Genomic DNA, 57,671 nt, shown 5'->3' on the forward strand with positions numbered 1-57,671 from the left:
GCGTTCGAATCGGGAATGCGCTGCACGACGCGCAGCCGCAACGCGCCCTTGCTGCCATGCGCGCGCGGATCGCCGTCGACTTCCCCTTCGATCGCCGCATAGCCGCGGCCACGCGCCTGATCGATCATCAATGGCGTGGGCAAGTCGTTCGACACGAGCGTCGCGTAATTGCCGGATGCCTGTGCGACCACGTGCATGTCCGGCGTCGCGCCCGACATGCTGCGCGTGGGTTCGACGATCGTCGCGTCCTGCACACCGAACTGATCGCGCAAGCGCAGCAGCGTGAGCGTGGTGCCGGCGGCATCAGCGCTCGCCAGCTGTTCAGACATCAGGCGCCCCTTGGTCTGCAGATCGGATAGCGACGCGTCGAGCATGCCGCGGCCGAGATTCAGGCCCGAGGTCAACGCGGTTTCGACGTTCACGTCGAACCACGATTCGATACTGCGCGAGACGAACTGATACGAGACCACGTAAATGATGCCGCCCGGCACCACGCCGACCAGCGCCATGAAGAACGCGAGTTTCGCTAACAGCCGGGTGCCGAATTTACCTTTTCTAAGCCGCGCAATGATGATGATGACGAGCGTCGCCACCACCAGCAAAAAGATCATCGCGACCACGAGGTTGGCCGCGTACAGCCACTGGTAATAGCGGTCGAAAAATTCGGTATTCGCGCTCGCCGCTGCAAGCAGGACGAGCAGCAGCACGGCCGTCACGGCGACCGTGGACACCAGCACGCGCACGACGATGCTGCTGACGCTGGTGGCTCGGCGCACTCTATTTAGCACGTTCGGTCACCGTGAAGGTAAAGCGTTTCCACTCCGACGAAAGGCTCCAGTCGCGGTTGTTCACCGCGTCGATCTGGAACGGCTTGGGCATCAGCGCGATGTCGAGTTGCATGCGCACCGACGCGTTGTACGTCTCCCCGACATGCACCTGATTGCGGTCGATCACGTGCCACGACGTGATGTGCTTGATCACCGCGAGCGCATCTTTCAGCGTCGTGAAGCCGAGCTGCAAGCCACCCGACGACACGCTCGACACACGATACTCACGCGTAAGCGGCTGGAACGACAGGCGGATGCTCTGCGACACGCTCACCGGCTGTTCGTCGAACCAGTACCAGCGCGGCCGGCTCAGTTCGAAGTCTGTCGTGAAGTACAGCGGAATGCCTTTGTTGACGGCGTCTTCGAGATTGCTGTTCAGGTCGAAGTCGAAACGCGCGTCGATGCTCCAGCCGGTGTTGTCCGATTGCAGCGACGCGCGCTGCACCGCGATCGAATCGGCATACGCCGCGCCCGGTACGGCGAGCCACACGGCCAGCACGATCCAGAGCACGGCAGCGAGCCGAAGCGGGAAGAAGCGTTTGATGGTCACCGTTTCTGAAAGCGCGCGTAGAAAAATCCGTCGTGGTCTGAGTTCGAGCCGGCGCTATCCTCAGCGACATGTCCGGCATGGGACCCGGCCGATGTGCCGGCGGGCGCGCGGGCAACTGCGGGTAAAAGTTGCCCCGGCGCGTCCAATCGTACCGCATCCTGGTACTTGTTTCCAAACCACTGCGCCTGCAACTCGCCTTCTTCGGGAAAGATCGAACACGTAACGTAGAGCAACTCGCCGCCTGGCTTCACGAGTGGCCATAGCGCCTCGAGAATGCGGCGCTGCTCGGCAACCAGTACGGGAATATCCGACGCGCGACGCAGCCAGCGAATATCCGGATGACGCCGCACGATGCCGGACGCCGAACACGGCACGTCGGCCAGAATGCGGTCGAACGGCTGGTCGATGTCGTCGTGCCATTTTGCGGGCGCACCCGCGTCGCCGATACGCACTTCCGCTTCGAGCTTGAGCCGCTGCAAGTTTTCGCCGATGCGACGCGCGCGCGATGCGTCGCTTTCGAGCGCCACGAGTTGCAGGTTGGCGAGTTCGAGCAGATGGCCGGTTTTGCCGCCAGGCGCCGCGCACGCGTCAAGCACACGCATGCCGTCACGCACGCCGAGCAGTTGCGCAGCGAGTTGCGCGCCGGCGTCTTGCACCGACACCACGCCGTCGTTGAAGCCGGGGATCCGGTCGACGGACATCGCCGTGGCGAGCTTGACGGCGTATTCGCCGGACCTGCTCGCGGGAATGTGATGGGCCTGCAGTACCTGCAGATAGGCGTCGACTGTCGAGCGGCGCGCGTTGACGCGCAATGTCAGCGGACCTTGCGTGTTGCCGGAGGCGAGCACGGCCTGCCATGCGTCGGGCCATGCGCGCTTCACCGCATCGATCCACCACGCTGGGTAGTTCCAGCGCGCGACTTCGTCGGCTTGCGCTGCGCTCAGCAGCGCCTCACGCTCGCGCAGGAAATTGCGCAGCACGGCGTTGACGAGACCCTTTGCGAACGCGAATTCACGACGCGCGGCGATGGCGCTCACCGCCTGATCGACAACCGTGAACGGCGTGTAGGCGGCGTTCGCTTCATCGTCGACGAGCAAAGCGAGCGCGCAGGCGAGCACATGACCGACGTGCGGCGGCGGCGCCTTCTTCACCAACTTCGCGATCAGCCACTCGGCGGTCGCCAGACGCCGCATGGTGCGGTACGCGATGTCCTGCACCGCGCCTCGCGCAGCAGCGGCGCTGCCTTCAGGCGCGGAGACGAATACGGCTTGCAGCGCGGCCGGCAAGGCCGCGCCGAGGCGCACGGCGCCGACGGCCTGGCCCGCGCAGTCGAGCGCGAAACCGAGCGATTCGGGCGCGAGATGCAGCATCGTCAAACGGGATTCGCGCGGACGCGTCGATGGCGAAGCAGAACGCGAAGAAGGCTTTGGAGTCATGAAAAAGGCAAAGGCAGGCCGCGCGGTACGCGCGGCGCAATCAGCACACATTGTAGCGTGGCGAGGGGTGGAGACCGCCGAAGGCGGACTGGCGGTCGCGCTTGAACAAAAAAGGCGAGCCCGCAGACTCGCCTTTCGTCACGCCAGATCGACGGATCGGTGCGCCCGTTACTCGAAGCGCCCCGTGCGCGCCATTTCCATCAAACGCGCAATGCGTTCCTCGGTGGCGGGGTGCGTCGAGAACAGATTCGCGATGCCGCCGCCCGCCAGCGGATTCATGATCATCATCTGCGCGGTGGCCGGATGCTGCTCGGCGGTGGGGAACGGAATGCCGCTCGCGTAGCGATGGATCTTGTCGAGCGCCGAGGCGAGCGCCTGCGGATCGCCGGAAATCTGCGCGCCGCCACGGTCCGCTTCGAATTCACGCGCACGCGAAATCGCCATCTGAATCAGCGCACCGGCGATCGGTGCGAGCAACGCCACAGCGATGCCCGCAATCGGGTTCGTGGGACGGCCGTTTTCGTCACGGCTGCCGAAGAACATCGCGAAGTTCGCCAGTGCGGAAATGGCGCCGGCCATGGTCGCCGACACCGTGGAGATCAGGATGTCACGGTGCTTCACGTGCGCCAGTTCGTGCGCCATCACGCCACGCATTTCGCGCTCGGACAGCACACGCAAGATGCCAGTGGTGGCGGCAACCGCCGCGTGCTCCGGATTGCGGCCGGTGGCGAACGCGTTCGGTGCGTCTTCGTTGATCAGGTAGACGCGCGGCATGGGCAGGCCGGCACGCGTGGAAAGCTCGCGCACCATGCGATAGAACTGCGGCGCACTGTTTTCGTCGACTTCCTGCGCGTTGTACATGCGCAGAACCATCTTGTCCGAGAACCAGTACGAAAAGAAATTCATCCCAAGGGCGATCACGAGCGCGATTGTCATACCGCGCGATCCGCCGATCATCCCGCCGATCACGATGAAAAGGGCCGTGATCGCGGCCATCAACATCGCGGTTTTGACCCAATTGAACATGTCTGCTACTCCTTGCCCTAACGCGGGTTCATATCTGCGCCGCGTGATCGCGGCGGCTGATTGTAAGCGAAATGTTAGATATGGGCGCGCGAGGAAAATTCAATCATCTTGATGCAGTGGCGAGCTTGATACCCAAGCCGACGAATGCGCCGCCGACGCCGCGATCCAGCCACCGCTTCACCAGCGGCTGGCCGGAGAAGCGCTGGGTCACGCTGCCGGCAACCCACGCGACAAAACTGTTCCAGATCATGCTCATCACGACGAACACCCCGCCGAGCGTGAGGAACGCCAATGCCTTATGGTCGCTGCCGGTTGTGACGAATTGCGGAAAGAACGACACGAAGAACAGCACGACCTTGGGATTCAGCACATTGGTCCAGAAGCCTTGCAGGAACAACTGACGCAACGATTTCGGCGCGCCGGCCGCGCGCGCTTCGCCCGCCGCCTGATCCGCCGCCGGTTTGACGAAAATCAGGCGCACGCCGAGATACATCAGATAAATAGCACCGACGAACTTGATGACCGTGAATGCCGTGGCTGAAGCGGCCAGAAGCGCCGTCAAGCCGAACGCGCAGGCAAGCGAATGAACGCAGCAACCGGCGGAAATGCCGAGCGCGGACATCAGCCCTGCGCCACGCCCCTGAGCGACGCTACGCCCGACGATGTATGCCGTATCGGGACCGGGCGTCACATTCAGCAGAAAGACGGCGACGACGAAAAACTCGAAATGGGTGATGCCAAACATGAAGATCCTCTAAACGCGGGCTGTTGCATAGAGGATTCTAACGCGCTGGTGGCTTGCAGCGTGGCTGTTGAACATCGGCCGAACGGACGATGTTCAAGCTATGCGCAAGGCGGTTATTTTGCTTCGGGCAGCTGGAAACGCTGACCCGCGGCCAGCGTGGCGCCGGCCAGGAATTCGCGCACCGGCAAGCGCTTGCCGCCGGGTTTTTGCAATTGCGTGAGACGCAGGGCGCCTTCGCCGCAGGCAACCACGACACCTTCCGGAGAAACGTCGGCGATCGTGCCGGGCGCTGTGTTGCCTTGTGCCTCGACCGGGACGGCTGCCCAGATCTTGATCGACGTACCGTCTTCCAGCGTGCCCACGCCACCGGGGAACGGGTCGAACGCACGTACCTGACGCGCGAGGACCGCAGCCGGCTTACGCCAGTCGAGCGCAGCCTCGTGCTTGCCGATCTTTTCCGCGTAAGTCACGCCGTCCGCGGGTTGCGGCGTTGCCGCCAGCTTGCCGCTGCGCTCGAGTTCGATCAGCGCTTCGACGATCAGCTTCGCGCCGTCCTGTGCGAGACGATCGTGGAGGGTGGCCGTGGTGTCGTCGGCGGAGATCGGCGTGCGCGCTTCGGAAATCATCGCGCCGGTATCGAGACCAACGTCCATCTGCATCAGCGTGATGCCGGTTTCCGTGTCGCCCGCCTCGATCGCGCGGTGGATCGGCGCGGCGCCGCGCCAGCGCGGCAGCAACGACCCGTGAATGTTGATACAGCCCAGTGGTGGAATATCGAGCACTTCCTGCGGCAGGATCAGACCGTAAGCGGCCACCACCATTACGTCGTGTGGCGTGGCACGCAGTTGGTCGATCGCGGCGGCGGCTTCGGCCGGATATTTGCCGACGCGGCGCAGCGAAGGCGGCTGCGCCACGGCAAGCCCGTGTTCCTGCGCGTAGCGCTTGACCGGACTCGCCTGCAATTTCATCCCGCGCCCCGCGGGCCGGTCGGGCTGCGTCAGCACGAGCGGCACCGGAAAACCGGCGCTGTGAATCGCGGCCAGCGCGGCCGCGGCGAACTCCGGCGTACCGGCAAAGATGACGCGCAACGAATGACTCATGAAGGGGCAGTAGGCGAGGTGGACGCGCGTTACATCGCGTGGGCGAGCTTCTTCATCTTGCTCTTGATGCGCGTCTGCTTGAGCGACGACAGGTACTCGACGAACACGCGGCCCATCAGGTGATCCATTTCGTGTTGAATGCACACGGCCAGCAAGCCTTCGCAATCCAGCTCGAAGGTTTCGCCCTTCTCGTTCAGCGCCCGCACGCGCACTTTCTCGGCACGCTCGACGTTGTCGTAAATGCCCGGTACCGAGAGGCAGCCCTCTTCGGACAACTTCTTCTCGTCGCTCGACCAGATGATTTCCGGATTGATGAAGGCGAGCAGTTCGTCGTGCGTTTCCGACACGTCGATCACGATCACGCGTTCATGCACGTCCACCTGGGTCGCAGCGAGGCCGACGCCGGGCGCGGCGTACATCGTTTCGGACATGTCGGCGACGAGCCGGCGGATGCGGTCGTTGACGACTTCGACCGGCTTCGCAATCTTGTGCAGCCGCTTATCCGGGTAATTGAGAATGTTCAGTAAAGCCATGATCTTGAGTGTGTTTTTTCGGCGCCGCTGCCGGTGGAAGGCTAGCGTTGGCCATTCGGCCAGGTTGTGGGCACATCGCGTTACGCAGAGGATAGAGGCTGTCGAACCGGTTCGATTCAACGCGCCACGTGCGCCAAACGACGAGCCCGCGCGGGTGGGCGCGGCGCTGCAGTTATTTCGGATGATGAAAATTTTAGCATGGCGCCCGCCTGCCCGCTGGCCCTGTAAGAGGATCGACCGTCAATGGATACCTTACCCGCAACCCATATTGAACTCGCCGCCTGGCTGCGGCTTTCGCTCGCGCCGGGGCTGAAGCCCGCTGCCCTGCGCCTACTGCTGGGTGCTTTCGGACTGCCGGAAGCGATCTTCAATCAATCGCCCGAAGCGCTTGCCGAGTTCGCAGGCGAGGCCGCGGCGCGCGCCGTGCTGGCGCCGTCCGGCCCGGATTTCGACGCGCAACTCGACGCGGTGATCGCATGGGGCGAGCTGCCCGGCAACCACGTGGTGACACTCGACGATCCCGCCTACCCGCCCGCGCTGCTGACCATGCCCGATCCGCCGCCACTACTATATATAAAGGGCCGGCTCGAGCTGTTGCATACGAAGGCGGTCGCGCTGGTGGGCAGCCGCAGCGCGACGCCGCAAGGCGCGGAGGACGCGGAGCGCTTCGCGCGTGAGCTTTCGCAGGCCGGTGTCACGATCGTGTCGGGGCTCGCGTTGGGCATCGACGGCGCCGCGCACCGGGGCGGACTGGAAGGCGCCGGTAGTACGGTGGCCGTGATCGGCACCGGAGCCGACCTCGTGTATCCGGCCGCGCATCATGCACTGGCGCGGCAAATTGCAACGCAAGGCGCGATCCTTTCGGAGTGGCCGCTCGGCACGCCGGCGCGCGCCGCCAATTTTCCGCAACGTAACCGTTTGATCGCCGGCCTCGTCAGCGGGGTTGTGATCGTCGAGGCCGCCATGCGCTCAGGCTCGCTGATCACGGCTCGGCTTGCCAACGAAATGGGGCGCGATATCTTCGCGCTGCCCGGCTCGATCCATGCCCCGTTGTCGCGCGGTTGTCATCGAATCATCAAGCAGGGCGCCAAGCTGGTGGAAACGCCCGATGAGGTGCTGGAAGAATTGGGCATCGCGAAGCCCGTAGCAACTGCGCCGGCATCACCCACAGCCCCGCCGGCCATGAGCGCAGAGGCGTTGCAACTCCTCGACGCACTCGGCCACGCCCCCGCCACGCTTGAAATTCTTGCCACCCGTACCGAGATGGGGGACGCGGCATTGCAAAACACGCTGCTGCAGCTCGAACTCGCCGGCCAGGTGACCGCGCTGCCCGGCGGCCGCTTCACGCGAGCCACCTGCGGCTGACCCCGCATGGACCATGGGTTGACCACCATTCGGGATCGGCCATGCTACATTCGCGCCAAAGCACCTGACAAAAGTACGCAAGGAACGACCATGCCCGCGCTGAATCTCGACACCGACCAAGACCGGATCGCCGAGCGCGTCAACGAACCCGACACGCTGTTCGTTGCCTGCCTGTGCGCGGAGTGGTGCGGGACGTGCCGTGAGTATCGGGATGCCTTCGACCGGCTGGCGGACAAGCATCCGGAGATCTGTTTCGCATGGATCGACATCGAAACGCATGCGGACCGCTTCGACGATCTGGATGTCGAGAATTTCCCGACCATCCTGATCGAAGACTCAGTAACGACACGTTTTTTTGGCACGGTTTTGCCGCAGGCGGCGATTGTGGAGCGGATGTTGTCCGATCTGACGGCCGTGCCCGGCGTCAGCGGCGCACCCAAACTGCGGCCCGCGCTCGCCGTCGCGTGACTGTGGCCGCCGGCCGCTGAACCTTGCGGCACGGGCGTTGCGAGCGACACACAGCGCGTTTTCCGCAGCTTGCCCAGTTACTGAGCGCGCAATTATCATGGCGCGCTTTTTATGGCACTTGACACGCCGCGTTGGCGCCGTGTGCTATAAAGCGGTCGTTATTGGGTCGCAAAGGTCGCAAACGAGGGTCGCGCTAATAAATGCGCACTCAAGGCCATCAACCCGGATCTACCAACCTCACATCGAGTCATGTCCAAAGCACTGATCATCGCCGAAAAGCCTTCCGTCGCGAACGACATCGCGCGGGCTTTGGGCGGCTTTACCAAGCATGACGAATACTACGAAAGCGACGAGTACGTCCTTTCCTCGGCAGTCGGCCACTTGCTGGAAATTGCCGCGCCCGAAGACTATGAAGTCAAGCGCGGCAAGTGGAGCTTCGCCAACCTGCCCGTCATTCCGCCGCATTTCGATCTGAATCCGATCGCCAAGAGCGAGTCGCGCCTGAAGGTGCTGACCAAGCTGCTCAAGCGTAAAGACGTCGATCGCCTGATTAACGCATGTGACGCGGGGCGCGAGGGCGAGCTGATTTTCCGCCTGATCGCGCAACACGCGAAAGCCAAGCAACCGGTACAGCGCCTGTGGCTTCAGTCGATGACAGCCGGCTCGATCCGTGACGGCTTTGCCCGTCTGCGTAGCGACGAAGAAATGCAGCCACTCGCCGATGCGGCACGCTGCCGCTCGGAAGCGGACTGGCTGGTCGGCATCAACGGCACGCGCGCCATGACTGCGTTCAACAGCAAGGGCGGCGGCTTCTTCCTGACCACGGTCGGGCGAGTGCAGACGCCGACGCTGTCGATCGTCGTCGAGCGCGAAGAAAAGATTCGCCGCTTCGTGCCGCGCGATTACTGGGAAGTGAAGGCGGAGTTCGTCTGCGCAGCCGGTTTCTACGAAGGCCGCTGGTTCGATCCGCAATTCAAGCGCGACGAGTTCGATCCGGAAAAGCGCGATTCGCGCCTGTGGGCACTGCCCGCGGCCGAGACGATCGTCGCTGCCTGCCGCGGCCAGATCGGCAAGGTAACCGAAGAATCGAAGCCGTCCACGCAACTGTCGCCGGCGCTGTTCGACCTGACCAGCTTGCAGCGTGAGGCCAACGGCCGCTTCGGCTTCTCGGCGAAGAACACGCTGGGCCTCGCTCAGGCGCTGTACGAAAAGCACAAGGTGCTGACCTATCCCCGGACCGACGCACGCGCGTTGCCGGAAGACTATATGGATACGGTCAAGGAAACGCTCGGCATGCTCAAGGAGAGCAACAACTATCTCCCATATGCCAAGCAGGTGCTCGACAAGGGCTGGGTGAAGCCGAACAAGCGCATCTTCGATAACTCGAAAATCAGCGACCACTTCGCAATCATCCCGACGGCGCAGGCGCCGAAGAATCTGTCCGAGCCGGAACAGAAGCTCTACGACCTGGTCGTGAAGCGCTTCCTGTCGGTGTTCTTCCCGGCCGCTGAATACCGGGTGACGACGCGGATCACGGAAGTGGTCGGTCATCACTTCAAGACTGAAGGCAAGGTGCTGGTCGAACCGGGCTGGTTGCAGGTCTACGGCCGCGAAATCAGCGGTGAAGACGCGAACCTCGTGCCGGTTCAGAAGGACGAGAAGGTCAAGACGGACAAGATCGCCGCCCAGCAACTGGTGACGAAACCGCCCGCACGCTACAACGAAGCGACCTTGCTCTCGGCCATGGAAGGCGCGGGCAAACTGGTCGAAGACGACGAGTTGCGCGAAGCCATGGCGGCCAAGGGGCTCGGCACGCCGGCCACACGCGCCGCCATCATCGAAGGGCTGCTCGGCGAAAAGTATCTGATCCGCGAAGGCCGCGATCTGATTCCGACCGCCAAGGCATTCCAGTTGATGACGCTGCTGCGCGGTCTCGGCGTGAAGGAACTGACCGCGCCGGAATTGACCGGCGAGTGGGAATACAAGCTCTCGCAAATGGAGCGTGGCAACCTGCCGCGCGACGCGTTCATGCAGGAAATCGCCCGCATGACGCAGACCATCGTCAAGCGCGCGAAAGAGTACGACTCCGACACGATCCCCGGCGATTACGCGACGCTGCAAACGCCGTGTCCGAATTGCGGTGGTCAGGTGAAGGAAAACTACCGGCGCTTTGCGTGTTCGAAGTGCGAGTTTTCGATCTCGAAGATTCCGGGCGGCCGTCAGTTCGAAATCCCGGAAGTTGAAGAGCTGCTGCAGAACAAGACGATCGGACCACTGTCGGGTTTCCGCAGCAAGATGGGCCGTCCGTTCTCGGCGATCCTCAAGCTCTCGCTCGATGATGAAATCAAGAACTACAAGCTCGAATTCGACTTCGGTCAGGACTCCGGCGGCGAAGATGGCGAACCGCCTGACTTCTCCGATCAGGAGGCAGTCGGCGCATGCCCGAAGTGCAAGGGCCGCGTGTTCGAACACGGCATGAGCTATGTCTGCGACAACTCGGTTGCCAATCCGAAGACTTGCGACTTCCGCTCGGGCAAGGTGATTCTGCAGCAGGAAATCGCGCGTGAGCAGATGTCGAAGTTGCTCGAGGAAGGACGCACCGACCTGCTGACGAACTTCAAGTCGTCGCGCACCGGCCGCAACTTCAAGGCGTTTCTCGTTAAGCAGAACGACGGCAAGATCGGCTTCGAATTCGAGAAGAAAGAGCCGTCGGCCAAGACCGCAGCGAAAACCGCGGCGGCGAAGACGGCAGCGAAGGCTGCGCCGGAGTCTGATGACGAAGACGCACCGGTCGCAGTAAAGGCGGCGCCCGCGAAGAAGGCCGCGGCGAAGAAAGCACCGGCCACGAAGGCTGCGGCAGCGAAGACCGCCGCAGCCAAGAAGGCGCCGGCCAAGAAAGCAGTAGCGCGCAAGACAGGCTCGTAATTTGGGCGGAGGCTGGAAGGTGTTCAGCTTCCAGCCAGCTTCGAACTTGCCGATAAAAAGAGGCGCAGTCACTTACGTGACTGCGCCTTTTTATTTGTCGGCCCGACCGCGCTTAGCTCAAACGCCGCCGGCACCTTCGCCCGAATCGTTACAGCGGCGACACAGCGGTAGGCCGCGGACGATTCGTCGTCTTCGTCAAAGTCTTCGGAAGCGGCGATAACTCGCTATCCAACAGCCGTGACAGCGGCTCAGCGCCATCGAATGCTTCCGGCGGCATGGGGTCCGCTGAATCGAGCGCGGCGGACGTGGCGGGCCTGCCAAGCCCGTCCTTGATCCACTGCTCACCGAGCAGACTGTTCGGCGTCTGGCTGAAATGCTCGACCAGATGATCGATGAACGTACGCACCTTCGCCGGCAAATGACGGCGGCTCGGATACGCGATGTTGATCTCGACCTGCGGCAAACGGAAATCGCCGAGCAAACGCACGAGCCTGCCGCGCGTCATGTCGCGGCCGATCAGGTAACTCGGCAGAATCGCGATGCCCATGCCGAGCAGCGCGAACTGCCGCAGCATTTCCGTGTTGTTCGCCACAATAACGTTGACCGGTCGCACGCGTACTTCGCCTTCCGAACCCGTGAACACCCGCTCGTCGCCCCAATACTCGGACGGCAAGCTCAGGCACGGATGCTCGAGCAGATGCTCGGGACGCGTGGGCGTGCCGTGCTTTTCCAGATACGCGGGCGTCGCACACACCGTCATGCAGCCGGTGGTCAAACGCCGCGTGACAATGCTCGCGCTGCGCATCTGCCGTGTGACCACCACGCCGACGTCGAAACCTTCTTCGACCAGATCAACCTGACGGTCGACCAGCGTGACATCGGGAATGACTTTCGGATAGCGCTCTGCGTAGGTTTGCAGCACAGGCGCAAGGTTATGCAACCCGAACACGACCGGTGCGACTATTCGCAACGTGCCGACGGGTTCGTGATTGCGCGCGACCACCATCTGCTCGACGTCTTCCAGTTCGTCGAGAATCTGGCGCGCGCGCTCTAGATAAACCTGACCGGATTCGGTCAGAGACAAGCTGCGGGTTGTGCGATTGAGCAGCCGGGTACCAAGACGGCCTTCGAGATCGGCAACGTGACGGGTGGCAACTGCGTTGGAAATATCCATCGCGCTCGCAGCGCGGGCAAAACTGCCGAGATCCGCCACTTTGACGAAAACTCGCATCGACTGCAAATGATCCATAAGACAACTCCTGCCGTGTTACAGCTTCCTGACAATTAGTGAAAACCAGTGAAGCGAACTTGGAATTCTCCTACGACTCGCGAAATCGTGCAGAAGTTGCCCGCGAAAGACGAAATATTGTCGAAATTTGTGCGACTGTGTTCCCCAGTGCGGGGCACGACCCTCGATTGTTCCAACAAGAGCAACAATCTGTTGCAGCGCAGCTTGCACTGCCTTTTTTGTTCGAACAGATGCAACGGTCGTCCGGCATTGTGAAATCCGAAAAAGTCGCAATGCGGGGCCGGATCGGAAAAGAAAAACCGCCCGAAGGCGGCTTCTGTGCGAAGTGACCACTCACCTAATCAGGCAGCGAGCTTTCCTTCGAGTGCGAGCTTGGTCTCTGCCAAAGCCGGCGGCAGACCTTGCTGCAACGTGTCAAATAGCTCGGTATGGAGCGCGAGTTCGGCGCGCCAGGCTGCGTCGTCGACCGAGATTACCTGCTGGAATTGCTCGCGGCTGAAATCCAGGCCGCTCCAGTCGAGGTCTTCGTAGTGCGGCGACACGCCGAACGCGTGTTCTTCACCTTGCGCCTTGCCTTCGATACGTCCGACCATCCAGCTCAGCACGCGCATGTTCTCGCCGAAGCCCGGCCAGACGAACTTGCCGTCCGCGCCCTTGCGGAACCAGTTGACGCAGAAGATTTTCGGCAGCTTCGCGTTCAGTTTCTCGAGACGCTCGCCGGTTTTCAGCCAGTGGCCGAAGTAGTCGCTCATGTTGTAGCCGCAGAACGGCAGCATCGCGAACGGGTCGCGGCGCACCACGCCCTGCTGCCCTGCCGCTGCTGCAGTAGTTTCCGAGCCCATGGTGGCCGCCATGTAGACGCCTTCGACCCAGTTGCGCGCTTCGGTGACGAGCGGCACGGTAGTTGAACGGCGGCCGCCGAAAATGAACGCGTCGATCGCGACGCCCGCCGGGTTCTCCCAGTCCGCATCGATCGACGGACATTGCGAAGCCGGCGCTGTGAAGCGCGCGTTCGGGTGCGCGGCCTTGCGCCCGCTCTCCTTCGCGCTCGCCGGCGTCCAGTCCTTGCCCTGCCAGTCGATCAGGTGCGCGGGCGGCTCGTCGGTCATGCCTTCCCACCAGACGTCGCCGTCGTCGGTCAGCGCGACGTTCGTGAAGATGACGTTTTCCTTCAGCGTGGCCATCGCGTTGAAGTTGGTCTTTTCGCTTGTGCCCGGCGCGACGCCGAAATACCCCGCCTCCGGGTTGATCGCGTAGAGACGGCCGTCCTTACCCGGCTTGATCCATGCAATATCGTCGCCGATCGTGGAGATTTTCCAGCCGTTCAGGCCTTCCGGCGGAATCAGCATCGCAAAGTTGGTCTTGCCGCACGCCGACGGAAACGCCGCCGCGACGTGATGCTTCTGTCCTTGCGGCGACGTCACGCCGAGAATCAGCATGTGTTCGGCGAGCCAGCCTTCGGCACGGCCCATCGTGGACGCGATACGCAACGCAAAGCACTTCTTGCCGAGCAACGCGTTGCCGCCATAGCCCGAGCCGTAACTCCAGATTTCGCGCGATTCGGGGAAATGAACGATGTATTTTGTGTCGTTGCACGGCCACGGCACGTCTTTCTCGCCCGCCGCGAGCGGCGCGCCGACGGAATGCACGCACGGCACGAACTCGCCATCTTCGCCCAGCACCTCGTGCACCTTGCGACCCATGCGCGTCATGATGCGCATGTTGGTGACCACGTACGGGCTGTCGCTCAACTCGACGCCGATGTGCGCGATCGGCGAACCGAGCGGCCCCATCGAGAACGGCACCACGTACATGGTGCGGCCGTGCATGGCGCCGTCGAAGAGGCCGTTGAGCGTCGCACGCATCTCAGCCGGTTCGATCCAGTTATTGGTTGGCCCGGCATCTTCACGACGCTGCGAGCAGATGTAAGTGCGATCTTCGACACGCGCCACGTCCGACGGATCGGACCATGCGAGATAGGAATTGGGACGTTTGGCGGGATTGAGCTTCTTGAGGGTGCCTGCTTCGACCATCTGGGCACACAGGCGGTCGTACTCTTCCTGTGAACCGTCGCACCAGACGATTCGATCGGGCTGGGTCACGGCGGCAACGCGCTGGACCCATTCGATCAGTTTTCGGTGCTTGACCCACTCGGGCGCCCCTGCGGACGCCTCGATAGTGGGCTGTCCTTCGAATGAGGGATGATTCATCGACCTGTCTCCGTTTTGAAAGCAATAGAAAAACGGTACAAGCCCAGTGACGCTGCATGCGAGAGGCGTTCAATTCATCGCGACGACATTCCTGCAAGCCGACGCGTAATTTGTGCAGGTCATCATGGGCTACGCAGCCCGTTGCGCGGAGGTTCCAGCCGACGGTCGTCTGCAACCGTCTGTAAAGCGACTTGCCTCAACACGCAACAAACTGTTAAAAACGATGTCAATCGGCCTTGCCGTGGCGCTGCCGTTCTACGCGGCAGCTTCTACAGTAAGGCATTCAGCCAGACCGGCATGTGACCTGGGTCACATGGTGGGACAGTCAGCATAACACTCGGTTCCGCACCGCTATGGTGCACCGCAAGACACATACCATGAAGATTGCCATCCTCGACGATTACCAGGACGCCGTCCGCAAGCTCGACTGCTTTCAACTGCTGGCCGACCATGAGGTCAAGGTTTTCAACAACACCGTCCGCGGCCTCGGCCAGCTGGCGAGCCGTCTTTCCGAAGTCGACGCACTCGTCCTGATTCGCGAACGCACCCGCATCAACTCGCAACTACTCGATAAATTGCCGCGTTTGCGCATGATCAGCCAAACCGGCAAAGTCTCCAGCCATATCGATCTGGCAGCTTGTACCGAGCGCGGCATTGCCGTGCTGGAAGGCAGCGGCTCACCGACCGCACCCGCCGAACTGACGTGGGCCCTCATCATGGCCGCTCAACGGCGGATTCCGCAATACGTAGCAAACCTTAAGCAAGGGGCCTGGCAGCAGTCCGGTTTGAAGACATCGGCGCTGCCGCCGAACTTCGGTTTGGGCCAGGTGCTGCGCGGTCAGACGCTGGGGATTTGGGGTTACGGCAAGATCGGCCGCCTGCTTGCCGGGTACGGCAAGGCATTCGGCATGAACGTATTGATCTGGGGCCGCGAGCATTCGCGCGAAGCGGCGCGCGCGGACGGCTATTGCGTGGCCGAGAGCCGCGAGGCGTTGTTCGAGCAAAGCGATGTGCTGTCGTTGCATCTGCGACTGCATGACGACACGCGCGGCATCGTCAAGCAGGAAGACCTGATGCGGATGAAGCCGACCGCGTTGCTCGTGAACACGAGCCGGGCCGAATTGCTCGACGACAACGCCCTCGTCAATGCGTTGTCGCACAACCGCCCGGGGATGGTCGCGATCGACGTCTACGAAAGCGAGCCGATTCTGCAGGGCTACAGCCTGCTGCGCATGGAGAACGTGATCTGCACGCCCCACATCGGCTACGTGGAGCGCGAGAGCTATGAGTTGTATTTCACTGCGGCATTCCAGAACATTCTGGCTTTCGACGCTGGCGATACGTCCAGCGTGGCGAATCCGGAAGCGTTGCAAGGCGGGCGTCGGCGTTAATTTTCGGCGTTAGTCCCGCGGCCGCCGTTGCTCACATCAGTTCACCTCAACGCGCTTCGTGCGCGGCGGCTTCCAGCAGATCGGGCATGCGTTCCAGAAAGGTCTCGCCGTCAGCGCGGCCGAGGTTGTACGCGTGCACCATCTGCGAAGGACTCGTGTAGTCCCAACTCGAAATGGGCACCTTGCGCGACGGCTGCACGTAGAGCCGCTGCTGCACGCCGTGCGGCACGACGAACATCTGCGGCCGCGGATAAAGGCGCGTGACCATCACCAGCACGTTGCCGGGCGCATCGGCGTCGAGCGCGCCGACCGGCACGTTGTCGACCATCCCGCCGTCGAGCACCGGCCGGCCATTGCGCCGTAAAACCGGCGTGAACGGCGGCGTACTCGACGATTGCAGGATCAGATCGGCGAGATCCTCGACGCTCGCGCAATCCTGCGCTCGCACGAACTCCGGATGAAAGCCGAGCGTCTGACCGAGTGTCGGATGCAGCGTTTTGCGTACGTATTTCTCGATGTTGTACGCGATCAGGCCTGCGGCAACGGCACTGCGCGCGCCAAGCCAGCGCGGCAGGTGCGACACGCCGATGCGGATTTCGGGCGCATCGGCGAGCGTGGAAAATTTGTCGCGGTAGATATCGAGCAGCGCCTGCCGGTAGATCCGGTAGTGCGGAAACACCGATTCGCCACGCAGCAGATTGCCCCAGTAGGCATTGCGGGTGTTGTGACGCAGCGCGTCTTCGTAGTAGCGCATGACCCAGTCGGAATCGCGCGTGTAGAGCATGCACGCAGTGGCGGCGCCGGCCGAAATGCCGGCGATGACGCGCGGCCGGATATCCAGCTCCGGCTGCACCACGTCCCAGAATCCCGCCTGCCACCAGCAGCGATTGCCGCCGCCGGCGAATACGACCTGATCGAACATCTTGGCTTTTTCCTCTAATACAGCTTGCTGGCCCGTTTCAGGTGTCAGTCGAGCAGCGCGTAGGTGGTGGTGGCGTGGACGGCCATGTTGCCGGCTTCGTCGAATAACTCGACTTCGCCGAACACGAGATTACGGCCCATGCGCAGCACGCGCGCGGTGATCAGCACGTCGCCGTTGCGGACCGCGCGCATGAAACTGATGTTGAGCGAGACGGTGCTCATCGGCTTGAAACCGCCGAGCGCGGCCGAAATCGCGACGATCATTGCCGTGTCGGCGGCCGCCATGAATACCTGGCCGCAGATCACGCCGCCGGAGTGGCGCAGTCCGCCGGAAAACGGCAGGCGCAAGGTCGCACTTTCTTCGTCGACCTTGACCGGAGTCAGCGTAAGCGCGCGGACCCAGGGTGCGAGGATGCGGTCGAGCAGCTCGTTAATCTCTTTATCATCCATGGCGGTCCCCGGTCGAAAGCCGCGCGACGCTTCGCGCGGCAGGTATCCGCGACATGATACCGGCACGGAGAACCGCGCGCCTTCCCGCTGCCTCAAGGCTGGCAGCTCGAGTGCCGGGTCGCCGCCCTTCCAGATTTTTTAAGAAATCTGCTAAAGGGGCTTGGCAATCTCGGAAAGTTTCGGCATAATTTCGCTTCTGTTGGGGGCGTTAGCTCAGTTGGTAGAGCAGCGGACTCTTAATCCGTAGGTCGAGTGTTCGAGTCACTCACGCCCCACCAAAGCATTCAACAAAAAGCCCGGTCCTTGCGACTGGGCTTTTTGCTTTTCAGCGCCGGTGCGGTGCGAAAATACCGGCTCCGCATTCCCCCGACATGCCATCGGGAACCCACGATCCAAAACGCCGGAATCGCACTATGTCCAAGTCAAAATTACGCCCCGGGGATCTGGGTGCCCCGCTCTCCGAAAAAGAGTTCGAAGAACTCGATGACTTTCTGACTTCCGACCAGACGTCGGACGAGACCCTAACAATCATGGGCCTGGACGGCTATCTGACCGCCTTGGCCATCGGCCCCACTACCGTACCGCCAAGTTACTGGCTGCCACGAGTCTGGGGCCCGAACGAGGATGACGCTCCCAAATTCGAGACAACGGATCAGGCGCAGCATATTCTCGGACTGATCTTGCGGGACATGAACGGCATCATCACCAGCCTCGAAGACGACCCGGACGATTTCGAACCAGTGCTTGCCTTTAGGCGGATAGGCGACCGCGAATACCTCGACGGCGAAGCGTGGGCTTTGGGCTTCATGGAAGGCCTCATGCTGGTTCGGGCAGATTGGCAAGCGCTGTTCGATAACGAGCAGGGCCGGGAATGGCTGAATCCGCTGTATCTGATGGGCTCGGACGAGATTCTGCCGGAAGAGCAGCAGTTGATCGCCACGGCAGAACAGCGGGAAGTCCTCACCAAACAGATTCCCGCCAGCATCGCCGCGATCTATCGTTTCTGGCTGCCCCACCGTCAGGCAGTCCATGAGCGAAAGCTCGCCGCCGCGATGCAGCGCACTGAACCCAAAGTCGGACGCAACGACCCCTGTCCTTGCGGCAGCGGCAAGAAATTCAAGAAATGCTGCGGCGCTGCGGACACGCTTCACTGAAAGTCATTTCCTTCAATACACCCCACCCTGCTGCCCGATACCGTTGAGCGTCGCAAATCCTGCGCACTCACGTATCGAGGCATCAGATGACCGTCTTACTCTCCATGGCCGCCTTCGCGTTGGCCTCGTCGATTTCTCCCGGGCCGGTCAACGTCGTCGCGCTTAGCGCCGGCGCACAACATGGATTCTCCGCGAGCATGCGGCATGTGACCGGTGCGACCGTCGGGTTCACGCTGCTGTTGTTGCTCATCGGTCTAGGGCTGCACGAATTGCTCGCGCATTTCCCCAATCTGATCGACATAGTCAAATGGGCCGGCGTCGGGTTCCTGCTTTACATGGCCTACAAACTCGCCGTCGATGACGGCAAGCTCGGCGCGGACAAACCCAGCCGCGGACCCTCCTTCGCCTACGGCGCGGCAATGCAATGGCTCAATCCGAAAGCGTGGCTCGCGTCGCTAGCCGGCATGGGTGCCTACGCGGCCGATGGCGACGGCCGACTCGTCTGGCAATTCACCGTCGTGTACTTCGTGGTTTGCTATCTGTCGATTGTCAGCTGGGCGTATGCCGGCACGTTCCTGCGTCGATACTTGCAGGAGCCGAAGCGCGTGAGGTTTTTCAATCGTGTGATGGCGGCTTTGCTCGCGGCTAGCGCGTTGTATCTGCTGATAGCGTGACGCGAAACACGCGCCCGCAATTCAACTGCGATACTGCCCCGGCGTTGCCGCGACCAGCCGCTTGAACGTCCGCTGCAAATGCGCCTGATCGGCGAAGCCGGCATCGAGGGCAACATCCGCGATCGGGTGGCCGCGCCGGAGTTGCGCGCGGCTGAACTGGATGCGTCGGTTGATCAGATACGCGTGCGGCGTCATGCCGTAACGCTGTTTGAACGCGCGGATCAGGTGCGAAGCGGATAGCTCAGCCGCCTCGCAGACATCCTCGAGCTTCAGCGGACGGGTGCAATTCTCGGCGATGAATTCCGCGGCGCGCGCGAGTTGGCCGCTCGCATCGTGATCCGGCAAGGGCGCCGGATTCAACTTTTGCTGGACTTCCGAGAAGAACGAGAGCGCTGCGCTTTCCTTGCGCATGGGCTCGCTGTCATCGTCGACGAGAATCGCGTAGAGACGGTTCAAACCGTCGAACAACGCCGGGTCCGTCGTCATGGTCTGCGAGAAAGCGCGAAACGCGTGGTTGTCGCTGAAACCCAGGTCGTGTTGCAGACCCGTGAGCCAATCAACGTCCACATGCAGCATCCGATACGACCAGCGCTCGTCGGCAACCGGGTTGCACGCGTGCACGTCGTCCGGATTCATCATCACGACCGCACCGGCGCCGATCCATTCACTCGCGTGACGATTCAAATACACGCTACGGCCGCCGGTGACGGCGCCGATCGAGAACGTCTCGTGCGAGTGCTTGGCATAGCAGACCTCGCGGCCGTCTTCGATGGAACGCGCCTCGATGAACGGCAACGCGTCGTCGCGCCAGAATTTCGGCGCCGCCGCCATCACCGCTGCATCACTCCGGTCATTCGTCCCGCTCATCTCGTGCTCCTCGGTCAGGCGCTTTATTCCGTCGCAACTTCGTCGCCGCGGCACAGTCGGCGCGAACCACATCGTAACGGTCCAAACCGCCACGGACCAGCGTTGAAAGCATCGCGCCCGCAGGAAATCCCAGAATTCCATGCTTGCCAATCTCAAAACACATAGTTATATTATGACTAGATAAACAAAGACTAGCCTGCAGCCACTTTAACCATGGTCCGCCACTCTCCGCTCGCCCTCGCCGTCCTCGCCATGCTGACCGAAGCGCCGATGCATCCGTACCGGATGCAGCAGCTCATCAAGGCACGCGGCAAGGACGAGGTCATCAACGTTGGCCAGCGCAACAGCCTGTACCAGACCATCGATCGCCTGGTGCGCGGCGATCTGATCGCCATCCGCGAGACGGAGCGCGACGGCGCGTTCCCCGAACGCACGGTCTACGAAATCACCGAAGCCGGCCGTGACACCGGGCGTCTTTGGCTGCGCGAACAGCTTGCGCAGCGCACCCGCGATTTCCCGGCCTTTCCGGCCGCGCTCTCGCTTCTGCCGCTGCTCTCGCCCGAAGACGTGTGCCGTCAGCTCGATACCCGCATCGGCGCGCTTGAGCGGGAATTGGCCCGGCTCGATGAAGCCACCGCACAAGCCACCCAGATGGAAGTGCCGCGGCTGTTCCTGCTCGAAGTTGAACTCGTGCGCGCGCAACTCGTTGTCGAGCTGGAATGGGTTCGCAGCGTGGTGACCGATCTGAAAGCTGGCACGCTCACCTGGAGCCAGGAATGGATAGAAGAAATCGCTCAACGTTTCACGCTGCCGGCCGGTGAATACAAGTACCGGCTTGTCCAACCTGCCGCAAAGAAGGAGGCGAAGTCATGAGTCGTGAACCCATGGAGGTGATCGTGATCGGGGCCGGCACGGGCGGTCTCTGTCTGGCGCACGGCTTGAAGCGCGCCGGCATCAACGTGAATGTCTACGAACGCGACCGCACGCGCGCGGACGGTTTGCAGGGCTATCGCGTCGGCATCAATCCGCACGGGCTCGCGTCGCTGGAAGCGTGTCTTCCGCCCGAACTCTATGCGACCTTTCTCGCGACCTGCGCGCGTACACCCGGCCGCTTCAACATCCTGACCGAGCGCATGACCGAATTGCTCACGGTACCGCTTGAAGACGAATCGATGAGCGGCGGCAAATCGGTCAGCCGGATGACGCTCAGGCAAGTCCTGCTGACAGGTCTCGAATCACAAGTGCACTTCGACAAGACGTTCACGTCGTACGAGCAGAACGACGACGGCAGCGTCACCGCGCATTTCGCGGACGGCACGCATGTGACTGCCGATCTGCTGGTCGGTGCGGACGGCGCGCGTTCGAAGGTGCGTCGCCAACTCCTGCCGCACGCGAAGCTTGAAAACACCGGCATCGTCAGCATCGGCGCGAAGGTGCCGATGGACGAAACATCACGCGCGCTGCTGCCGCCCAAGGTGCTCGACGGCATGACGCTGATCAACGCGCCGAAAGGCTATGGCGGCATCATCCATGTGATGGAATTTCCGTGGCGCGCGGACGGCGGCGGAATGAAGGAAGGCATCGGCAGCAACGACGCCGAGTTGCTCTCGCGCTGGCCCGGATTGCTCTACGACAACACGCGCGACTATCTGATGTGGGGTGTCTGGGGCGCACTGCACAACTTGCCGGCCGATCCCAAATCGCTCGGACCGGCCGCGTTACTCGCACTCGCGACGCAGATCACCGATGGCTGGCATCCCAATCTGCGCGCCCTGATTCGCGCATCGGATCCTTCCACCACTTTCAGCGTCGATGTGCGCACGTCGGTGCCTGTCGATGCATGGCCGACCACCAACGTCACGGTCCTGGGTGACGCAGTGCATCTGATGACGCCGGGCCGCGGCGTCGGTGCGAATACCGCACTGCGCGATGCCGCACTACTCGCTGCGCGTCTCGCCGACGCACAACAGGGCAAGCTGTCGGGCTACGACGCCGTCGCGGGTTACGAAGAGGAGATGCGCCGCTACGGTTTTCATGCGGTCGCGGAATCGCGCAAGCAGTTCGACGCGCGCGGCGCGTTGCATCGGCCGGTGGTCGGAAGAATGGCGTTGAGCGCCATGCGCACGAGCTTGCGCGTAGTCAACAACGTGCCGATGCTCAAGCGCCGCATGATCGACGCCGAGAACGAATTTCGCGGCGTCGATCGCAATGCGGCACCCGCCGCGCACGATCAGCAATACGGTCAATAAGTTACTTCGGCGTGATGTCGATATTGCCGAGATACTTCGCCGCCAGCGTCTTCACCGTGCCGTCGGCCTGGACCTTCGCAATCGCCGCGTTCAGCTGGTCACGCAACGCGGTGTCACCCTTGCGAATCCCGTAGGCGATACCGCTGCCGAGAATCTTGTCATCACGCACCGGCTGCCCGACGAACGCGTAGTCCTTGCCGGTAGGCTTCGACAGAAATCCTGTCTGGCCGGCCGGCGCGAGAACGAGCGTCGCATCGAGTCGGCCCGCCAGCAGATCCGTATAGACCTGGTTCTGATCCTGATACGGCACGACGGTGACACCCGCCGGTTCCCAATGCGCCTTCGCGAAGGTTTCCTGAATCGACGCCTGCAACACGCCGACGCGTTTGCCCTTCAACGATTCCGGCGTCGGCAGCAAACCGCTGTCGCGCTTCGCGATCAGTTGCGTCGGCACGCGATACACGACCGTCGTGAAATCGATCGCCTGACGGCGCTGCTCGGTGGCGTTCATCGCCGAATTGATCGCGTCGAACTTGCGGCCTTGCAGCGCGGGAATCAAGCCGTCGAACGAGGTTTCGACCCATTTGCACGTCATGTGCGCAGCGACGCACACGGCATTGCCGACGTCGATGTCGAGACCTTGCAACTCACCGTTCGGCCCTTTCGATTCGAACGGCGGATACTGCGCCTCGAGTCCGAAACGCAGCGTCGAGGTGTCGGCGGCGATCGCGGCTGACGACGCAGCAATCGACGCGAATGCGCAGGCCAGCGCCAGTAGAGGCTTGAGCAATTTCATAACGGGTCCCTTTTCCTTCGATATTGTTGTAACGCAGTATGCTGCGCGCTGATGCGTAACGACGTGACCGCGCGACGATCATACTGCTGTCAAATTAGATTTCGCACAGACGTCGCGCGCCTTCGATCAAGGTCGCGTCGTCTTTCGAGAAGCTCAGGCGGATCAAACCTGAATCCGTGCCGTCGGTATAAAACGCCGACAGCGGAATCGTCGCGACACGCGCATCGCGAATCAGGCGCAGCACGAAGTCGCTATCGCTTTCCTCGGAGAAACCGCGGAAACGCGCGAGCATGAAGAAGCTGCCTTCGCTCGGCAGCAATTCGAAGCGCGACTCGCGCAACGCATGGGCGAGCAGATCGCGCTTCTTCTGATAGAACGCGGACAGGCCGAGGTAGCTCTCGCGATTGGCCAGCGCATCGACAAACGCGTACTGCATCGGCGTATCAGCAGAAAACACCATGAACTGATGGACTTTGCGAATCTCGTCCATGAGCGCAGCGGGCGCGAGGCAATAGCCGACGCGCCAACCGGTCACGTGATACGACTTGCCGAATGATGACACGATCACGCTACGTTCAGCGAGTTCGGAATCGCAGGCCATGCTTTGATGTTTGGCGCCGTCGAACACCACGTGTTCGTAGACCTCGTCGGCGAGAATCACGATGTCGGTGTTGCGCGTCACGGCCTTCAGACGCGCGATGTCGGCCTCGCTGAACACGGTCGCGGTCGGGTTGTGCGGCGTGTTGATGATGATCATGCGCGTCTTCGGCGTGATCGCGGCGGCGACCTCGTCCCAATCGACGCGGAAATCGGTGAGCGACAGTTTGATCGCGATCGGCGTTGCGCCTTGCAGCCGAACGATCGGGCCGTAGCTATCGAATGACGGCTCGAAGTAAATCACTTCATCGCCCGGATGCACCAAGGCGCTGATCGTCGAATACAGGCCTTCGCTGGCGCTGGCAATCACCGTGACTTCGCTCGACGGGTCGTAGCGCACGCCGTACAGCGTCTCGACCTTGTCGGCGAGCGCTTCGCGCAGGGCGCCGATGCCGGCCATCGGCGCGTACTGGTTATGGCCGGCGCGCATGGCTTGCGCGACACCGTCGATCAGCTTCGCGTCGGGCGCGAAATTCGGCGCACCTTGCGACAGGTTCAGCGCATCGTATTGCGCAGCCAGTTGGCCGATCACGGTAAAAATCGTCGTGCCTACATCAGGCAGTTTCGAGCGGGCTTGCATGGCGCTCTGCATAAGGCTTTCTCCCTTTCTCCATCCGGCAGCGGATTCGCGGACTGCCCACAGCACGGCGGTCCCATCCGGTTCGATGATTAGGCATCAGCCAAAGAACCGTCACAATCGAAACTTTGTCATGCGCGGCATGCGTTTACGTCATGGCTCGCGCAATGCCGTGCTGGAGCAGGCTATGGCAATGAAATCGGGGGTTTGGCGGGAGAAATGCAGGCGCATGGAGCGCACGGAAAACAGCAGAGGTATGACGTAATGTGATGCGGAGCGGTAATGCGATGGGGCGATTTGCTGCTGATTGCTGCTATTTGCAACGACGGCGCGCAGTGGCGCTGCAGAACAATCCGGCTGCGACCAGGCGGTCGCAGCCGTCAAAAGCAAACTAATCGACGATCAGGCGTCGTCCATCATGCGAACTTTGACCTTCTTGCCCTTCACCTTGCCCCCGCTGAGCTTGCGCAGTGCCTCGCGCGCGACGCTACGCTCCACGGCCACGTAGGTGGACATTTCGGTCACGTTAATCTTGCCGATCTGCGAACCAGCGAAACCTGCTTCACCGGTCAGCGCGCCGAGCACGTCGCCCGGACGGATCTTTTCCTTGCGGCCGCCGAGAATCTGCAGCGTTTCCATCGGCGGCAGCAGACGCTCGTTGCTCGCCGGCTTGAGATCGGCCAGCTTGTGCCACTCGACCTCACGCTTTTGCGCCTGTTCGAGACTGCCCACGCGGCCCATCTCGTTCATGCTGGCGAGACTCAGCGCCCAGCCTTCCTGATCGGCGCGACCCGTGCGGCCGATGCGGTGCACGTGCACTTCCGGGTCCGGCGTCACGTCGACGTTGATCACTGCTTCCAGCTCCGCGATGTCGAGACCGCGCGAGGCAACGTCCGTGGCAACCAGCACCGAGCAACTCCGGTTTGCGAACTGGATCAGCACTTGATCGCGTTCACGCTGATCGAGTTCGCCATGCAACGCCAACGCATGAAAGCCCTGCGCGCGCAGCACGTCGAGCAGATCGCGGCACTGCTGCTTGGTGTTGCAAAACGCCAGCGTGCTCACCGGACGATAATGGTTCAGCAACAGACCGACGGCATGCAGACGCTGGTCCTCAGTCACTTCATAGAAGCGCTGACGAATCTTGGTGTTGTCGTGCCGCTCGGCGAGCTTCACTTCCTTCGGATTACGCAGGAATTGCTGGCTGAGTTTGACGATGCCTTCGGGGTACGTCGCGGAGAACAGCAGCGTTTGCCGCTCTTTCGGGCATTGCTTCACGACGGTCGCGATGTCGTCGAAGAAACCCATGTCGAGCATGCGGTCGGCTTCGTCGAGCACCAGCGTGTTGAGCGACTGCAACGGCAGGCTGCCGCGCTCGAGGTGATCCATGATCCGGCCCGGCGTACCGACCACGATATGCGCACCGTGTTCGAGGCTGGCCGTTTGCGGACGCATCGGCGTGCCGCCGCACAGCGTCAGCACTTTGATGTTTTCTTCGGCGCGCGCCAGACGGCGGATTTCCTGCGTGACCTGGTCGGCGAGTTCACGCGTCGGGCACAGCACCATCGCCTGCACGGCGAAGTTGCGCACATCGAGGCGGTTGAGCAACGCCAGCGAAAACGCCGCGGTCTTGCCGCTGCCGGTTTTCGCCTGGGCGATCAGATCGTTACCCGCCAGCGCGATCGGCAGGCTCGCGGCCTGAATCGGCGTCATCTCGACATAGCCGAGTTGCGCCAGGTTGGCGAGCGTGGCGGGCGGTAGCGGTAGCTGGCTAAACGGCGCGCCGGCTTGAGTGGGAGTGTTCATAGGGTGAGGGCTCGCTATCGACGGAAGAGGCTGAAGAGACTGAAGGCCAGGGACTACTCGGCCATGGGGCCGGTGGCGGGACGGCCTTCGATCTGCTCGTACAGCACCGAGCCATCTTCCCCGTCGAAACGTTCGACGTAATTGCGCGCGCCGCACATCGGGCAACGGAACAGGAGCCCCTGCCCTTCATTCTTGATGACGACGTCCGACATTTCCCACTGCTCGCCGCAGGGCTGGTTTCTACAGGTAAACACGTTGATTCTCCAACTGGATTCGATTGTTTATTGGGTGAGCCGGATAAGTGGCCCAGCCGGGAATGCTGTCACTGCCGTGGTCGGCGGCGCCGGCCGCATGGGCAGAGCGCTTTAACCCAGATGCGTATGCCGCGCGCGCGTGGCGCCCACGTCCATTTCGGTGAGGCCCTGGACGATGCCGCAGTCTTCAACGGCCTGCTCGCCGTGGCATTGCTCGCGCAGCGTGGTCAGTTGCGCTTTCAGTTGCTTCAATTCGTCGATACGCGTGTCGACGTGCGCAATGTGCTCGTCGATCAGGGTATTGATGCCGCCGCAGCCGTCTGCCGGTGCGTCTGTTAGACGCAGCAACGCACGGATTTCGTCGTGGGTCATGTCGAGCGCGCGGCAGTTGCGGATGAAGCGCAGCCGTTCGACGTGTCGGGCCGAATAACTGCGGTAATTGGCTTCGGTGCGCTCCGCTTCGGGCAACAGGCCCTCTTTTTCGTAGAAACGGATGGTTTCGGTCGTGCAGTGGGCGATTTTCGCCAGTTCGCCAATTTTCATGGTCCCTCCGGAATGCGGCCTTGACCTTGTAGTGGCTTCAAGGTGTTTACTAGACCACAAATCGAACCAGGAAGCCACCCATGCCTCACGCCAACCTCGCCGAAGCGGATCGCCCGGAACGGGCCAAAGCCAGTGCCCACGGGCATGACGGGCATGTCCGCGACCATTCCGATGAGAAAGCGGATGGCCACGGTCATCCCGAATCCTGCGGTCACGGACATGAGGCGGGTGCTCGTGAAGACGCTCACGAGCACGGCGAAAGCTGCGGTCACGGCCGCGAAGCACATGACCCCGACCAGGCGCATGACCACGAAGCACAGGCTCACGAGCACGGTGAAAGCTGCAGCCATGGCGGCGCAGCGAACGAGCTCAATCACGACCACGCACACGCCCGCAGCCACGCCGAGGCGTCCTGCTGCGGAACCGCGCACGCTGCGGCCCCGCCGGTCAAGCTCCCGCAATCGGAAGCCGTCGGCAGCGATCTGCGCACCGCGATCCGCATCATGCAGATGGACTGCCCGACCGAAGAAGCGCTGATCCGCAAGAAATTCAGCCGCATGCCGTCCGTGCGCAGCATGGACTTCAACCTGATGCAGCACGTGTTGACCGTCGTGCACGCGCCGGACGCCCTCGAAACGATCCTCGCCGCAATCCGTTCGCTCGACTTCACGCCTGAACTGGCAGACGCGAATCCGGACACGGCAGCCGCCGCGCCTCAAGCGCCGTCGAAGCCGTGGTGGCCGCTGGCGCTCGCAGGTATCGCTGCGGTGGGCTCAGAGGCTGCGGGCTGGCTTGGTGCCCCCGTCTGGCTGGCAGCGTGTCTGGCGCTCCTCGCGATCGCCTCCTGCGGCCTCACGACGTACAAGAAGGGCTGGGTCGCGATCCGCAACGGCAACCTCAACATCAATGCGCTGATGAGCATTGCGGTAACCGGCGCGCTGATCCTGCAACAGTGGCCGGAGGCCGCGATGGTGATGGTGCTCTTCACGATCGCCGAACTGATCGAAGCGAAGTCGCTCGACCGCGCCCGCAATGCTATCCAAGGCTTGATGCAGTTGACGCCCGAACAGGCGAGCGTGCAGCAAGCGGACGGCAGCTGGCGTCTCTTGGACCTCAAGGCGATCGCACTCGGCGCGGTGGTGCGTGTGAAGCCAGGTGAGCGGATCGCGCTCGACGGAGAAATCGTCGCGGGCCGCTCGAGCGTCGATCAGGCGCCGATCACCGGTGAAAGCCTGCCCGTCGACAAGACCGTTGGCGACGCGGTCTTCGCCGGCACGATCAATCAGGCCGGTTCGTTCGACTACCGCGTCACGGCCGCGGCCAGCAACACCACGCTCGCGCGCATCATCCACGCGGTCGAGGAAGCACAAGGTACCAAAGCGCCGACGCAGCGTTTCGTCGATCAGTTCGCGCGCGTCTACACGCCGATCGTGTTCGCCGCCGCGCTCGCCGTGGCGGTGCTGCCGCCCTTGCTGTTCGGCGGACAGTGGCACGAATGGGTCTACAAGGCGCTCGTGATGCTGGTGATTGCCTGTCCGTGCGCACTGGTGATCTCGACACCGGTGACGATCGTCAGCGGCCTTGCTGCGGCCGCTCGCAAAGGCATCTTGATCAAAGGCGGCGCCTATCTCGAACAGGGCCGCAAGCTGAGCCGGCTCGCGCTCGACAAAACCGGCACGATCACGCACGGCAAGCCGGTGCAAACCGAGTTCGAGATACTGGCCGACGTCGACGTCGCTCGTTGCAGGACGCTCGCGGCGAGTCTTGCGGGCCGCTCGGATCATCCGGTGTCGATGGCGATCGCGGCAGCGGCGAAAAGCGACAGCATCGCTAGCACCAGCGCCACGGTCGAGGCGTTCGAGGCACTGGCGGGTCGTGGTGTGCGCGGCGACATCGACGGCTTGCCGTATTGGCTCGGCAATCATCGGCTGGTCGAAGAGCTCGGGCGCTGCTCGGCGTCGCTCGAAGCGCGGCTGGATACGCTCGAGGGACAAGGCAAAACCGTCGTGATGCTGGTGGATGCCGAACGTGTGCTCGCGCTGTTCGCCGTCGCGGATACGGTGAAGGACACGAGCCGCACCGCTATCGCCGAGTTGCAGCGCCTCGGCGTGCGCGCCGCCATGCTCACCGGCGACAACCCGCACACGGCCGCCGCGATCGCGCAGCAGGTCGGTATCGACGAAGCACGCGGCAATCAGTTGCCTGAAGACAAGCTGAACGCGGTGGCGCAGTGGTCACAGGAAGGCGCGACGGTGGGCATGGTCGGCGACGGCATCAACGACGCCCCGGCACTGGCACGCGCCGACATCGGCTTCGCGATGGGCGCGATGGGCACCGACACCGCAATCGAAACCGCCGACGTCGCCTTGATGGACGACGATCTGCGCAAGATTCCGCAGTTCATCCGTTTGTCGAAGGCAACGCATTCGGTGCTGGTGCAGAACATCACACTGGCGCTCGGCATCAAGAGCGTCTTCCTCGTGCTGACGATGATGGGTCTGGGCACGATGTGGATGGCCGTATTCGCCGATGTGGGCGCGAGCCTGCTGGTGGTGGCGAATGGCTTGCGGCTGTTGCGCAGTTAAGTGTGCGGCAGCAGGCCCGTTTCAATTGCCGGAAAAGGGAGGTTGACATGGGATTCTGGGAAAAGATGTTGAGCGGGCATCGCGGCGGCGGTCACCACGGCGGTGGGTATCGGAGTAGCGGACATGGCGACTGGGGACGCGGAGACGGCAACGGCTCGCGGGACGATGGTAATGGCGGCAGGCCGCCGCCCGCATCGACGTTGACGACCGGCGTAACCTGTTCGGGTTGTCGGGCCGTCAACACGACAAGCGCCCGCTTTTGTCAGCAATGCGGCGCGTCACTGGCGTCGGCCGCATGCAAAGAGTGCCAAGCCTTGCTGCCGGCCGGCGCACGTTTCTGCCAGCAATGCGGCGCGGCGGCGCAGCGCTAATGAGAGAACGAACGGCGACCCGTTGCCTGGTGAGCGCCAAAGGCGGCCTTTAAGGTATCGGAAGGCCGCATGCCGAACAGCTTCCGGTAGTCGGTCGCAAACTGGCTCAGATGCCAGAAGCCCCACGCCGCTGCGATATCCTGAACTGAACGCGAATCACGTGACGCGTTGCACAGATCTCGTCGCGCACCGTTCAGGCGGATCGTGCGTAAATACGTGGCGGGCGCCATACCCAACACATCCTGAAAGCAGTATTGCAAAGTGCGGCGGCTCACATGCAGTCGCTCGCACAACTCCGGCACGTTGATCGCGCGCTCGCGATTGGCCAGAACATACTCACGCGCTTCCGACACGATCGACTGACGCCGCCCACGCGTGGGCATTTCAATCTGCCCATTGGCCGGTAACGCACCGACGTCGAACAACGAGGCCAGCACCGAGCCCTGCAAATTGTTGCGTGCAAACGAGGACAGCGGCGCGCCGTTCGCCGCACCGTCATCGAGAAGCTGACGCAGCGACGCGCACAAGCGCTCCTTGCGAGCCGTGCCGATCGACACGACTTCCGTGTTCGGCAGATGCTCGGCCAGACCGACCCGCTCCACTTCCGCCGCGTAGCGGCGCAGCACTTCCCCCTTCACCACCACACCGAAAATCTCGTAGCCCGCCGAAGTCAGCAATTCAAATTCGATCCCGCCCGGACGAAACGCGAGCGCATCGCTCGAGATCACCTGCGTATCGATACGACCGGAACCCTCGGGGCAAGTCGGAATGCCGAACCAGTAGGCGTCTTCCTGCACCTCGCAGGTCTGCCGCAGCGTGTGGCTGGTGGTTTCGACAAACACCTGCATGTGGTCGAGGCACAACTCCGTCAAACCGCCGACGAAGCGGCCCGCAGTCAACTGGTCGTAGGTCTGGCTCCAGCCATGGAGGTTGCGCGCCTGCTCGTCGGCGTCGTAGGCGACACAGGTCTGCACGCAAAAGCTCGGCTGTTGTGCGTGCGTCGATGGTGTCAGGCTGTCGGTTCGGAATTCAATCGTCATACCGGATCTACGAAATCGAAGTATTGAGGAGATCTGGAAGGCAATTCCCATGCCGAACGGATTCGCTCCTTACATTGCTTTGACCTCGGCCGCACATGCTCCCGGCCTGTTCAATCCATGAACAGGGCTGCGCACACTGATCAGAAACGAGACGTTCATCGTTTGACAAGGTGAACAGGTCTGCGCGCCATGCCTGCGGGCGTGCCTGCTGCACGTGCACAGCTCACCAGCGCGGTGCATTGGCACAGTTCTGGCTCTAGTCTGTCGCGGCTAGCGAAATATCGCGCCGAATATAGCCCATTCAAACATGTGAGGAGCACACAGATGAATCACGCAGAGATGCAGTTTCTGACTACCGAATTCCCGTACAAAAAGCAGTATGGAAATTTTATCGGCGGCGAATGGGTAAAGCCGGTGGGCGGCGAGTACTTCGACAACGTGTCACCGATCACCGGTGAGCCGTTCACGTCGATCCCGCGCTCACGCGAAGCCGATATCGAACTCGCCCTCGACGCTGCGCATCGTGCGAAGGCAGCGTGGGGCAAGACCTCGACCACCGAACGCGCGAACATCCTGAACCGTATCGCCGACCGGATGGAAGCGAATCTGCAGCGCATCGCCGTGGCTGAAACGATCGACAACGGCAAGCCGCTACGCGAAACCATGGCCGCGGATATCCCGCTAGCCATCGACCATTTCCGCTATTTCGCCGGCGCCGTGCGCGCGCAGGAAGGCTCGCTCTCCCAGATCGACGACGACACCGTCGCGTATCACTTCCACGAGCCGCTCGGCGTGGTCGGCCAGATCATTCCGTGGAATTTCCCGATCCTGATGGCGGTGTGGAAGCTCGCGCCTGCATTGGCCGCCGGCAATTGCATCGTGCTGAAGCCGGCCGAGCAAACGCCTGCGTCGATTCTCGTGCTGCTCGAACTGATCCACGATCTGTTGCCGCCGGGCGTGCTGAACGTGGTGAACGGTTTCGGCCTCGAAGCCGGCAAGCCGCTCGCATCGAGCAAGCGCATCGCGAAGATCGCGTTCACGGGTGAGACGACGACCGGCCGCCTGATCATGCAGTACGCGAGCCAGAACATCATTCCGGTGACGCTCGAACTCGGCGGCAAGAGCCCGAACATTTTCTTCGCCGACGTGATGAATGCGGACGACAGCTATTTCGACAAGGCACTCGAAGGCTTCACGATGTTCGCGCTGAATCAGGGCGAAGTGTGCACGTGTCCGTCGCGTGTGCTGATCGATGAAAAGATTTACGACCGCTTCATGGAGCGCGCGTTGAAGCGTGTGGCAGCGATCACGCAAGGCCATCCGCTCGACACGAAGACGATGATCGGCGCACAAGCCTCGCAGGAACAACTGGAAAAAATCCTGTCGTACGTCGATCTCGGCAAGCAGGAAGGTGCGGAATGTCTCATCGGCGGTGAGCGCAATACGCTCGACGGCGAACTGAGCAAAGGCTACTACGTGAAGCCGACGGTATTCCGCGGCCACAACAAGATGCGCATCTTCCAGGAAGAAATCTTCGGACCGGTCGTTTCTGTGACGACGTTCAAGAACGAAGAGGAAGCGCTCGAGATCGCCAACGATACGCTCTACGGTCTGGGCGCCGGTGTATGGACACGTGACGGTACGCGCGCCTATCGCTTCGGCCGGCAAATCCAGGCGGGCCGCGTGTGGACCAACTGCTATCACGCGTATCCGGCGCATGCTGCATTCGGTGGCTACAAGCAATCGGGCATCGGCCGCGAAAATCACAAGATGATGCTCGATCACTATCAGCAGACCAAGAACCTGCTCGTCAGCTATAGCGATAAGCCGCTCGGTTTCTTCTGAGCGCAACAACCCTGTACGAGCGGGCCGCATTGCGCGGCTCGCTCTTTTTCAACGAGGGCATGTGATGGCTGATGAGAAGGAAGTAGCCCGCGTGATCGCCACGCCTGCTGCGGTCGATTTGATCGATAAGCTATGCGCGGAACACGGGGCCGTGCTGTTTCACCAATCCGGTGGATGCTGCGACGGCAGCGCACCGATGATGTTCCCTCAGAGCGAGTTCATGGTCGGCTCGTCCGATGTGAAACTGGGCACGATTGCCGGCGTGCCGTTTTATATGAGCGAATCGCAGTTCGAATACTGGCAGCACACGCAGTTGATCATCGATGTGGTGCCGGGAAATGGCGGGATGTTTTCTTTGGAGCGGCCGAGCGGGTTGCGGTTTTTGACGCGCTCACGGCTCTTCGAGGATGAAGAGAACGCGTGGTTGGAAACGCATCCGGTGGAACGGGCGGATGCTTAGCGTTTCTGTGTCGCGCCTAGTTCGAGTCGTCGCCGACCGCGGGTGTTGTCGGCGTACTCGCTAACAGTGAATCGCTGTCGTCTTTCAAACCAACGCCAGTGAGACCCAGGCGTCTTGCGTGCGTCAGCAGATAGTGCAACTTGTGTGCCGCTAACTCGTAGTTAAGACCTTCGGGACGCACGTTGGAAATGCAGTTGCGTTGCGCATCACTGCAGCCTACTTTCGGCGCGTAAGTCAGGTAGATACCGAGACTATCGGGCGAACTCAAACCCGGTCGCTCGCCGATCAACATCACAACCAGTTTGGCACCAAGCAGTTCGCCGATTTCGTCACCGAGCGCGACGCGGGCCTGACGTGCGACAACTACGGGACCGATCTTCCAGTCCGTGAGTTTTGCGCAAACGGCTTGCAGCAGCGGAATCGATTGCTTCGAAGCAGCGAATGCAGAGAGACCATCTGCGATGACGAAGACCACTTCGGGTGAATCCACCTTGAGTTGTCCAAGTGCTGCGCGGCTCTCATCGCTCAAGCGCCTGCCGAGATCCGGACGCCGCAAATAATGCTCGCGATCGGGCGCGGCGCTATGCACATCCAGTGTGGTGAAACTTTGCGCACGCAACTGTTCGTGCAGCACGTCCGTATCGAGCGGATGATGCACCGCGTCGCGTGCCTGCGCATGCGACAGGTTGAACGCCAGCAACGGTGCAGTCGGCAAACTGTTACCCGCACGGCCCAACGCGATGCGCGCGTTGGTGAACTGCCGCAATGCGTTCCATGGATTCTTTTCGAGGAAGTCGCTCATGCGATGCCTATCCAGTCATTCGCGCCTTGCAGCAGCGGTTGCTGTGACGATGCGCTCAGCAACGTGCCACGCGCGTCGGTGATCTGCATGGACTCTAACCATTCTTCGAATTCCGGTGCACGACGCAGGCCGAGCACATCGCGCACATACAGGGCGTCATGGAATGAGGTGCTTTGGTAGTTGAGCATCACATCGTCCGCACCTGGAATGCCCATGATGAAATTGATACCCGCCACGCCGAGTAGCGTGAGCAGGTTATCCATGTCGTCCTGATCGGCTTCGGCGTGATTCGTATAGCAGATGTCGCAACCCATCGGCACGCCGAGCAGCTTGCCGCAGAAGTGGTCTTCGAGACCCGCGCGCGTGATCTGCTTGCCGTCGTAGAGATACTCCGGTCCGATGAAGCCGACCACCGTGTTCACCAGAAACGGATTGAATTTGCGTGCCACTGCGTAGGCGCGGACTTCGCATGTCTGTTGATCGACACCGAAATGGGCATCGGCCGACAAGGCACTGCCCTGCCCGGTTTCGAAATACATCAGGTTATTGCCGACAGTGCCTCGATTCAGCGACAACCCGGCTTCATACGCTTCCTGCAACAGCGCAAGCGAAATACCGAAACCCGCGTTCGCTTTCTCCGTTCCGGCAATCGATTGAAACACCAGATCGACCGGCGCGCCTTTTTCTATCGCCGCGATCGTGTTCGTGACGTGAGTCAGCACGCACGATTGCGTGGGCACCTGATAGCGTTGGCGGAAGTCGTCGATCATCAGCAGTAGCTTGGTGATCGCGGCAAGATTGTCGCTGGCCGGATTGATGCCGATCATCGCGTCGCCGCAACCGTACATCAGGCCGTCGAGCATCGACGCGGCGATACCTTTGACATCATCAGTCGGATGATTTGGTTGCAGACGCACCGACATGTGACCGGGCAAGCCGATCGTATTGCGAAAGCGCGTAATCACCGGACGCTTGCGCGCCGCCGCGATCAGATCCTGATTGCGCATCAGCTTCGAGACTGCAGCGACCATTTCCGGCGTGAGGCCGGCGGTGATACGCGTGAGCGCGTCGGCATCGGTCGTGCTGCTCAGCAGCCAGTTGCGGAAATCGCCGACCGTCAGATGCGAGATCTCGGCGAACGCTTGCGGCGAGTGATCGTCGATCACCAGACGCGTGACTTCGTCGCTCTCGTACGGGATCAGCGCTTCGTTGAGAAACGTGCGCAGCGGCACCTGCGCGAGCGCCATTTTGGCCGCGACGCGCTCTTCCTCGCTTGCCGCCGCGACGCCCGCGAGTTGATCGCCGGAACGCTGCGGACTGGCCTTCGCCATCAAGGTCTTCAGGTCGGCAAAGCGATACGTGCGGCTGCCGATTGTCTCGGTGTAGCTCATCTTTACGACTCCATCGCCGCTGCTTGCGCAGCGGCTCGATTCGTCACTCTTCGAGCAAAGCGTCCGACGGTGCCGCTTCGCGTTGATGGCGCGTCAACAGGAAGTAGACGTAGCCGAGCGCGAGGAAGATCGCGAACACGACGGCCACCAGGAAGTTGAAGTAGACCATCGTAGCCAGACAAATCACCGCGGCCACCAGCGCGAACGCCGGGAAGAACGGAAACAGCGGCGCGCGGAACGGGCGTTCCATGTTCGGCTCCGAGCGGCGCAGCTTGAACAGCGACAACATGCTGATGATATACATCACGATAGCGCCAAATACGGACATCGTCACGATGTTCGCCGTCAGCGTCTGGCCGCCGAACTGGATCAGCTCGTCGCTATAGATCGCGGCGATGCCGACCACGCCACCCGCGATGATCGCGCGATGCGGCGTCTTGAAGCGCGGATGCACCTTGGAAAGCCACTCCGGCAGATAACCGGCGCGAGCCAGCGCGAAGATCTGACGTGAATAGCCGAGGATGATGCCGTGAAACGACGCGACGAGTCCGAACAGGCCGAGCCACACCAGCATATGCATCCAGCCGCTATGTTCACCGACGATGAATTTCATGGCCTGCGGCAGCGGATCGTTGATGTTCGACAGCTTGGTCCAGTCGCCGGCGGCGCCTGCGAACACCATCACGCCGATGGCTAGCACGACCAAGGTCAGAATACCGGCGACGTAAGCAATCGGAATCGAACGCTTGGGATTCTTGGCTTCTTCAGCAGCCATCGCCACGCCTTCAATCGCGAGGAAGAACCAGATCGCGAAGGGAATTGCCGCGAACATGCCGTGGAACGAACCCATGCTGAAGGTGTCCGCGCCAGACCAGCCGCCCTTCGTGAAATTCGCCCACTGGAACCCCGGCGACACGACGCCCATGAACACCAGCAATTCGAAGATCGCGAGCAGCGTCACGCACAACTCGAAAGCCGCGGCGATTTGCACGCCTACGATATTCAGCGCCATGAAGACGAGATACGCGCCCATCGCCGCGTGTTTCGGTTCGAGACCCGGAAACTGCACGTGCAGATAGGCGCCGATCGCGAGTGCGATCGCCGGCGGTGCGAACACGAATTCGACTAAGGTCGCCGCGCCCGCCAGATAACCGCCGGTCGGGCCAAAAGCGTGGCGCGCGTAAGCGAACGGGCCGCCCGCATGCGGAATCGACGTGGTGAGTTCGGTGAAACTGAAAATGAAGGTGGTGTACATCGCGGCAATAAAAACCGCCGTGATGACGAAGCCGAGCGTGCCGGCGCTCGCCCAGCCGTAGCTCCAGCCGAAATACTCGCCGGAAATGACCAAACCGACCGCGATCCCCCACAGTTGCCACGTGCCGAGCGTCTGCTTCAACTCGTGATGCGTGACTTTACCGACGTGCTGACTTTTTGACTCTGATTTCATCGGGTGCTCCTGATGTTTTCGCTTGCTCGACGCCGCAAGGCTTTGCGGTGCATGGGCGGACAGGCTTCAGCCGATGGTAGTAAGCCATTATTCAACGTGTTATCGAAATTCGGCAAAGTTCGGGCGCGATTGTGTCAGTGAACGCTTAATTCCGTTCAAGCGCGCTTTGGCCAAGTTCGCAGGATTTGGTAAATGGGGACGTGGTACTTTGATTCGCATCCCTTCGGCAATCTTCTCTTTGTTGGCCACTTAGTCATGAACCAATCGGACAATCGGGCGCGCTACGAAACGCGGCTGGGCCGCGTGCTTGACCATATTTACGATCATCTCGACGAACCGCTGGATATCGATCGTCTCGCGCAAATCGCCTGCATGTCGCCGTATCACTGGCATCGCATCTTTCAGGCGATGTATGGCGAGACGGTGGCGACGACCGTGCGTCGCTTGCGCTTGCATCGCGCAGCAGGGTATCTGGCGAATGGCTCGATGCCGATCGCTGAAATTGCCGAGCGCTCGGGCTATAGCAGTTTGCAGTCTTTCACTCGCACCTTCCGCGCGGTTTTTGGTATTCCGCCCGCGCAGTATCGCAAGCAGGGTACGCATAGCCGGTTTCGTCCGGCACTTTCAGGAGACGATCAAATGGCAATGCGTGAAGTGGTGATTCGTAACGTGGAGCCGATGGAGGTTTTGTCGGTGGATCACGTCGGATCGTATATGCAGATCGGCAAGGCGTTCGATGGACTGTTCGGCTGGTTGGCGAAACATAATTTGCTGGCGGGACAGATGCGCATGATCGGGATTTACTACGACGATCCTGGTGTTGTTGCGGAGGATGAGTTGCGGTCTAAGGCTGGGGTGTTGTTGCCGCATCCAGTGCAGGCTTCGGTGACGGTCAGTCCGCCGGTTTCGGTGGCGCATGTGAAGGGTGGGGAGTACGCGGTGTTGCGGCATAAGGGACCGTATAGCGATATGCGGGCGGCTTATGAGTGGTTGTATGGGACGTGGCTCGTGCAGTCGGGGCGTGAGGCTGCGGATGCGCCGGTGTTTGAGGAGTATTTGAATAGTCCGAAGGAGACTGCGCCAGCGGAGTTGCTGACGGAGATTTGTTTGCCGTTGGTTTGAGGGGGTTGGTTCTGGTTTGGTTGTTGTGCTTGCGTTGTGCATGTTTACGCAGCGGGGTTTGGGGATGCCTCTCTGGTTTTTATAGTCTTTGTATATGTATACGTAGTAATAGTTAACAAGCACCTCACTTTTCTGTGGATAACTTGGATCTTCGTTTACGGATCAAGAGGATGCGGAATCGATAACCCTGCGGAGGGTGGGCGAACAGGACGGTGGAGCCAGGGAAAACTTTTGACTGACCTGGCGAGGTCGCCGGTTTATCAAGGTTTCGCCCACAACGTGTCAGGTGGTTTGTACAAAAGTTGTCCAGAGGGGGTTGTGGATAAGTGCGGCGGTGCGAAGATCGAACTCTGCGGTCGTAAAAATGGACCGCCTTTGCGGGCTAGACGGCAGTTACGTAAAACTTTGTCGCGAAAGATTGATTCGCACTGCCAATGCGTTGACAACCCTTGGGCGCGTCGCTTATCCACCATCGTGAAAGGCGTGAAGCGGGCAATGGCCGGCGAATACAGCCGGGAATTGTCGGCCAAGGTGTTTGCCGGCCAGTGCCGGCTGATCGAACTCGGCTTCCGGCAGGGGGGACCGGCAGGATATGGCTTACGCCGCGTGCTCATCGATCAGCACGGGATCATGAAAGGAGAACTTCAGCGCGGCGAGCACAAGAGCCTGCAGACCGATCGGGTGATCCTTATGCCAGGGCCTGAGAGCGAAATCCGCATTATCAATCTCATCTACAACTGGTTTATCGACGGGTCGTTAAATGAATACGAGATTGCAGCCCGGTTAAATGGTATGCGAGTTCGCACAAATCTCGACCGGGAATGGACACGAGCGACTGTACGGGAGGTACTGACCAACGAGAAATACATCGGCAATAACGTCTACAACCGCGTGTCGTTCAAACTCAAGAAAATGCGCGTCGTCAATACACCGGACATGTGGATCCGGAAGGAAGGTGCATTCCAGTCCATCGTACCAGGTGAGACGTTTTACACAGCACAGGGCATCATGCGGGCGCGCGCCCGGCGCTATTCGAATGAAGAGCTGATTCAGCGCCTGCGGAACCTGTATCGCGATCGCGGATTTCTGTCCGGTCTCGTTATCGACGAGACTGATGGCATGCCATCAAGCTCGGTGTACATGTACAGGTTCGGCAGTCTGATCCGCGCATACCAGGCCGTGGGTTTCACGCCTGGTCGCGACTACCGCTATCTCGAAACCAACCGGTTCCTCCGTCAGCTTCACCCGGAAATCATTGCGCAGACGGAGAAGAAGATCGCCGATCTCGGTGGCACAGTGCAGCGCGATCCAGCCACCGATATGCTCACCGTCAACCATGAGTTCACTGCCTGCATCGTTCTCGCGCGTTGCCAGACACACGAAAATGGGCGGCATCGCTGGAAGGTCCGGTTTGACACGAGCCTGCTGCCGGACATTACGGTAGCCGTTAGGCTCGACCACGCGAATTCCGCGGCGCTCGATTATTACCTCCTGCCACGCATGGATTTCGGCCAGCCGCGCATCAGCCTCGCCGACCAGAACAGGGTTGAGTTCGAGAGCTACCGTTTTGACACGCTTGATTATCTCTATGGCATGGCTGAGCGGGCCCGCCTCCGGAGGGTGGCATGAACCCGCAACAACAAACCGGTGAGGTGCGGATGATTCCGGTCGACCAGATCGAGGTCATCAATCCTCGTGAGCGTAACAACCGCGTCTTCAACGAAATCGTCGGCAACATCAGGGCGATTGGCCTAAAAAAGCCGATCAAGGTCACGCCACGTGCTACAGCGGATGGCGTCGAGAAGTATCTGCTTGTGTGTGGCGAGGGTCGCCTGAAGGCTTTCCGTTCACTTGGCGAGACGACCATTCCGGCGATGGTGGTGAATGTCAGCGACGAAGACGCATTCATCATGAGTCTCGCGGAGAACATTGCGCGTCGGCAGTGCCGACCACTCGAACTCCTCGCCGGCATCCGGCAATTGCAGGAGCAGGGATATACGTCGAAGGTGAATATGAGCTCTTGCTCCGACCACCCCGAGCGGCCCTCCGAATAGACTGCCTCCAAGAAATCGTCGAATCGTGCTGCGACTTCGCCCGTTGTGCTGGTAGAGCACTCGACAGGAGGGATAGATTTGATTTCGGGGAGAGCGACTTCGCAAGTACTCGCCTCTGCGGGAAACGTTTCTTTTTCTCAACGACAACATGGAGGCTGCCAGATGCTCGGTAACCTCCACCGTCACCGACTTCGCCAAATTCCACGATTTGTCGACGTCAGTTTGAAAAACGGCCCTCCAGAAAATACTCGCGCTCTAGGACCCCAGCTTCGTCATCCCGCTGCTCTCATCTCGGACGCTCGTGTCGGATGTCGCTATTAATGAAAAAACGGCCCCATAAGCTTGCCAACTTACGGGGCCGTTCTTCTCCGGTTTTGACGCCATCTACAGAAACGTATAGGGCAGTCTCACTAACTAGCGTCTGCTGGTCGCAAAACTGTGGCGCCAGTCTCAATTACTCTGGCGGCCTACGACAAGACAGTGTAGCGAGACCCATAACCCGAGAAATCGCGCCTTATGGGACAAGGGTTTGGGGCTGAGGGCGAACCCATAATGCGAGAAAGTGGATGCATAAACTGAGAACAACCGTCCACGGCCATCTCCGACATGTACGGGAGCAGGCGACGGGACGGGTCCTCTCCCATCAGCAGCCGTCGCTCAGGTTTGTATTGAGAGCCGCAAAAAATTGCGCTTCAGATAAAGCAATTTTGGCAATTTGCGCTCGTGAGCGAGCCATCTCGATGCACGTCCGCCATCAAGAAATGTCCAAGTTTCTGAGCTTGGCCTGCTAACGCACCAAGCGAACAGCGATGGCCGTTTAACGAAGCGATTACCGAGTAAGCCGCTCTCTAGTACGTCTCGAGCCAGTGCTTTTGGTGGCTGGTCGAGGCGTCGGCGTCCGCCCGTCGCAACCCGACCTGGAGGGCACTCATGAAATCCCCTTGCCTGTGGCAACGCGTTCGTGCCGCTGCCGCATGTTCCCCGCAGTGAGTGTGGCATTCCACCTGGACCACCTGACGACGTGGCAAACCTAGCGGCATTCGGCCTGCGCCCGCGCAAAGGAAAAATGCCTCCTGAGGCCGGAAGCTCAGGAGGCATCGAGGATTCTCGCGGGACCGTTCTGTCCCCGACTGGATTTACTTCAGGGCGAAAGCTATCACCAGGACGACGGCTGCAATGGCGCCAAGGCTCACCGCGCCCCAACCCAACCGGGAGATGAAACGGTCGACGTTTTGGTGCGACTCAGCAAAACGAAAGACTTTTTCCATCATGGCGGATTTCTCCCTATTTACCGTGAGCATATCACCTGTACGGTACGGCGCTCATGTACACATGCAGTCCAGCAAACCGAAGGGCCGCCATGCCGGTCAGCCGGACCGACACCGTAACCATCAGCGAATTAGTCTGCGTTGGCGCCGGAACGTTCCCCGCCGGATTCCGTCTCGAGCCGGTGCTTTCGGTGGCTGGTCGAGGCGTCGGCGTCCGCCCGTCGCAACCCGACCTGGAGGGCACTCATGAAATCGCCCCGCCTCTGTCTCGCCTGTGGCAGCGCGTTCCTGCCGCTGGCGCATGTTCCCCATCAGCGTTACTGCTCGTCGGAAGCTTGCCAGCGCGCTCGTCGACGCGACTGGCAGAACCACCGGCTCCGTATCGACCGCGACTATCGCGACAACCAGGCCCGGGCCCAGGCGAGATGGCGCGCAGGCCACTCAAACTATTGGCGCGAGTATCGAGCTGCACATCCGGCGTATCGAGAGCGCAACAGCAGCATGCAGCGGATGCGCAATGCACGACGGAGTTTCAAGCCGATTGCAAAGATGGATGTCATCGAACTCCCTCGGCCGCTGGGCTCTGGCTTCTACGTGCTGCGTCATGCGGATGATGCCGGCGCTGCAAAAATGGACGTGTGGACCGTCCACATAGCCGTGCTCTCTGCGCCGACAGCACCGCCCATATGATTGCAAAGAGATGACGTGATACACATTGGCGTCGGGCCTGCTACCTTTGCCTTGTCACCGTTCGTTTTCCAACGCCACCGCCTGATGTGAAGCCGCGGCGTTCGCATTTGGGGCTCCCCTTGCGCTCGGTGCCTACCGCGTGTTTGTGTCTGAGTTGCGGAGCGGAGAATGTCATTCAATAACGCGGGTGCAGCAGTCGTAGCCGGCTCCCTGGCAGGACGGGCAGCTGAGTACGTCCGCATGTCGACCGAACACCAGCAGTATTCGACCGAGAATCAGCGCGACCGAATTCGAGACTACGCAACCCACCGCGGATTCGAAATCGTGCGCACATATGCCGATGAGGGTAAAAGCGGTCTGCGAATCGACGGTCGCCGGGCACTTCAAAATCTCATCTCCGATGTCGCCAATGGCAAGGCGGATTTCTGCGTAATCCTCGTCTATGACGTGAGTCGCTGGGGGCGATTCCAAGATGCCGACGAGAGCGCGTATTACGAGTACATCTGCCGCCGTGCTGGCATCCAGGTTGCGTACTGCGCCGAGCAGTTTGAGAACGACGGGTCGCCTGTCTCTACCATCGTGAAAGGGGTAAAGCGGGCAATGGCTGGCGAGTACAGCCGAGAATTGTCCGCAAAAGTATTCGCTGGCCAGTGCCGATTAATTGAGATGGGGTTCCGGCAAGGAGGGCCGGCCGGCTATGGACTGCGCCGCGTATTGGTCGATGAGCACGGTCTAATGAAAGCCGAACTGTGCCGCGGCGAGCATAAAAGCCTGCAAACGGACCGGGTAGTCCTCATGCCGGGGCCGGAAAGCGAAGTGCGAACCGTCAATCTAATCTACAACTGGTTTATCGACGGGTCGCTCGACGAATACGAAATCGCGGCTCGCCTGAACGGCATGAACGTACGGACTGACCTTGACCGGGAGTGGACACGAGCAACGGTACGGGAAGTATTGACCAACGAGAAATACATCGGCAACAACGTTTACAACCGGGTGTCGTTCAAGCTGAAGAAGATGCGGGTGACCAACACACCGGACATGTGGATTCGAAAGGAGGGGGCATTTCAGGCAATTGTGCCAAGCGAAACGTTCTACACGGCTCAGGGCATCATGAGAGCGAGAGCGCGTCACTACTCGAATGAGGAGCTAATCGAGCGACTGCGCAACCTGTTCCGCAGTCGCGGTTTTCTGTCCGGCGTAGTGATTGATGAAACAGATGGCATGCCTTCTACGTCGGTCTATGTGTACCGATTCGGCAGTTTAATTCGTGCTTATCAGGCAGTCGGTTTTACCCCCGGCCGAGATTATCGATACATTGAGACCAACCGCTTCCTGCGACAACTGCATCCGGAAATCATTGCGCAGACGGAGAGGAAAATCTCGGATTTGGGCGGCACGGTGATACGCGACCCGGCAACCGACCTCCTGACGGTCAACGACGAATTCACGGCGTGCATCGTGCTCGCGCGCTGCCAGGCGCATGACAATGGCCGCAATCATTGGAAAGTGCGCTTCGATACGAGTCTCCTGCCGGATATCACAGTCGCGGTGCGGCTCGACCACACGAATGCTTCGGCGCTGGACTACTACCTGTTGCCACGTCTGGATTTTGGACAACCGCGTATTCACCTCGCCGACCAGAATCCAATCGAGTTTGAGAGCTATCGCTTTGATACGCTGGACTACCTCTATGGCATGGCCGAGCGCGCCCGCCTCAGGAGAGTAGCGTGAACTCGCGGCAGCAGCCCGGCGAAATCCGGATGGTCCCCGTCTCTCAGATTGAAGTTATCAATCCGCGAGAACGTAACAGTCGAGTTTTCCATGAAATCGTCGACAACATCAAGACCATCGGTCTCAAGAAACCCATCGTGGTCACGCCGCGAGCAACGGCCAGCGGCATAGAAAAGTACCTCCTTGTGTGCGGCGAGGGGCGATTGAAGGCGTTCCGCTCGCTCGGGGAAGCGACTATTCCCGCACTCGTGGTGAGCGTCAGCGATGAGGACGCGTTCGTAATGAGTCTGACTGAGAACATCGCGCGCAGACAGTGTCGCCCACTCGAACGGCTTGCCGGCATTCGGCAATTGCAGGAGCAGGGATATGCGCCAAAGGTCATTGCCGATAAAACAGGTCTTGCACCGACTTATGTTCACGGCATCCTCACGCTGCTGCATCAGGGAGAAGAGAGGCTTGTGGTTGCAGTAGAGAAAGGCCTCGTTCCACTGAATGCCGCCCTCATGATTGTTGGCGCCGGCGACAACGACGCGGAAATACAGGCAGCGCTCCAGGAGGCCTATGAGTCGGGAAAATTGCGGGGCAAGCAACTGATGAGCGCTCGCCGCGTCATCGAGCGCAGAAAGACACTCGGGCGAAGCACTGCGCACAATATGACCGGCAAGTCTGCAGCCGTCACGACATCGAGTCTCGTGCGGACGTATGAGCGCGAGGTAGAACGTCAGAAATCCATGGTCAGAAAATCCGAATTCACACAACAGCGGTTGCTGTTTGTCGTCGGTGCATTGAGGCAGCTGTTCGCCGATGAGAACTTCATCAACCTCTTGCGCGCGGAGGGACTGGCCAGTCTGCCGAAGTATCTTGCCGAACGCGTTTGGCCAACCGGGAGTGCCACATGACTGGCGTAACTCTCGGATTCATCCCCGAGCCATTGTCGGTACCGGTCTCCTGCATCTTGCCATCGCGCAGAATACCGGCGCCCGTGGTCGAATCGCGTAAATTCAAGCAGATAAGAACCTCCATTGAGGAGGTAGGCCTCATCGAACCGCTTTCCGTAACGCCTGCGAACCAGTCTTCCGGACAACATGTTCTGCTAGATGGGCATCTACGCTTACTTGCCGTCCAGGACTTGGGGCACGAGCGGGTTGCCTGTCTTGTCGCGACCGACGACGAGAGCTACACGTATAACAACCGTGTCAATCGTCTCTCGACAATCCAGGAGCACTATATGATTCGGCGTGTAATTGACCGAGGCGTACCGCCCGAACGATTGGCGAAAGCTCTTTCCGTGGATGTATCCCAGATTATAAAGAAGATGTCGCTGCTCGACGGCGTGTGCCCAGAGGCGGCTGAACTTCTCGGAGACCGGCAGTTCTCGCCGGAGCTTGTTCGCGCTATTCGCAAAATGAAGCCCACGCGGCAGGTCGAATGCGTTGAGCTGATGGTGGCCGCGAACAATGTGTCAGTCTCCTACGCCGAGGCATTGTTGGTGGCTACGCCTGCAGCGCGGCTTGTGGAGGGAAAGAAACCACGCAAACTGACCGGCGTTAGCCCGGAGCAGATGGCAAAAATGGAGCGGGAGATGAGCAATCTGCAGGGGCAGTACAAACTCGTTGAACAGAACTATGGTCAAGACGTGTTGAATTTAGTGCTTGCGAAAGGGTATCTCGCCAAGCTCCTCGAAAATGATTCTGCACGGCAATACGTTGCTCAACGTCATCCGGATTTGATGGCGGAGTTCGAGTCCATCATTGCAACCATTTCTCTCGACCAGCAGCAATTCGGCACGGTCCTCTAGCCGAACCCTGACATCGTGGCTGTAACACGCCGCGTACGACGCACTGCGAGATGAGCGCCATCGCTTTGACGTCTGCGCCACGCAATGGCGATGCTGCATCTTTCTCTGGTTTTTGCTCAACAGCGGCGCCGTTTTACATCGACAACATCGTTTAGAAGCAGGCAACCTCCACGTCCGCGGGCCAAACGGGCTCGCGCCTTCTAAGGCCATTGCATAGGGCGGCGTCCGTCGCCAGTCACACTTCCGCTACAACCGCTGCCCGGACGTTGTCGCATGCTGCCTCGACGTCCTCCGGCCATATCGGTTCACGACAGGTTAGCTGTGCAATGTAGTGAAGCACGGACAGCAAAAAAACCGGGACACTGAGTACGAGGGAAAAAATGCGGAGTCCCGCGCTAACGCCGCCAATGTCGCGCAGTCCGTAGAACCATAGGCTCATGGAGGCGCGAAGAGAAGGTCCGCGCGGCAGATACCTTTTCACAGGTGGCAGCGATTCCGGACCGCTTTCCATGTAACGGCGAATGAACTCGAAGTTGGCCTGGACCTGATAAAGCACCTGTTTGCCGTAGCGCGTGGACTCTTTCGCTCCGTTGACTGCCCGAAGCCCAAAGCTGAAGGTGTCAACGATTTTCTTGCCGGAGTCGTCAAGAACGAAACAGCGCATCAGAGTGGGCGCTCCGCCAAACGTGGCGTTGGAGGGCAGCCGGTGTACAAAGAAGAATGCCTTATCCCATGGAACGGCGATGACACCGCACGGGCCGTTGTGCCGAAACGCATACACCGTGCGAGTCTTGCGGTTGAACCGCACAGATTTGTGCCGGTAGTTGAAGCAGTCGCGCAGGAGAAGCAACACCGTGAACGCGCAGCTAAGCACTCCCACCACCGCAAAAAACCACATCCCGGCGCTGAAGACTCCCTGCTCACCGTTCCTGACCATCGCCGGAGTTATCTCCACAGCGCCCTGTATCGCAGTGACCGTGAAAAATACGAACGCAGGGAACCCAACCAGGAAGGCAAGCAGACACCATCCAACCTGCGAATATGAGCCGTCACAAACCTCCAGGTACACATCGTTCATTCCGAACACGGTATAGGCGTCAGCAGCCTCGGCGGCGACCGGTTTGCGGACGTCTATGCGCCGCGTCGCTTCACTCTCGTCAACTGGGCGATTCAACCCCACCCTGGTCATGTAGTCATACGCCATATCTTCTCGCTTACGCTGCCCTAGCGATTCCTCTTAAGCTCCGAGGCAGCTCGCAAAACGACTCGGCGGGCACCAGCAGTTCACCCTAGTCGCGGCACTTTGTCCACGGCTTATCGACACCGACTCTCTTTGAATGAAAACTGTTAAGTCGTCGCTAGACCGCAATGAGCTTGCGCCAATCAGGATGTTAGTGAGCCCATGGTCTGCGACGCCACCAGCTTCGGAAGAGGCTCGCATTTGCACTGGCATAAATCGTTCTCGAGCGCGACCTGCTTGCCCATCACGCTCATCGTATGAGGCGAGCCATCGCTGATGATGATGCCCTCGGTGTTGCACGTGTGGCACGATACAGGAGCCCCAAGATAGGCCAACGGCCGGCCGTCGAACGACGAACCTGCGATGCCGTCTAGCACCACACCGTTGTGGGTAGTCGTGTCGTCTTTCAGTATAAATTTGCGGCTCATGGTAAGACATCCTCCTTCTCGCTCAATAAATTCCGGCAAATGGCAGAGCGCGTTTCTGAGCCGAAACTCTTGCGGTCAGGCCACGCGGGAATCCCATCAAACGAGGCTTCGGTTTTAACGTTAGCACTGACGGCGAATATCAAATGACCTCAACGCCGCTTCGGCGGTGTCGCGATGCTGTGAACTCGAATTGGCTGTTTGACGGCACACCAGCCCTAGCTGCCGCTCTGCGCCGATTTGCGAAGCGCCTTCGCATTCTCGATATCCTGCTTTTCCAGCGCACGTAGTCCCGTTACGACGGCGTTGTCGGGGCCAAGATTGCTCTCAAGCAAACCGACGGACATTACGTGCGTGGCGCAGTCATGCAACCTCGCCTTGAGCGTGCTCTCATCCAGCGTGTCTTTGCCGTCATCGGTCTTCGCGTCCGACCATACCTCGCCTGACGACCAGGAACCAGTTGTCCCATCTTGTTGGATGCGAGCGTGAATAGCATATTGCCCCGGCTTAAGTCCGATACGCGCGGTCCAGGGGTGGTCAGCGTCCGGGAACTTGATGGCACACTCCTGCACGGCCGCGTCACTGCTTTCGAGTTGGACCCACTGGGCGTCATGCGGGGCCTCCGTCTTTGCGAGCGTGGCGGCTGCGCGAGCTAGCGGGCTGTCTGATGCGCTGTGGCAGGCTGTGAGGAAAATCAGCGTCGTCGCACAGAAGAGAAGGCCGCATTTCTTTCGCATCGGATATATGGTGACAAGTTAAATGTTGACGTGTTTGCCCGCGTGCGAATCAGTGCCCGGAAGGGAGTGGCGTTGCGACACGGGCTAACGTGCTGACCTTGGCCGCGACGCAGGTCTGGCAGTTCACTCAAGCGAATCCGGGCGAGACAGTAGTAGCGCGTTCACACAGCAAAGGAAGCCCGCAACCTCAGGCTTGAGCCATTGCGGGCGACGCTGAGTTGCCGCAGGCGGCTTCTATCTCCGTCGGCCATACCGGCTCCCGGCTCGTCAGTTGCGCAATGTAATGCAGTATCGACAGCAGGAATATCGGCCCCGAAAGCAGGATGGTGACAACGCGCATGGCACCGCCAGCACTGCCGACAGCTCCTATGCCATAGAACCAGACGCTCATTGAGGCGCGCAGAGAGGGGCCTCGCGGAAGATACCGTTCGACCTTCGGTAGCGCGTCCGGACCCTGCTCCATGTACCGCCGGATGAACTCGAAGTTGGCCTGAACCTGATAGAGGACCTGTTTGCCAATCGGAGTGGACTCGTCTGCGCCGTTGACCGTACGAGCACCGAAGCTGAACGTGTTGACGATTTTCTTTCCGGCGTCGTCAAGGACAAAGCACCGCATCAGTGTTGGCGCTCCCCCCGCCAGCCCATTGGAAGGCAACCGGTGCGGGTAGAAAAACGCCTTGTCCCAAGGTACCGCGATTACTCCGCCCGGCCCGTTGTGCCGGAAGGCGTACACCATTCGCGTCTGGCGATTGAAGCGCACGGCCTTGTGCCTGTAGTTGAAGCAATCGCGCAGAAGTATCACAACCGTGAGCACGCAGCACAGCACCGTAATCACGGTAAAGACCCACATGCCGGCACTGAACACCCCCTGTTCACCGTTCCTGACCATCGCCGGCGTATCGACAATCGCGCTCTGCGCGGCTTCCACGGTGAGTAAAGCAAATGCCGGGAAACAAAGCAGGAAAGCAAGAAGGCCCCAGCCAACCTGCGAGTAAGAAGCGTCGCAGACTTCGAGATAAACATCGTTCATCCCGAACACGGTGTAAGCATCGGCAGCTTCATCGACGACGGGCTTGTGAACATTAATGCGCCGTGCGACCTCTTCCTCGGTTAGTGGACGGTTGATTCGAATCTTTGTCAGGTAATCGTATGCCATGGTGACTCGCTTATGAGGTCAGCGCTTCGAACTGCTTGCGTTCGTCGAGTTCTGAGAACTTTTCCGTCGCTGTACCGAAGAAGCACTTATTGAGCCATTCCTCGATTTCCCGGTGCTTCTTCCATGCTATTAAAAGACCGATGACAACAAGCACAACCATAAGCGCAAAAATCAGGACGGTCGCGCCGGCAATCATGGCAAGGCAAAGCAGGCCGTTTGTAACGGCAGATGCAAAATACAAGGAGGCTAGGCCCGCATGTCCGGACTCTCGTTCGGTCTTGAATTGCTGAAGGTCATACCACGCCCCGACTAATCCGGCTACCGCACCTACGACACGGAAGGCAATTTCGATAACGGTGCCCCATTTCAGCAACAGCTGCGAATAACGCCCCCCCAGTTTGCTAAATGCCTTCATTCCATTACCAACCGTCTGGAAGGACGCCGCACACGTTGAGACGATAGCAGCAACGAACTTGTCATGGTTCTCCTTGCGGTTCAGCGCACTGGACTTTGCCAACTCCTTGCTAGCCAACATCCAGTTCACCGCATTGAAGATAACCCCGATGACGCCGTATCCAACTTCACCCTGTGTCGCAGCCCGAAATTTTGGAAGAAAGCTTGCATTGATGTTCTCTTCCGTCAATACCGCGCGCACTCCCGGTGCAAAGATTGCCGTCCCCCTGCCACTGAGGGAAGTAGCGCCCGATGACGCCTGGAGAGCCTCATCGGCGTTGAAGACAATGAACTGCGGAACCTTGATTGGGCCATCCTTGGGAGAAGAGCTCTGGAAAGTCTTACGCAGGTTCGCGTTCAGCGAACCCAGGCTTGGACGTTTGTTCGCGGGCATCTGTTCGTACATCTGGCGCGCCATATAGGAAATCCACTGGTTGACGGTTCCTTCGACGGGCTTGTAGATGACGGTGGTGCGCGAACGCAGACTCATGCACGCTGTGAGAACCCGGACACTCGCTGTATCGCCAGTCTTGGCGATAAAGCCGGCAATCGGACCACCCAGCTCGTGCAGCATGCCAGCCACTGCCTTGTCGGCCCGCACAATCAGGCCCCGGCCTTCCTTCTCGAGAATCTCGTTGGCAGAGTGGTTCAGCTCAATGAGCTTCGCGGCCGGCTCCCGCACTTCAAGCATAGGGAATCCTGCCGCTTCCTTCAGTTTTTCAGCCGACGGGTCGTGGTTCAGAATCATCGAACGCAGAAGCGGATTGTGGCGGTCCTTCAAGTCTCCCTTGGCCCATTCGAGGACCAGGTCATAGACCACCCTGCGGTCAGCCGACCCATATATACATGCGTAGAAGAGTTCGGCGTATTCGACGCCCTTTGCTACATCGAGTTCATGGAAGTCCCACGCAAACACCGTCCTCAGCTGCGTGCCCTTTAGCCAGGCGACATAGTCGTCTGCGAGCGGGTTGAGCACCGTGTCTTCTATCTGTTGCATCTGCGTCTTCATGTCATTGCGGAACTGCGTCACCGCATTCTGGCTGTAGGATTCGGTGTACGGCTTCCAGGCAGCTGCCTTCACCGAATCCATCTCCCGTTCCTTCTGCTCGTCGATGGACTTGACCGCCTTTTCGTAGGCCTTCCCCCCATCAAACAGGGAGTAAAGGGCGTACGTTTCAGCCGACTGTCCCTTGAGCTGCTCTGCGGCCGCATTCTCGTCCTCCTCTGCACTTTCTTCGATAGAGGATTTCATTCCGTCAATCGCGCTCGCCGTCCACATTTTTCTCTGATACGGCTTCATGGCCGCACCCATCGCTACAAACTGCTCGGCGTTGAGCTCCTGCGTGATGCCAGCTGGGTCCCAAAGTGCGAAGAAGACGCCATTGCCCTTGTCGTGTGCGTCCGTAAATTGCTTGAGCCCGCTCGCTTCGCTTGCGCGGTCCTTGAAGGCAAACGGCGAGCAAGATGCAGCGACGTCCACGCCGCCCTTGTACTCGAGCACATAGTCGGTAACGTGCGCAATGGTCTGGGCATGCTTCTGCGAATGGCTGCCGTTCGCCCATCCCGCTGCATCGAAGAGCTGCATCCGGTGGTCCCTGCAACCATTTTCGTTGGCTTCATAACGCTTGCGCACAGGAGCCGTCCAGCGTACGTCGCTGAAAGCCAGATAGACCTTGCCTGCCTTCTGCGGATGGTCGATGCTGATGCACTGCGCGAGTTCCTTGTGCCCGGTCTGCTGACAGTTGAATCCTTTCTCCTGCGTTTCGGGCAGGTCGACGTCGAGCGGGTAGTTGAAGACATAGCCTTCGGACGTCACGCCATAGATTTGCCACTTGCTTTGGGATGGGTAATAGACGTGGATGAACCCTTTGCGCACCGAGCGCAAGAAGTAGGTCGCCTTCTTGGCACCTACGCCTGTGACGCCGTCACCAAACGGTCCCTTCGGTAACGCAAGCGCCGTGGCCGCGCCGAGATTGTGCGCATTGGTCGCGGCAGCTGCCGAATACCGTACCGGCAGAATCAGAAGACCCGTCTTTTCACACATGTTGCAGGACTTCTGGCACGCTGCATTGGCTTTGGCGTTTGCCGATGCGGCCTGGACCTTCGGAATGGTACCCATAGTTACTCTCTCTGCCTTGCGTTATGTGTTGTTGCGTTACGCGTACAGCGCCGCTTCCTGCGCAATCTGCGCCCAGTTTTCATCGGTCCACAAAGCGGTGATTTCCGAGTACGACGACGTCTGCCCCGGCTGAAGCGCCGCGGCGACCTTCGGATGTCGGTCGAAATTCGGTGAGACCAGCGAGCCCTGTACGGCAAACACCGTCAGGTCCTCTCCCGCGAGGCGATATCGGGCTCCCTTCGTGAACAGGGCGTCGAGCTGACGAGGGGTGCGCTCATCAACGGGCTCCCCAGCGTTCCGGATGGACTGCAGTGCCTGCTCGATGAGATGAAGGCGGCGCAGCGATGCCCACTGGTCAGTCGACGGCGACAGGCGTTGAGCAGGCGCGACCGCCGGACGCTCCACTGTCAGCCATCCACTGTCTGAGAAATAGCGCCAGCGCAGCACCGGTCCGAACACGAGCGATAGCTGTTCCGGTCGAAGCACCCATCCAAGGTTGCGAAACACCCGAGGGTCGTAGAATCGGAATACCGAGTGGCCCTCGGGTTCGCGCGGCAGCGCAAGCATGCCACTGACGTGCCGCATCAATGCATCGGCGCTTGCATCAGTCTCAAGCAGCGCACAGACGCGCGGTGCGAGGCCCTCCTGCAGGTCCCGAGCCGCAATGGTCTCGATAGCCGGAAGTTGCTGTTCAGGGTGCTCCACTGCGTAAAGCATCGGCATCACCCCTTTGAGTTCCGGCATCGCAGCCGGGACAATCTCGCCGACTTCGTACATCCGTGGCGCCGTGCCAAGGTCAACGAGGCCGTTGTCGGGCTCCACAATCAGGTACTGGTCCATGGGTACGCCTAGTCGACAATGGCCGCACCGGCCTGCGAGGCAGAAGCAAATTTCTGCGCACACGCCTCAGTCACGGGCAGTTGTGTTGCGGCATTCTCACTCGCCGGGCCCTGGAAAGAATGCTGGGTACCTTTGATTTCGACCAGGCCGGGCGCATGCACATAGATGTTGCCCCCAGCCAGGCGAATCGTTGCACCACCCGCCATCAGTTTGATTTCCTTGTCTGCCATCACATTGACGGCATCAGAAGTCGACACAACCTTTACAGTCCTGTCGGCCGTAATCTCGACGTTATCGGACTGGGCCTGCAGCTCGACCTTTCCTTTGCCTGCGAAGAGCTTCATGCCCGAGTTCTGCACGAAGAGACTGAGTTTTTCGCCCACGCTTGCGATGAGTGACTTGGACGCCGCAATGTGCGTGCTGGCGCCACTCACGATGTTGACGTGCTCCGTCGCCGCGGCCTGGATGGATTTCTGCGTCGAAAGGCCGATACCGGAGGGGCTGGCGAGCAGCATCACGGGCTGAGCGAATCCATTCGCCTCGCCAGTTCCACCGCCGGCCGTGTTGCCGCCCCCCGAGTTTGCCTGCCGCGCGCTCTGCGTCGCGGCTGCGAAATCGTTGATGGTGTCCTGAGCATCCTGCAAGCCTTCGGCCTGACTGCCTGTTGCGACTTCGGAGCGTCGCTCAACGACACCGCCCGAGTCGACGAGGTGCTGGTGTGCCTCCTTGACATCGAGCGGCTGGCTCGACGTGCCGACCTTCGCGTACGTCGAGAGGTACATACCCTGCGAAGCGCGCACAGCGCCGTACGAATCGGTCTTCAGGTCGAAGCCAGTCCCGAGATAGCTGCCGCGCGTATTGCCTTGCTGGTCAATGAGGTAGCCGAGATGCAAATAGCTTTGGGACGTGCTGCTGAAAAGCTGCGCCCGGTTCTGGCCCGTCGAATCGTCCATGACAAGCTGGTTGTAGCCTGTGCCCTGGAATTCCTTGGACTTGTAACCCGAGAGCAAGCCGTTGGAGTGCCATTGCGGCGTCTGCTGTCCGTTGAACAGGCTTCCGCTGACGACCGGGCGGTCACAATCGCCGTCCAGGTAGACGATTCCCACTTCATGTCCCACACGCGGGACAAATACGCCGCCGAGCGTCCCGCCGGCATTCGGTGACATGACGCGTAGCCAGCAGGAAGCCTTTTCATCGCCGCCGTTCTGCCGGTCCCAGTGCATCAGCACCTTGACTCGATTAAGACTGTCCGTGAAAACTTCCTCCTGATTCGGACCGACCACCGTCGCGGTCTGGGTATGCATCAGGGGCTTACGGTGTTCAAAGGGACTGCGAAACGGAACGGTGCGTCTCTGCGTTTCCAGTTCGACGAGGAAGCAACCTTCGCCACCCAACGCGTCCTTTACATTGAAGACGTCGGACGAACCCGCGTGATATGAGCGAGCTTCAGCAAGTTGTGACTGGAGGCTGTGGCGGAACTGTGTTCCCGTCGAAACGGGCAGGTTGTTCTCGATGTACCAGGTGACGGCCAGAATCGCAAACTGACGATTTTCCGCACTGTCGGATGCGAGAGCGGTAGCGCCCTCGAGCTGGAACCAGCGTCCCACATCGGCTCGCCGTACGCTGCCCGTCGCAAAGAAACGCTTCGCGCGGGACTCCCATTCTTCCATCCGGGTTTTTGACAAAGTGTCGCCACGAGCACTGTCGCCGTAGGTATATGCGCCTGTGTACTCGTAGACCTCGGCCTGGTCGGGCAGGTCGCCTTGCTTGTCAACTGTCGGCGTGGACAGCTCTTTATTGAAGGTTGGATTCTTATAGTCGAATGTGCGCGTGGTGTAGCTCACGCTCTGCAACGTGCGCGCTCCGCCCCACTGGACTATCGCATCTGTTTCACTTCCAGCGCCTGCACGATAAAACGACACGTCTTGCGGAGCAAGGGCTTTAACGGTGAAGAGGTCGTCCGTGATGACCAGCGTGTGCGCTTTGCCGTCATCCGCCTGTTCAAAATAGCCGAAGAGACCTTCCGCTTCCATAATCCGATGCACGAAGTTCCAGTCGTCTTCATATTGAACGCAGAACGACCGCGGAGGTAGCTGGTTACGGAGGTCAAAGCGATAAGCGCCGCTTGACTGGGGATGCTCGCTGAATACCGCCGAGATTATGTCCTCTGCCGTCTTGTCCTGAAATATCCGCGCGTCGCTGCGAAATTTCAGGAAGTGCAACCACGACGAAAAGCTAATCTGGTAAAGCTGAACGCTACCGTCGGAGCCCAGAAATCGCGCAGTATGAACGTAGCCATGACGCGGTAAATACGACGAGTCAGTCTGTTGAGTCCAGAGCGTCACCGGTTTCGCGATGAGGGATTTGAGCTCGATAGAATCTTTTAGGGAAGCGACATCGACAGTGAAGTCGTAGTTGCGTCCAATGCGTGAAGTGCCGACCACGCGGACTGGCACCAGCGTATTTCCGCCCAACGCAGTATCCAGCTTCAACAAGCGTCGAGATTGGTCCATCCCCGCGCCCAGCACCGTTGCCAGGTCATTTACCGTCATTTTCAGACTCCACCCCAGATTGCCACGCAGAATAATATGATGAAAAACTTTTCCAGACAATTTTTGTCAACGAACGCGTGCAATCAGCTTGCGATTCGGAATTATTTGCAGGTACGAGCATGAAAGGTAGCTTTTTCCGCTTTGGCGTTTATCTGCACGGCGGGAGATAGTTTGCTATGCAATGAACAGCCTGCGTTAATTGTCGTAGCAATCTCCCGCAAAAATTGAAATATCGAAGCTTCCGAGTCATGGACAACACAAATATCGCCCAGACCGAGTACGCGCCGCGCTCCGACTGACACGCCATTTACGTTCCCAGCCAACATTCATTGCCCCATCCCGCACTTTATGGAAAAACAGTTTTCCGGGGCAACTACCGATGAATGACACATGATGTTCACCTAAGCATCACTTTCAGATTGTTAAATATTGCAATCCACGGCAGCGATTTTCGTTTTGGACTCATAGTGCCTATGTTTTCAGCGGGTCATTGACAACAAAACTCCACAAGATTGAAAACGAATACAACGTGTATGGATTTCATGGGCCAGCGCCAGAATCAATCGATTTGCGATTTTTATGCCAAATGAATAGAAAGAGAGGCGGTGGTCGTTATGTATCCACTAAGACATCCGCAAAGGCCGCGCTTCTACCACCAACGCTAGAAGCTGTCCGCTCGCTTTCACTACGCAATCACCTTGCGCTCACCGCATTACGAGCAGGCAGTGGAAACGGGCACCTGCTAAGCGACCTCATACGTGCGCTATACCTAGCCTGGTATCTTCGGGAAGCAGGCTTCGGAACGATTCACCACGCATTTTTTCCTGAAGCCGCAGAGGCGCTCGAGAGCAGTGCGGCGCGGGCGACAGCAGACAATGTCTGGCAGGTCAGTCCGGACGAAACGGCGATTCTCGAACGGCTGCTGGCACTTCATGACGAGCAACTGGCGAATACGCCTGTCGGCGTCATGCTCGGGGCACAAAGGCGGCTATTGCGATTCGCAACGAGTGACCGGAAAACACCGTGGCAAGAGGCCGGCCGATGACCGGGGAAAACGGGTGCGTGACGCTCACGCGCGCTTTTCCGACCTGGCCGCGACAGCCGCTAAAATCGACGCATCGAGAAGGACGGGAAAATCATCATGTCTGCAAGAGGCGCCTCCGGCGCGATGACACTGATAACGGAATACGACGTAGCGGGCAGCCCAATCCGCGTGCTGCGACTGGAATCTGCGACCGATGGAAGAGCCGTTCTGCTGCTGGAAGTCGACGAGCGCAAACCCGGCATACACCGCGAGGTGAGGTACGAGATAACGCCGTCGGAACTCATTGCCGTCATTCGAGCAAACGGGGCAGCGCTGCCAAGCAAACCGCACAACGACCGTCTCATCTCCGACCCGATGTGAGCGCACTCCATGGGCGATAGGTACGTCGTTCAACGAAATCTTTACGCCAAGGCGGTGGGCGGGTTCAATAATCTCGTGCTTGCGAAAAGATATCTCGCCGAGCTCCTCGAAAACGAATCTGAACGGCGATACGTTGCCCGACGCCACCTGGATATGATGGTAGCGTTCGAGTCCATCATTGCATCCATTTCGCTCGACCAGCAGCAATTCAGCGCGGTCCTCTAGGCGAACCCTCACGTAGTGGCTGTCCACATCGCGTGCGACGCACCGCGAGATGAGTGCTATCGCTTCGACTTCTGCGCCCCGCAATGGCGATGTCGCATCCTTCTTTCGTTTTTGCAAAGCCGCGCGCCCGTTTCGCGACGAACCACGCAGCAACGATGGCCAACGGCCTCATGAACAGCTCCCAGCCAAGCTTTCGGCCCTCACTCATGAGGTCCCGGTGTTTTTCGTTGGTACCCCGTTCTACGTTTGCTGTCATTGGTCTCCCACCCGGTGAATCGTCATTTTTGGGCTTCCATGCAAGAGATTCGCCTTGCGATACATCGTGAAAATTGTGAAAGCCATGTCTGGTCCGCGCAGAGTGTCTGCCCATGCCGGGGTAAGACAGTTGACCACACGGGCGAACGAGACATCAGACAGTCCAATCAGTCCGTAATCGGACAAATTCCATCTTGATTCAAATTGTTTTCGGACAAGCGATGGGCAAGGGGCCGGTAATTCAGATAATTTTCGGCCAAACGTAGCGCCACATTGTTCCGGCGTACTGAGTACGTTCCGGACAGTTCGGCGTATCATTTCGCTAATTTACGGACAAACTGGTCATCTCGGAACGGACGATGACGCTAAATTCGGACGTGAGCACGGCGGAGGTCTTCTTTTCCGGGGAAGACGAGGCTCAAGCGCGCGCGCTGCGCCGCCAGGTAGAGAGTGGCGCGTTCAGGCGCATTTACCCTGGTGTCTTCACGCAAAACTTAAACAGTCCACTCGAATCGGTCGTTACCCGAAACTGGGCTGCAATTGCAAGCCACCTGCTTCCGGGCGCAGTGATGGCGTACCGGTCTGCGTTGGAGCATCGTCCGGTTGACGGTGTCATCCACGTTCGCCGCGGCCGCACACGCCGCACGCTCGCGCTGCCCGGACTCCTTGTCGAGGTGTATCCGGGAGCGGGACCGTTGCTCGGACCACCGGCGCGGGACGTTCCCTATCGCGGCATTTATTTGCCGAGCGAGGCACGGGGTTTCCTCGAGAACATGGCAACGGGACGCGGAGCTTCCGAGCGGGTGATGCCTCAGGAAGCGGTTGAGCAACGGCTCGACAACATTCTCACCATCAGGGGCAAGTTCAAGCTTAACGACTTGCGC

Annotated in this window: 50 protein-coding genes, 1 tRNA gene and 2 pseudogenes (2 of these 53 cut by a window edge); 24 read left to right on the forward strand and 29 right to left on the reverse strand. The window is 60.2% G+C overall.

What is annotated here, in order from left to right; genetic code table 11:
• The 7 genes from M0D66_RS19475 to def form a co-directional block, all read right to left on the reverse strand.
• Positions 1–788, reverse strand: partial view of a PAS domain-containing sensor histidine kinase gene (locus M0D66_RS19475; RefSeq protein ID WP_211607419.1) — the 5' end (the start) only. Its footprint begins 1,627 nt before the window's first position; the window shows 788 of its 2,415 coding nt (coding positions 1–788); it begins with the start codon at positions 786–788; its stop codon lies off the left edge, out of view.
• Positions 778–1,377 carry a DUF4390 domain-containing protein gene (locus tag M0D66_RS19480; RefSeq protein WP_054037187.1) on the reverse strand — a complete coding sequence of 200 codons (600 nt, stop codon included), beginning with the start codon at positions 1,375–1,377 and terminating at the stop codon, positions 778–780. The genes M0D66_RS19475 and M0D66_RS19480 overlap by 11 nt, the downstream gene beginning before the upstream one ends.
• The gene (rsmB, locus tag M0D66_RS19485) at positions 1,374–2,813 is read right to left on the reverse strand and encodes a 16S rRNA (cytosine(967)-C(5))-methyltransferase RsmB (protein ID WP_266211280.1); all 1,440 of its coding nucleotides are present in this window, start codon (positions 2,811–2,813) and stop codon (positions 1,374–1,376) included. The genes M0D66_RS19480 and rsmB overlap by 4 nt, the downstream gene beginning before the upstream one ends.
• 168 nt (positions 2,814–2,981) lie before the next feature.
• Positions 2,982–3,839, reverse strand: a complete 858-nt coding sequence (htpX, locus tag M0D66_RS19490; protein ID WP_093634626.1) for a zinc metalloprotease HtpX — start codon at positions 3,837–3,839, stop codon at positions 2,982–2,984.
• A gap of 103 nt (positions 3,840–3,942) precedes the next feature.
• Positions 3,943–4,584: a LysE family translocator gene (locus M0D66_RS19495; RefSeq protein WP_093634625.1), complete on the reverse strand. Its 642-nt coding sequence runs from the start codon at positions 4,582–4,584 to the stop codon at positions 3,943–3,945.
• Positions 4,585–4,697: 113 nt separating this feature from the next.
• Positions 4,698–5,684: a methionyl-tRNA formyltransferase gene (gene fmt, locus M0D66_RS19500; RefSeq protein WP_093634624.1), complete on the reverse strand. Its 987-nt coding sequence runs from the start codon at positions 5,682–5,684 to the stop codon at positions 4,698–4,700.
• 29 nt (positions 5,685–5,713) lie between these two features.
• A complete protein-coding gene (gene def / locus M0D66_RS19505) occupies positions 5,714–6,217 on the reverse strand; it encodes a peptide deformylase (protein ID WP_054037103.1) in 504 nt (167 codons plus the stop codon).
• A 243-nt stretch (positions 6,218–6,460) separates the two neighbouring features.
• Here def and dprA point away from each other — a divergent pair, with 243 nt between their 5' ends.
• From dprA to M0D66_RS19520, 3 genes are all read left to right on the forward strand, one after another.
• A complete protein-coding gene (gene dprA / locus M0D66_RS19510; RefSeq protein ID WP_266211284.1) occupies positions 6,461–7,582 on the forward strand; it encodes a DNA-processing protein DprA in 1,122 nt (373 codons plus the stop codon).
• A gap of 90 nt (positions 7,583–7,672) precedes the next feature.
• Positions 7,673–8,050: a thioredoxin family protein gene (locus M0D66_RS19515; RefSeq protein WP_097390883.1), complete on the forward strand. Its 378-nt coding sequence runs from the start codon at positions 7,673–7,675 to the stop codon at positions 8,048–8,050.
• A gap of 249 nt (positions 8,051–8,299) precedes the next feature.
• Positions 8,300–10,975: a DNA topoisomerase III gene (locus M0D66_RS19520; RefSeq protein WP_266211287.1), complete on the forward strand. Its 2,676-nt coding sequence runs from the start codon at positions 8,300–8,302 to the stop codon at positions 10,973–10,975.
• A gap of 148 nt (positions 10,976–11,123) precedes the next feature.
• Here the strand turns inward: M0D66_RS19520 and M0D66_RS19525 are convergent, their stop codons facing one another.
• A complete protein-coding gene (locus M0D66_RS19525; RefSeq protein ID WP_093634620.1) occupies positions 11,124–12,224 on the reverse strand; it encodes a LysR family transcriptional regulator in 1,101 nt (366 codons plus the stop codon).
• Between the two features lie 38 nt (positions 12,225–12,262).
• Between M0D66_RS19525 and M0D66_RS19530 the strand changes: the two genes are divergently transcribed.
• Entirely contained in the window at positions 12,263–12,553 is a 291-nt protein-coding gene (locus M0D66_RS19530; protein ID WP_266211289.1) for a hypothetical protein, read from the forward strand.
• Positions 12,554–12,565: 12 nt separating this feature from the next.
• Here the strand turns inward: M0D66_RS19530 and M0D66_RS19535 are convergent, their stop codons facing one another.
• Complete coding sequence (locus M0D66_RS19535; RefSeq protein ID WP_266211291.1) at positions 12,566–14,434, reverse strand: phosphoenolpyruvate carboxykinase (GTP); 1,869 nt, start codon at positions 14,432–14,434, stop codon at positions 12,566–12,568.
• A 377-nt stretch (positions 14,435–14,811) separates the two neighbouring features.
• Here M0D66_RS19535 and M0D66_RS19540 point away from each other — a divergent pair, with 377 nt between their 5' ends.
• On the forward strand, positions 14,812–15,825 hold the full coding sequence (locus tag M0D66_RS19540) for a D-2-hydroxyacid dehydrogenase family protein (protein WP_266211293.1): 1,014 nt from the start codon (positions 14,812–14,814) through the stop codon (positions 15,823–15,825).
• Positions 15,826–15,871: 46 nt separating this feature from the next.
• On the opposite strand, the gene M0D66_RS19545 is transcribed toward M0D66_RS19540, so the two are convergent.
• Together M0D66_RS19545 and M0D66_RS19550 are read right to left on the reverse strand one after the other, a co-directional pair.
• A complete protein-coding gene (locus M0D66_RS19545) occupies positions 15,872–16,747 on the reverse strand; it encodes a patatin-like phospholipase family protein (RefSeq protein WP_054037099.1) in 876 nt (291 codons plus the stop codon).
• A 44-nt stretch (positions 16,748–16,791) separates the two neighbouring features.
• Positions 16,792–17,196 carry a PaaI family thioesterase gene (locus M0D66_RS19550; protein WP_028197697.1) on the reverse strand — a complete coding sequence of 135 codons (405 nt, stop codon included), beginning with the start codon at positions 17,194–17,196 and terminating at the stop codon, positions 16,792–16,794.
• Between the two features lie 202 nt (positions 17,197–17,398).
• On the opposite strand from M0D66_RS19550, the gene M0D66_RS19555 reads away from it, so the two are divergent.
• The 3 genes from M0D66_RS19555 to M0D66_RS19565 all read left to right on the forward strand — a co-directional run bounded on the left by M0D66_RS19555 (position 17,399) and on the right by M0D66_RS19565 (position 19,024).
• Positions 17,399–17,474: transfer RNA gene (locus M0D66_RS19555), tRNA-Lys, on the forward strand.
• A gap of 135 nt (positions 17,475–17,609) precedes the next feature.
• Positions 17,610–18,350 (forward strand): UPF0149 family protein, encoded by a 741-nt coding sequence (locus tag M0D66_RS19560; RefSeq protein ID WP_266211298.1) that lies wholly within the window; start codon positions 17,610–17,612, stop codon positions 18,348–18,350.
• A gap of 86 nt (positions 18,351–18,436) precedes the next feature.
• Complete coding sequence (locus M0D66_RS19565; protein ID WP_266211300.1) at positions 18,437–19,024, forward strand: LysE family translocator; 588 nt, start codon at positions 18,437–18,439, stop codon at positions 19,022–19,024.
• 21 nt (positions 19,025–19,045) lie between these two features.
• Here the strand turns inward: M0D66_RS19565 and M0D66_RS19570 are convergent, their stop codons facing one another.
• On the reverse strand, positions 19,046–19,891 hold the full coding sequence (locus M0D66_RS19570) for an AraC family transcriptional regulator (RefSeq protein ID WP_266211302.1): 846 nt from the start codon (positions 19,889–19,891) through the stop codon (positions 19,046–19,048).
• A 213-nt stretch (positions 19,892–20,104) separates the two neighbouring features.
• Here M0D66_RS19570 and M0D66_RS19575 point away from each other — a divergent pair, with 213 nt between their 5' ends.
• Both M0D66_RS19575 and M0D66_RS19580 read left to right on the forward strand, forming a co-directional pair.
• Entirely contained in the window at positions 20,105–20,764 is a 660-nt protein-coding gene (locus M0D66_RS19575) for a PadR family transcriptional regulator (protein WP_093634614.1), read from the forward strand.
• Complete coding sequence (locus M0D66_RS19580) at positions 20,761–22,140, forward strand: NAD(P)/FAD-dependent oxidoreductase (RefSeq protein WP_266211304.1); 1,380 nt, start codon at positions 20,761–20,763, stop codon at positions 22,138–22,140. The genes M0D66_RS19575 and M0D66_RS19580 overlap by 4 nt, the downstream gene beginning before the upstream one ends.
• Position 22,141: 1 nt before the next feature.
• Here the strand turns inward: M0D66_RS19580 and M0D66_RS19585 are convergent, their stop codons facing one another.
• The 5 genes from M0D66_RS19585 to cadR form a co-directional block, all read right to left on the reverse strand.
• The gene (locus M0D66_RS19585) at positions 22,142–22,936 is read right to left on the reverse strand and encodes an ABC transporter substrate-binding protein (RefSeq protein WP_093634612.1); all 795 of its coding nucleotides are present in this window, start codon (positions 22,934–22,936) and stop codon (positions 22,142–22,144) included.
• Between the two features lie 94 nt (positions 22,937–23,030).
• Entirely contained in the window at positions 23,031–24,185 is a 1,155-nt protein-coding gene (locus M0D66_RS19590; protein ID WP_266211307.1) for a pyridoxal phosphate-dependent aminotransferase, read from the reverse strand.
• Positions 24,186–24,572: 387 nt separating this feature from the next.
• Positions 24,573–25,976 (reverse strand): ATP-dependent RNA helicase DbpA, encoded by a 1,404-nt coding sequence (dbpA, locus tag M0D66_RS19595; protein WP_266211309.1) that lies wholly within the window; start codon positions 25,974–25,976, stop codon positions 24,573–24,575.
• 53 nt (positions 25,977–26,029) lie between these two features.
• Complete coding sequence (locus tag M0D66_RS19600; RefSeq protein ID WP_028197690.1) at positions 26,030–26,230, reverse strand: hypothetical protein; 201 nt, start codon at positions 26,228–26,230, stop codon at positions 26,030–26,032.
• A 111-nt stretch (positions 26,231–26,341) separates the two neighbouring features.
• The gene (cadR, locus tag M0D66_RS19605) at positions 26,342–26,773 is read right to left on the reverse strand and encodes a Cd(II)/Pb(II)-responsive transcriptional regulator (protein WP_093634609.1); all 432 of its coding nucleotides are present in this window, start codon (positions 26,771–26,773) and stop codon (positions 26,342–26,344) included.
• 80 nt (positions 26,774–26,853) lie between these two features.
• On the opposite strand from cadR, the gene M0D66_RS19610 reads away from it, so the two are divergent.
• On the forward strand, positions 26,854–29,358 hold the full coding sequence (locus M0D66_RS19610; protein ID WP_266211317.1) for a heavy metal translocating P-type ATPase: 2,505 nt from the start codon (positions 26,854–26,856) through the stop codon (positions 29,356–29,358).
• A gap of 65 nt (positions 29,359–29,423) precedes the next feature.
• Positions 29,424–29,729: a zinc ribbon domain-containing protein gene (locus M0D66_RS19615; RefSeq protein ID WP_234476975.1), complete on the forward strand. Its 306-nt coding sequence runs from the start codon at positions 29,424–29,426 to the stop codon at positions 29,727–29,729.
• Here the strand turns inward: M0D66_RS19615 and M0D66_RS19620 are convergent.
• The gene (locus M0D66_RS19620) at positions 29,726–30,769 is read right to left on the reverse strand and encodes a helix-turn-helix domain-containing protein (RefSeq protein WP_266211319.1); all 1,044 of its coding nucleotides are present in this window, start codon (positions 30,767–30,769) and stop codon (positions 29,726–29,728) included. The genes M0D66_RS19615 and M0D66_RS19620 overlap by 4 nt on opposite strands.
• A 324-nt stretch (positions 30,770–31,093) precedes the next feature.
• Between M0D66_RS19620 and adh the strand changes: the two genes are divergently transcribed.
• Together adh and M0D66_RS19630 are read left to right on the forward strand one after the other, a co-directional pair.
• A complete protein-coding gene (gene adh, locus M0D66_RS19625) occupies positions 31,094–32,614 on the forward strand; it encodes an aldehyde dehydrogenase (RefSeq protein ID WP_266211321.1) in 1,521 nt (506 codons plus the stop codon).
• A gap of 64 nt (positions 32,615–32,678) precedes the next feature.
• Positions 32,679–33,074 (forward strand): DUF779 domain-containing protein, encoded by a 396-nt coding sequence (locus tag M0D66_RS19630; protein WP_171925241.1) that lies wholly within the window; start codon positions 32,679–32,681, stop codon positions 33,072–33,074.
• Positions 33,075–33,090: 16 nt separating this feature from the next.
• Here M0D66_RS19630 and eutC read toward each other — a convergent pair whose 3' ends face one another.
• Genes eutC through eat form a run of 3 tightly spaced genes read right to left on the reverse strand, consistent with a single transcriptional unit; the run spans position 33,091 to position 36,714 of the window.
• Positions 33,091–33,876: an ethanolamine ammonia-lyase subunit EutC gene (gene eutC / locus M0D66_RS19635; RefSeq protein ID WP_266211323.1), complete on the reverse strand. Its 786-nt coding sequence runs from the start codon at positions 33,874–33,876 to the stop codon at positions 33,091–33,093.
• Entirely contained in the window at positions 33,873–35,267 is a 1,395-nt protein-coding gene (locus tag M0D66_RS19640) for an ethanolamine ammonia-lyase subunit EutB (protein ID WP_266211325.1), read from the reverse strand. The genes eutC and M0D66_RS19640 overlap by 4 nt, the downstream gene beginning before the upstream one ends.
• 43 nt (positions 35,268–35,310) lie before the next feature.
• Entirely contained in the window at positions 35,311–36,714 is a 1,404-nt protein-coding gene (gene eat / locus M0D66_RS19645) for an ethanolamine permease (RefSeq protein WP_054037086.1), read from the reverse strand.
• Positions 36,715–36,969: 255 nt separating this feature from the next.
• On the opposite strand from eat, the gene M0D66_RS19650 reads away from it, so the two are divergent.
• The 3 genes and pseudogenes from M0D66_RS19650 to M0D66_RS19660 form a co-directional block, all read left to right on the forward strand.
• Positions 36,970–37,836, forward strand: a complete 867-nt coding sequence (locus tag M0D66_RS19650) for a GyrI-like domain-containing protein (protein ID WP_266211329.1) — start codon at positions 36,970–36,972, stop codon at positions 37,834–37,836.
• Between the two features lie 462 nt (positions 37,837–38,298).
• Positions 38,299–39,465, forward strand: a pseudogene (locus M0D66_RS19655) (recombinase family protein); the annotation flags it as partial.
• A pseudogene (locus M0D66_RS19660) lies at positions 39,462–39,833 on the forward strand (ParB N-terminal domain-containing protein); the annotation flags it as partial. The pseudogenes M0D66_RS19655 and M0D66_RS19660, both read left to right, overlap by 4 nt.
• A gap of 1,193 nt (positions 39,834–41,026) precedes the next feature.
• On the opposite strand, the gene M0D66_RS19665 reads toward M0D66_RS19660, so the two are convergent.
• Positions 41,027–41,161, reverse strand: a complete 135-nt coding sequence (locus M0D66_RS19665; RefSeq protein WP_266211331.1) for a hypothetical protein — start codon at positions 41,159–41,161, stop codon at positions 41,027–41,029.
• Positions 41,162–41,404: 243 nt separating this feature from the next.
• Here M0D66_RS19665 and M0D66_RS19670 point away from each other — a divergent pair, with 243 nt between their 5' ends.
• From M0D66_RS19670 to M0D66_RS19685, 4 genes are all read left to right on the forward strand, one after another.
• Positions 41,405–41,848 carry a hypothetical protein gene (locus M0D66_RS19670; protein ID WP_266211332.1) on the forward strand — a complete coding sequence of 148 codons (444 nt, stop codon included), beginning with the start codon at positions 41,405–41,407 and terminating at the stop codon, positions 41,846–41,848.
• A gap of 168 nt (positions 41,849–42,016) precedes the next feature.
• Positions 42,017–43,582, forward strand: a complete 1,566-nt coding sequence (locus M0D66_RS19675; RefSeq protein WP_266211334.1) for a recombinase family protein — start codon at positions 42,017–42,019, stop codon at positions 43,580–43,582.
• Positions 43,579–44,481, forward strand: a complete 903-nt coding sequence (locus M0D66_RS19680) for a ParB/RepB/Spo0J family partition protein (protein WP_266211335.1) — start codon at positions 43,579–43,581, stop codon at positions 44,479–44,481. The genes M0D66_RS19675 and M0D66_RS19680 overlap by 4 nt, the downstream gene beginning before the upstream one ends.
• Positions 44,478–45,380: a plasmid partitioning protein RepB C-terminal domain-containing protein gene (locus tag M0D66_RS19685; RefSeq protein ID WP_266211336.1), complete on the forward strand. Its 903-nt coding sequence runs from the start codon at positions 44,478–44,480 to the stop codon at positions 45,378–45,380. Before M0D66_RS19680 ends, M0D66_RS19685 begins: the two co-directional genes overlap by 4 nt.
• Positions 45,381–45,615: 235 nt before the next feature.
• Here the strand turns inward: M0D66_RS19685 and M0D66_RS19690 are convergent, their stop codons facing one another.
• The 7 genes from M0D66_RS19690 to M0D66_RS19720 all read right to left on the reverse strand — a co-directional run bounded on the left by M0D66_RS19690 (position 45,616) and on the right by M0D66_RS19720 (position 54,902).
• A complete protein-coding gene (locus M0D66_RS19690; RefSeq protein WP_266211338.1) occupies positions 45,616–46,584 on the reverse strand; it encodes a DUF6708 domain-containing protein in 969 nt (322 codons plus the stop codon).
• Positions 46,585–46,763: 179 nt separating this feature from the next.
• Positions 46,764–47,048, reverse strand: coding sequence for a PAAR domain-containing protein (locus M0D66_RS19695; RefSeq protein ID WP_154875264.1), 285 nt, complete (start codon positions 47,046–47,048; stop codon positions 46,764–46,766).
• Positions 47,049–47,263: 215 nt separating this feature from the next.
• Entirely contained in the window at positions 47,264–47,782 is a 519-nt protein-coding gene (locus M0D66_RS19700) for a hypothetical protein (protein ID WP_266211342.1), read from the reverse strand.
• A gap of 187 nt (positions 47,783–47,969) precedes the next feature.
• Positions 47,970–48,938, reverse strand: a complete 969-nt coding sequence (locus M0D66_RS19705; RefSeq protein WP_266211344.1) for a DUF6708 domain-containing protein — start codon at positions 48,936–48,938, stop codon at positions 47,970–47,972.
• Positions 48,939–48,948: 10 nt separating this feature from the next.
• The gene (locus M0D66_RS19710) at positions 48,949–51,510 is read right to left on the reverse strand and encodes a T6SS effector BTH_I2691 family protein (protein WP_165184164.1); all 2,562 of its coding nucleotides are present in this window, start codon (positions 51,508–51,510) and stop codon (positions 48,949–48,951) included.
• 36 nt (positions 51,511–51,546) lie between these two features.
• Positions 51,547–52,350: a DUF4123 domain-containing protein gene (locus M0D66_RS19715; protein WP_266211350.1), complete on the reverse strand. Its 804-nt coding sequence runs from the start codon at positions 52,348–52,350 to the stop codon at positions 51,547–51,549.
• A gap of 8 nt (positions 52,351–52,358) precedes the next feature.
• On the reverse strand, positions 52,359–54,902 hold the full coding sequence (locus tag M0D66_RS19720; RefSeq protein ID WP_266211352.1) for a type VI secretion system Vgr family protein: 2,544 nt from the start codon (positions 54,900–54,902) through the stop codon (positions 52,359–52,361).
• Positions 54,903–55,392: 490 nt separating this feature from the next.
• Here M0D66_RS19720 and M0D66_RS19725 point away from each other — a divergent pair, with 490 nt between their 5' ends.
• From M0D66_RS19725 to M0D66_RS19735, 3 genes are all read left to right on the forward strand, one after another.
• Positions 55,393–55,947 (forward strand): hypothetical protein, encoded by a 555-nt coding sequence (locus M0D66_RS19725; protein WP_266211354.1) that lies wholly within the window; start codon positions 55,393–55,395, stop codon positions 55,945–55,947.
• A gap of 96 nt (positions 55,948–56,043) precedes the next feature.
• On the forward strand, positions 56,044–56,307 hold the full coding sequence (locus tag M0D66_RS19730; protein WP_266211356.1) for a hypothetical protein: 264 nt from the start codon (positions 56,044–56,046) through the stop codon (positions 56,305–56,307).
• A gap of 839 nt (positions 56,308–57,146) precedes the next feature.
• Positions 57,147–57,671 carry the start of a Fic family protein gene (locus M0D66_RS19735; RefSeq protein WP_266211358.1) on the forward strand. Its footprint extends 978 nt past the window's final position, so the window shows 525 of its 1,503 coding nt (coding positions 1–525); its start codon is at positions 57,147–57,149; the stop codon falls past the right edge of the window.

Origin of the sequence: Paraburkholderia sp. SECH2, assembly GCF_030464795.1 — a bacterium.
In the GTDB taxonomy this organism is placed as follows: domain Bacteria; phylum Pseudomonadota; class Gammaproteobacteria; order Burkholderiales; family Burkholderiaceae; genus Paraburkholderia; species Paraburkholderia aspalathi.

Excerpts from the sequence above, each read along its gene's own strand:
- rsmB (WP_266211280.1), bottom strand. The coding sequence starts at position 2,813 with ATGACTCCAAAGCCTTCTTCGCGTTCTGCTTCGCCATCGACGCGTCCG.
- htpX (WP_093634626.1), bottom strand. The coding sequence starts at position 3,839 with ATGTTCAATTGGGTCAAAACCGCGATGTTGATGGCCGCGATCACGGCC.
- M0D66_RS19495 (WP_093634625.1), bottom strand. The coding sequence starts at position 4,584 with ATGTTTGGCATCACCCATTTCGAGTTTTTCGTCGTCGCCGTCTTTCTG.
- fmt (WP_093634624.1), bottom strand. The coding sequence starts at position 5,684 with ATGAGTCATTCGTTGCGCGTCATCTTTGCCGGTACGCCGGAGTTCGCC.
- def (WP_054037103.1), bottom strand. The coding sequence starts at position 6,217 with ATGGCTTTACTGAACATTCTCAATTACCCGGATAAGCGGCTGCACAAG.
- dprA (WP_266211284.1), top strand. The coding sequence starts at position 6,461 with ATGGATACCTTACCCGCAACCCATATTGAACTCGCCGCCTGGCTGCGG.
- M0D66_RS19515 (WP_097390883.1), top strand. The coding sequence starts at position 7,673 with ATGCCCGCGCTGAATCTCGACACCGACCAAGACCGGATCGCCGAGCGC.
- M0D66_RS19520 (WP_266211287.1), top strand. The coding sequence starts at position 8,300 with ATGTCCAAAGCACTGATCATCGCCGAAAAGCCTTCCGTCGCGAACGAC.
- M0D66_RS19525 (WP_093634620.1), bottom strand. The coding sequence starts at position 12,224 with ATGGATCATTTGCAGTCGATGCGAGTTTTCGTCAAAGTGGCGGATCTC.
- M0D66_RS19535 (WP_266211291.1), bottom strand. The coding sequence starts at position 14,434 with ATGAATCATCCCTCATTCGAAGGACAGCCCACTATCGAGGCGTCCGCA.
- M0D66_RS19540 (WP_266211293.1), top strand. The coding sequence starts at position 14,812 with ATGAAGATTGCCATCCTCGACGATTACCAGGACGCCGTCCGCAAGCTC.
- M0D66_RS19545 (WP_054037099.1), bottom strand. The coding sequence starts at position 16,747 with ATGTTCGATCAGGTCGTATTCGCCGGCGGCGGCAATCGCTGCTGGTGG.
- M0D66_RS19550 (WP_028197697.1), bottom strand. The coding sequence starts at position 17,196 with ATGGATGATAAAGAGATTAACGAGCTGCTCGACCGCATCCTCGCACCC.
- M0D66_RS19560 (WP_266211298.1), top strand. The coding sequence starts at position 17,610 with ATGTCCAAGTCAAAATTACGCCCCGGGGATCTGGGTGCCCCGCTCTCC.
- M0D66_RS19565 (WP_266211300.1), top strand. The coding sequence starts at position 18,437 with ATGACCGTCTTACTCTCCATGGCCGCCTTCGCGTTGGCCTCGTCGATT.
- M0D66_RS19570 (WP_266211302.1), bottom strand. The coding sequence starts at position 19,891 with ATGAGCGGGACGAATGACCGGAGTGATGCAGCGGTGATGGCGGCGGCG.
- M0D66_RS19575 (WP_093634614.1), top strand. The coding sequence starts at position 20,105 with ATGGTCCGCCACTCTCCGCTCGCCCTCGCCGTCCTCGCCATGCTGACC.
- M0D66_RS19580 (WP_266211304.1), top strand. The coding sequence starts at position 20,761 with ATGAGTCGTGAACCCATGGAGGTGATCGTGATCGGGGCCGGCACGGGC.
- M0D66_RS19585 (WP_093634612.1), bottom strand. The coding sequence starts at position 22,936 with ATGAAATTGCTCAAGCCTCTACTGGCGCTGGCCTGCGCATTCGCGTCG.
- M0D66_RS19590 (WP_266211307.1), bottom strand. The coding sequence starts at position 24,185 with ATGCAGAGCGCCATGCAAGCCCGCTCGAAACTGCCTGATGTAGGCACG.
- dbpA (WP_266211309.1), bottom strand. The coding sequence starts at position 25,976 with ATGAACACTCCCACTCAAGCCGGCGCGCCGTTTAGCCAGCTACCGCTA.
- cadR (WP_093634609.1), bottom strand. The coding sequence starts at position 26,773 with ATGAAAATTGGCGAACTGGCGAAAATCGCCCACTGCACGACCGAAACC.
- M0D66_RS19610 (WP_266211317.1), top strand. The coding sequence starts at position 26,854 with ATGCCTCACGCCAACCTCGCCGAAGCGGATCGCCCGGAACGGGCCAAA.
- M0D66_RS19615 (WP_234476975.1), top strand. The coding sequence starts at position 29,424 with ATGTTGAGCGGGCATCGCGGCGGCGGTCACCACGGCGGTGGGTATCGG.
- M0D66_RS19620 (WP_266211319.1), bottom strand. The coding sequence starts at position 30,769 with ATGACGATTGAATTCCGAACCGACAGCCTGACACCATCGACGCACGCA.
- adh (WP_266211321.1), top strand. The coding sequence starts at position 31,094 with ATGAATCACGCAGAGATGCAGTTTCTGACTACCGAATTCCCGTACAAA.
- M0D66_RS19630 (WP_171925241.1), top strand. The coding sequence starts at position 32,679 with ATGGCTGATGAGAAGGAAGTAGCCCGCGTGATCGCCACGCCTGCTGCG.
- eutC (WP_266211323.1), bottom strand. The coding sequence starts at position 33,876 with ATGAGCGACTTCCTCGAAAAGAATCCATGGAACGCATTGCGGCAGTTC.
- M0D66_RS19640 (WP_266211325.1), bottom strand. The coding sequence starts at position 35,267 with ATGAGCTACACCGAGACAATCGGCAGCCGCACGTATCGCTTTGCCGAC.
- eat (WP_054037086.1), bottom strand. The coding sequence starts at position 36,714 with ATGAAATCAGAGTCAAAAAGTCAGCACGTCGGTAAAGTCACGCATCAC.
- M0D66_RS19650 (WP_266211329.1), top strand. The coding sequence starts at position 36,970 with ATGAACCAATCGGACAATCGGGCGCGCTACGAAACGCGGCTGGGCCGC.
- M0D66_RS19665 (WP_266211331.1), bottom strand. The coding sequence starts at position 41,161 with ATGATGGAAAAAGTCTTTCGTTTTGCTGAGTCGCACCAAAACGTCGAC.
- M0D66_RS19670 (WP_266211332.1), top strand. The coding sequence starts at position 41,405 with ATGAAATCGCCCCGCCTCTGTCTCGCCTGTGGCAGCGCGTTCCTGCCG.
- M0D66_RS19675 (WP_266211334.1), top strand. The coding sequence starts at position 42,017 with ATGTCATTCAATAACGCGGGTGCAGCAGTCGTAGCCGGCTCCCTGGCA.
- M0D66_RS19685 (WP_266211336.1), top strand. The coding sequence starts at position 44,478 with ATGACTGGCGTAACTCTCGGATTCATCCCCGAGCCATTGTCGGTACCG.
- M0D66_RS19690 (WP_266211338.1), bottom strand. The coding sequence starts at position 46,584 with ATGGCGTATGACTACATGACCAGGGTGGGGTTGAATCGCCCAGTTGAC.
- M0D66_RS19695 (WP_154875264.1), bottom strand. The coding sequence starts at position 47,048 with ATGAGCCGCAAATTTATACTGAAAGACGACACGACTACCCACAACGGT.
- M0D66_RS19700 (WP_266211342.1), bottom strand. The coding sequence starts at position 47,782 with ATGCGAAAGAAATGCGGCCTTCTCTTCTGTGCGACGACGCTGATTTTC.
- M0D66_RS19705 (WP_266211344.1), bottom strand. The coding sequence starts at position 48,938 with ATGGCATACGATTACCTGACAAAGATTCGAATCAACCGTCCACTAACC.
- M0D66_RS19710 (WP_165184164.1), bottom strand. The coding sequence starts at position 51,510 with ATGGGTACCATTCCGAAGGTCCAGGCCGCATCGGCAAACGCCAAAGCC.
- M0D66_RS19715 (WP_266211350.1), bottom strand. The coding sequence starts at position 52,350 with ATGGACCAGTACCTGATTGTGGAGCCCGACAACGGCCTCGTTGACCTT.
- M0D66_RS19720 (WP_266211352.1), bottom strand. The coding sequence starts at position 54,902 with ATGACGGTAAATGACCTGGCAACGGTGCTGGGCGCGGGGATGGACCAA.
- M0D66_RS19730 (WP_266211356.1), top strand. The coding sequence starts at position 56,044 with ATGTCTGCAAGAGGCGCCTCCGGCGCGATGACACTGATAACGGAATAC.